Origin of the sequence: Peribacillus sp. NPDC097225, from assembly GCF_044761955.1 — a bacterium.
Lineage (GTDB): Bacteria > Bacillota > Bacilli > Bacillales > DSM-1321 > Peribacillus.
Genome location: NZ_JBIWDJ010000005.1, coordinates 173,015 through 225,924 on the forward strand (window position 1 = coordinate 173,015; position 52,910 = coordinate 225,924).

The window sequence follows — 52,910 nt, forward strand, 5'->3', positions numbered from 1 at the left end:
GTGTTAGCGGGGGCAGTTCCACCATACCTTTACAAGGCTACAGATAACCCCGATGGAGGATTTGATGATGCAGTGATCAAAGGCTTACAAGATGGGGTTAAGGCGGATCGACTTTCGTTCCTCGATACGTTTACAACTAACTTCTTCGCCTCCGGGGACAGAACGGATCTAGTGAGCGAAGAATTCCGGTTATACAATCGTGACATTGCAGCATTCGCGTCTCCAAAGGGCACGCTTGACTGTATCTCAGCGTTTAGTCAAACAGATTTCCGAGGTGATCTAGATAAGTTCGACTTGCCGACACTTATTCTTCATGGGGATGCGGATGCAATCGTTCCGGTCGAAATCAGTGGCCAGAAGGCACATGAGCGCATTCCTAACAGCCAGCTTGTGGTGATTAAAGGTGGTCCGCATGGATTTAATGTGACGCATGCCGAGGAGTTCAACGCGGAACTCATTCAATTCTTGAATACTACTGAATCAGATTCTATATAACTGCTATTCTTAAAGCAAACAAGGAAGGCACCCAATTGTTAAATTAAGATATTAAATCATAGGATAGTTAGTCCATTCTGAGGGCTAATTATCCTTTTTTATTTACATATTGTATTAAGAAAATAAAGGTACTCAACAAATGATTGCTAACGCTGTATATTATGCAATTAAATCAGCAGATTGGTTGTTTCTATGAGCTTTATAGATATTTCTAACATAAATGAAGAGATTCGTAGTGTTATTTACGAAATTCTTGCCACTTATAACCTAATATTACTTGATAGAGGCGTGAGCCCTTACTGGATGTAATAAGAAAAGATTATAGACATATGGAAATTCTGGATTTGAATGATAAAGAATTGTAAAGCAAGTTATCATCTGTATTTAAAATCCAATGGGATGTTTCGTTAGAAGAGGTCATTAAAGAATGTAAGAGGATGACGTATTATCAGAGATTACTAACACTCCAACTTTTCGTCTTATATTTAATCATTAAAATCTTCTTCAACTGACTGTCCTTTAGTAGTTTAAGTACAATCCACCACAATGTTATCTATGCTTTAATATTTGCTTACCTTAAAAAGTTACTCCATTAAATGGCCCGTTTGTGTAATAAAAATATCCTATATATCAACAAAGGATTTTTATCGAATTTTTTTATAAACATCGGAAGTTTATTTCAAATCTACATCTATGGGACATTATCATCTGCCTATCGTTCAGTATTTCGAGAAAAGAGGATATCTGTTAATCATTATGAATCCACTCATTTCTTACAAAGCGAAAAGTTCAAGTTTACGCAAAGTCAAAGCAGACATAACTGATGCCCACCTTCTCTGCGAGCTATATTATAAAGAGGATTTATAACCCTATAAAAAGCGTGGAATCCAGCTTTTGAACTTGCGTAATCTGATGAGACAGCACGATGATATACGGACTCACAAAGGGTTCCAGAGGCAGGTCAGCTTTTCTTCACTGCTACTATAAAAAAAGTAGCACAAACCATGGCCTAGGTTTGTACTACTGATGTTAGTATGTTTTGTATGTATCAGTTAAATAGCTATTCAGGTACTCGTTGGGTTATGAAAATTTTGGCTATTTCTCTTAGCATAAAAAGAAAACGGAAAAACTCATGTTAATCAGTTCTAGCCCCAGCGTGCCGGCTTTGTTCCACTACTTTTCTTAGCAAATACCGTTATCAGGATTTTCTTATTAATTGTTTTAGGAACGATTATTCTTTATCAAATGATCTTCCTTTAGTGCTTTTTGCACCGGTTCCATTACTTATGGCATTGAAGCCACGGCAAAGTAAATATCGTGGCATGCGATACAGATCCGATCAGGCAATCGGCGTTCCATTTTTGACAGTTTCATCCGGTTTTAAAAGCACGACATCGCCTTCTTCCGGCACACCTCCGATTACCAATACTTCTGATTCAAAACCAGCGATTCGCCGAACGGGAAAGTTTATTACTGCAGCAACTTGACGGCCGATAAGCTGCTGAGGTTCATACCTTCTCGTAATTTGAGCGGAAGAGCGTTTGATGCCCATCTCGCCAAAATCAATCTCTAACTTTAATGCAGGTTTTCGAGCTTCCGGAAACGGTTCTGCCGTTATTACAGTACCGACCCGAATGTCCAACTTCAAAAAATCTTCAATTGTTGTCACAGTAATCCCCCGTTTCAATTGTTCATACCAAATTGTTTTAAATAATAAATATTATACCATTTTTCTCCAGATCAATGAGCGATACGTTACATGAAAAAATGGACCCTTATAAGGGAGGACCCTGAAAAATATACGTTTTACTTGAAGCAGCGTCTCCGTTTGCAACTAACCTACTTGCCCACTCACGCTCTTCAAATTGTGCCCGACAACCCGAACGCGCCCGGTATGCGGCGATTTTTTTGCCCCCACTCTATGATTTCGAGCCGCGGATATTCCACGCCCAGCAAGAGAATCGGGTCGAATAAAATTTTAAGAAGAATGCTCCAGACAACGGATTAAAGCCGTCCAATCCATTTCATCATAACCATGGTTCATTCCTTCAGCAATAGTTATGGATCAGTTGGCCCACAGGCAGAGGAGCATAGACGGACTGCGCAACCTTTATAGTCAGTTCAATGTTTTAAAACCGGTCGGTCCAAAACGTGTTCTGTCATTATCGATTCATAGTTCTGATTTACCGGAGATTGAAAAAGAGCATCCACGACACGCTAAGACTTCCCAATCGCAGACTTAGGATAGAAACTCTTTTCCCCATACTCTTATAGAATCGATGATGCTCGACAATTTATTTCCTTGTTCAGTGAGGAAGTATTCTGTTTTGGGTGGCACAGTGTCATCTACCACCCTCTTCACAATTCCATCCGCCTCGAGTTCCCTGAGCTGTAATGTCAGCATTCGTTGTGAAATCCCCGGTATTAAGCGTCTAAATTCATTAAATCTGACCGATTTTTTGGATAGAATGTCGATAATGATTCCCTTCCATTTGCCTCCTATCATATGTAAAACTATTTCAACAGGGCAGGCCCTTATAACCTCTTCACTACAATCGCCATAATTTTTTAATCCATATCCCATATTTCCACTCCATTCTTTAAGTTACAAAAATGTGCCTACTTACAATTATCAATTTTTCCCATTATATTAATTATATCAAAAATGAAAGGAGTTCATATCATGATTACATGTACATATAAAAGGCCGGGACAAAGATAAGAAGTAAATATGTACTCGTAAGTACAGGTTTTAGAAAAATAGACTAGGGAGGCAATTTTATGAATAAATCCAAGATCGTATTAATTACAGGTGGAAACAAAGGTATTGGTTTTGAGACAGCAAGACAATTGGGAAACATGGGGTATGAGATTTTAATAGGAGCAAGAAACGAAAAAAAGGGACATGAGGCCGTAACGTTATTGGAAACGGAGAAAATTAAAGCTAAAACAGTGCTTCTTGATGTCACGAACCCCAGCTCTCTTCTCTCCGCAGCAGATTGGATTGAACAAGAATATGGATTGCTTGATATCTTGATTAATAATGCAGGCGTGTTTTCGGAAGGTAACATACCTCCAAGTGAACTGGAACTGTCCGTTCTAAAGAGCACATATGAAACAAACGTTTTCGGCGTATTTTCTGTTACTAAAGCAATGCTTCCATTGCTCAGAAATTCTTCTTCTGGAAGAATTGTTAATCTTTCCAGCGGATTAGGTTCCTTAACCTTGAATTCAGACCCAGCTTCGGAATTTTATAATGTGAATTCGCTCGCCTACAATAGCTCCAAAACGGCTGTGAATGCTTTAACTGTTTTCTTTGCTAAAGAATTAAACAATTCTCCTATTAAAATCAACTCAGTTTGCCCTGGATTTACAGCTACCGATTTAAATGGTAATAGTGGCTATCGTTCAGTCGAACAAGCAGCTTCCATTGTAGTGAAGCTTGCCACAATAAATAGTGATGGTCCAACTGGTGGCTTTTTTGATGACAATGGAGTTGTGCCTTGGTAAAACTGAAGGAATAAGTTAGCTTTAATGTCCAAAGCATCTGGATAAAAAATATTTCCTCATACATTATCTTATCCATTTTCTGCACGAGTGAAATACTACTATATATTTTAGCAGTTATATCCATTTTCTATGGATATAACTGCTAACTCTGTTACTTCTTACACTTCCCTACACTCTTGTTTTTCAACCTCATAGATGAGTTGATAATCCCCTTTCGTATTCTCTTTAAGATTTATTATACTTTTTTTTTCTTTATAGACCCCAAGATTTACGTTCATTTTAATCAATTGTTACATGTAGATCGCCATAATCCACTTTTCCTGACGACCTACCGTGTGAGGAGTTCTGACCAAAGCTATTCAGCGTTTTGACTATCTATTTAGCAACAACAAGTATCAGATTTTGGTTCGAATACGGAATATGTGAATCAGGAGTAATTGGGCGAATAAACCATATGGTGGAACAGTCCCCAAGTGGTCGGTTTCTTAAAGAAACGGATGGATTTCGGGGAAATACGTCAAAGCGGGTTCGCCCATAGCATAGTATAATTACTTATATGAATAATTGGAAAGGGGCGCTTACAGTGGCAAGAACGAAGGCCTTTGATACGAAAGAGATTCTGCATAAAGCCATGTATATCTTCGGGAATCGTGGCTATGAAGGCACCTCGTTGCCTGATTTAATCAATGGGCTGGGCATTGCCCGCCAAAGTATATATGATACTTATGGAACGAAATGGGATCTGTTTTTTACAGCTGTCCAACATTATATGGAACAGAAAAATCAAGAGTTGAAGAGACTTTGCGATGGGCCGGGAACGGTAGTTGACAAGGTAGAACTAGTATTTACTACAATTGTGAAAGTCCTTATAGACCCTGAGCTGCGTCTAGAGTGCTTCATTATTAGCAGCGCTATTGAGCAGGCGCCTCACAATGAGGAGCTGGCAGCTTATCTGCAGACGAACACCGAACTGTCGGAGCAAATCTTTTACAATATGCTGGAACGCGCGGTGAAAGAAGGGGCAATAGGCCCGGAGGTGAATATCCGAGATCTGGCCCGGTTCCTGGTACATGAGCGAATCGCCCTGATCACGTCAGCCAAGTTGGGAATGGATGAGCCGAGGCTGTTTGCCATCTCAAATATGGTACTAACGGTCTTTCGGACTATACAGGGCAGCCAAGCGAAAGATTTCATATAAATGTGGACATCAAAAGGCTCTCCTATGGTCATCTTAAACGGTGATGACTGGAGAGCCTTTTATCTTAAAGTACCTCTTAGTTAATTAGACGGAAACCATGTTTATGCTGCAAAATGAATTGCTCTAGGTAACGCGGCTCTCGGCCGGCTACTCGAAATACCGTGTCTGTTATCTGATTCTCCATTCCTTCGAGACGAATACGAACATCCATTCCGGCTAGGTGTTCGGCATAGTTATCCGGCAAGCCGGCTGCCTTATGCCTCTCTGTAAGTTGCTCCGGTGTAACACGAATATGCTTGGCTTCCAGGCCGGTAACGCTGCGGATCACTCCGGCCACATCATCATAAGTGAGGGATTCTGGGCCAGTAATGATATGCTCCCGGTTATGGGGCTCCTTGTCGGTCAGGGCATGAAAGCCGACAGCTGCAATATCATCTGCGTCGACGAAGCCTACCTTGCCGTCTCCTGCAGCAGTATAGATGTGCCCGCTGTGGCGTAAGGAGTGCCCGTGACCATGATGGCTGGGCTCCGTGAAGTTCTGCATGAAATAGGAAGGGCGCAGGACGGCCCATTCGGGGGCATGGTCATGCAGGTAACGGTGAACTCCCCCGAAGACGGGGCCATCCTCCGGAATCGAGGCACTGGATAATAGGACGAAGCGCCTAACTGAAGCGTCAAGTGCTCTGCGGATAAAAGGAATCATGGCTTCTTCAGGATGCAGACTTGCAGGTGCAACCAAATATACGGCATGGACGTCCTGCAGGACGTCATCATGGTTAGAGTCATCGAACCAGTCGAATGGTATGTGTTCACCGACTTGTTCATCCCCGGGCTTGGGAAAACTGCGTCCGGCTCTCCGAATCAGATAGCCCTGATCTTGTAGCAACTGTGCAATGCGGGAGGAGGTCTTGCCCTGTCCTCCGGTTAGTAGAATACGAGTAGAGGATTGATTTTGCATACGATTATCTCCTTTAGTTCTTATTTATGTCATGTTTTAAGTTGACTGCTAATGGTTTCCAGTAGTCCTGATAGCGGATAATCCTACCATTTTGAACTTCTGAACTTCGACTACGGATATATAGCTTTGTTCGTAAGATCCGCCTGTGACTAGGATTTTTCCACTTGCTTTGAACTGAGCGAAGAACACGGGGGCATCGGCTGCTATATGAATGACCGGTGTGGTGAATGAAGTGATTTTAAGCACATCCTCTAATTCTTCCAGATATTTCTACAGCACCGCCTTCCCATCCAGTCGTTTTGGATTTGTTTCCTGGGCATAAGGAAATTCGAAGACGATATCGGCAGCAAACAAATCTAGAAATGTAGCATACTCCTTACGAATATAACGGTCTGAGAAAAGTTGAATGAGCTGCTCAACTTGATCATAAGACAAGGTACTCATTTCAGTTGCCTCGCTTTCTTGAGAGAATGGATGGATGGAAAATGGTGGAATTTCTAAGACTACTATATCACTTTTCGGACCGAACAGTCAAATATATTCGGACCGAACAGGGGTCATCTTTTTTAGGTTCCATTGGTGTCTATAGTAATGTAAGCTTCATCCTTAAAGTGGCCAAAGAAGGCCTCCTGAGGGGCATTATCCCAACCGTTTCCTCGTCTAGACATCGATTGATGTAATCCTAATTTCTTCACTAACTTTTGAAAGTCGGGGTGTGTGTAGTGGGTACCTTGATCCGAGTGTAATAAGGCACTTTCTGCTTTTTTATATCACCGATTCTTCTTTAGCTTCAGAAGGGTGTCTATAGCTAAATCCATGGTGATTTGGTCTGATACGTGGTAGGCCAAGATTTCATTGGTCGAGCCATCTTTAATGGTAGACAAATAGGCTTTGTGGCCCGTTCCGTAAAATAAATATGTGATATCGGTTAGGAGTACTTTTCCGGGGATATCTTGCTTAAATTGTCGCTTTAATAGGTTTGGCATGACCCTATGTTCTTGGGTTACTTTCATCATTCTCCGATAGGGATTTGCTTTTCTAATGGGGCAGACAATCCCATACTTCTTCATTATTCTTCGGATCTAATCCCCTTTCGGCTAATCCCCTTAACATAAGGATTCTTTGATAAGGCCTTCATTTCTTATTCTGTAAAAGTCTTGTTACTCATTTTGATGTATCTCCAATCCCATGTATCTTCTTTATACATAAAAGTACCCTACAGAGAGACTTTTTTTAAGTGTCTACTCTATAGGGTACATTCTACCATTATAGGAACCTGGTTTTTTCTTTATCGTTTTAAAGGTACGGGATGTACGAGTGTTCGAGACTTCTTTTGAGGTGTGGTATTTTGACGGTGTAGAATCGCATTGATTTCGCCGCCGAGCATTAAGATCAAACCGGTCAGGTACAGCCATAACATTAAAACGATGACGCCCCCTAAACTGCCGTACGTGGACGAATAATTAGCGAAATTGCTGACATAAAAGGAAAAACCGATGGAGATGACAAACCAGAGTATTGTGGCCGTAATTGCACCCGGAATGACGTGTTTGAACGGGAAGTTCTTATTCGGTGCGTAACGGTATAGAATGGCTAGCACGAAAGAGATAACCGCAACGGCGATCACCCATCGCAATATACTGAATAGACTTTGTGTTTCTTCTGGAAGGGACACGACTTGTTCCATTAAATCGATGAGTACTTTCCCAAAAACGGGAAGAACCAGCATCACGATAAATGCAAAGACCAATCCTAATGTTAACAGGATGGAAATGAGGCGAGCCTTGATGAAGCTGCGCGTTTCTTCCACATCATAGGCAATGTTCATCGAATGAATAAATGCATTCATTCCATTCGAAGCGGACCAGATGGTACCAAGGATACCAAAGGTCAGCAAGCCGCCATTCCGTTCATTCAATATCTTGATGATATTCTCTTCGATGGTTTTCATCGTTTCCGATGGCATGAATGTCTTTAACGTATCCAAAGCTGTTTGCGTATCGATGTTCAAGTATGGCAAAATCGACAGCAATAAAATGAGCAAAGGGAATAGTGCGAGGAGGTAATAGTATGCTTGTTCAGCTGCCAATCCTGTGACACGATCCTCCTTGACTTCCTTGATGAGTTTCTTGCTAAAATCAATCGACTTATTCAATCGGCATCACTCCTGAAAAGTTTCTTCGTTTATCTGCTTCTTTTCCCTCAGATCGGGTACCTTAACCCTCCTGAGAGGAAATATTGTAAAGCAGTTACCCATTTACTATTCGAAAATCTCTTCCAACATGTCGATGGGATGGAAAATAAGAAGGGATGACTGGGTGGAAGGAGACACATATAGCAGGCTATCAATCTAAGTAACTCTGAGAATATCGAAAAAGGTCCAGACGTAGGTGTCTGGACCTTTTTCGATTAGCCTTCTTTTTGTTGTTCTTTTTGGACTTTTGGCGGCGTCCATTTGAAGATTTTATTGAGGATATTATATATATGCTTGGATTCTTTCGTAAGGACTGGTCCAAGAATCGCTAATGTCAGCACATATAATGCCGCAAACGGGGTTAGGATAGGCATCAAACCGCCGGCAATGCCTAGGTTTGCGAGAATGATGGAGAATTCACCGCGTGAAACGATCGTCAAGCCGATATTGGCTGAGGCTTTATGGGACAAACCGGATTTACGTCCAGCAATCATACCAGCAACGAAGTTACCGATAATGGTAATGATGACGGCTCCAAGTACCATCCAGACTGCTCCACCTAGCGTCGTCGGATCGATACTCAATCCAAAGCTGAAGAAGAATATGGCTCCAAAGAAGTCCCTGAAAGGAATGACAAGTTTTTCGATGCGGTCACTATGTTCCGTTTCAGAAAAGACGAGTCCGAGCAGTAATGCGCCGATTGCTTCTGCAACATGAATCGTTTCAGAGAAACCTGCGATAAAGAACAGTAAGGCGAATACGACAATGATGAAAATCTCATCAGAGGTAATATTGAATAATTTGTTGAGGAAACCGGATGCTTTTCGAGCGATGACGAAAAATAATAGCATATATCCGATTGCGATAAACGTAGATAATAATGTTCCCCAGACTGAACCGGATGAGCTTAATACCAATCCTGATACGACGGATAAATAAACGGCAAGGAATATATCTTCAAACATGATGATTCCCAGGATAAGTTCCGTTTCGTTATTACCGGTCCTTCTTAAATCAACAAGTACTTTGGCTACTATGGCACTTGATGAAAAGCTGATGATCCCGGTTAAAATGAGGACTTCTTTCAGTGGAAGACCCATGAGGAAACCATAAGCCATCGCTAAACCAACGTTTATGACAATATAGATGGATCCGCCTGTCACGATGTTTTTTCCGGATTTCATCAATTTTTTTACAGAAAATTCAAGTCCTAAATAGAATAGAAGGAAAAGAATACCGACTCTTCCGAGGAAGGCAATGATCTCTTCACTTTCGATGAAGCGTAAATCGATCATTCCAAAATGCGGGGCATGAGGTCCTACCAACATGCCGACGATAATTAAGATGGGTACATTCGATATTTTGAATTTCCCTGCTATGAGAGCTGCGGCTGCAACCAATAATAGGGCCGTTCCTACTTCGAAGACTAAGTGATCCATATGTACTTAGTCACTCCTTTCGTCGGTCAGTAATTCTCTAATCAGATTTTTGATGTCTTTTCTTTCACCAGAGATGACCAGCGTGTCGCCTGCAGCAATGATTGAATCAGGACCTGGGTTATTCAGTTGTTTTTTCCCTTTTTTCGAATGGGCGATAACCGTCACGTTGTAATTGTTACGAATGTCAATGTCACCAATCGTTTGGTTAATCGCTTTGGAACCTGGTTCCACTTTGAACCATTCGATGACCAAGTCACCTAATGACATTTCGATTGTTTCGAGTGCCTGTGGTTTATAAATCATACCGCCGATGATGGACGCCATTTGACGCGCTTCCTGATCATTGAGTGTGATGCTTGAAATAACATCCTCATGATCGGTATCAAAGTGGTATAACTCCCTACGGCCATCATCGTGAATGACAATCACTAATTTTTCATCATTTCTCGTGATAATCTCGAATTTCTGGCCTATACCAGGAAGTTCGCTTTCTCTAATTTTCACTTGAATTCCTCCTTAAAATGGTGGTTTGAGATTACAAAAGATAGAAATATGCTATAAATTCACGTCGATGATCGTCTTGAATTTACTCTCCTTGGAGATGCCAATGTACTTCAGTGTCTCGGATGGACTAGAATGATGGTAATGCTTTTGGATCAAGGCGAGGGAGACCCCTTGCTTATAGGCGTGATATCCAAATGTCTTACGCATTGAACTGGCCCCATATTTACCAATCAATCCGGCACCTTCCACGGCATCATGGATGATTCGGTGTGCCTGTTGGCGTGTGATCGGTTTTTTTGTCTTAGGTGATAAAAACAAAAATTGGCCTTCCATCACTTTCGAGTCTTTGATGTATTCTTGTAAAGCTGTCCGGACTTTCTGATTCAAATAGATTTGAGTGACCTCGTCATTTTCCAAGCGGTGCTCATAAAACTCTTTAACTTTACCCGTTTCATCGAGAACGCTTGCCACGGTCACTTCCAACATCTCATTGATTTTCATTCCCGTATTGATTCCTAAAACAAATAACAAATAATCGCGGCTGGAGTGAGATCGCAAGTAACTTTTGATCTTGCTGATTTCATTGACATCCTTAAAGGCTTCTACATATTCCATAATTCTTCTCCTCTTACCAATGTAACTTAATTATATTATAACACAAGTTATGTTACATTGCATCCAATGGTGCTTGTTACTAAAACTCTGTTTTTTGGCGTTGCCCTTCATGGTCTTGTAAATACTTCGTGGCAAGTAGTGAAATCAGGAGGATGAGTTCAAATCCGTTCATGTACGCATCGCTTTTGATAGGGAGAGGAACGGCGCTACCGATGGTCATGATGACCGTACCTAGCAAATACCATATCCATTTTTGTTTTCGCCAGATCAAGAACCCCGAAATAATCAGTACGAGGGAGATGATCAATACCATGATGGGCGGTCCGCTCGTCGGCTCTGAACTGGTATAACTTAAAACCCCATACTTCCAATCGGCCTCCAGTTTAAGCCCAAGCGTTTCAGTGAATAATTCTAAGCATATTAGGGCGATCACCAATACGTAACTGATATACTTGGCAAGTTTTCTTTGGGCCCATGCGATGTCGGCCTTTTTCAGGGAATCCCAAGCAAAGAGAACTAATGTGGGCGTGAAGAGGGCATGTCCCCAAAAGCGGGCATAGCTGATTGATTCCAGAAAGTGCCCCGTTCCGATATACCGTCCGAGTGCGAGCAGGGTGTTATCCACGATTAGCCCGAAAATCACGAGTAAGAGAACGTTGGAAGCAGAGAGCCATCCGTATTTATTAGCGAGGGTGATTCCCCAAATGAAAAGGGCCACATATCCGGCAAGATAGAAGAAGTAAAGAAAAGTATCCAAATTCTGGCCTCCTTTTTTTATGTATTCTTTACTGAATGGAAAAGAAATATATCTGGCATGGCTAAATAGCTTTTTAGGCATGAAAAAGAGGGAACCCCCTAATAAGGATTCCCTCTCGCATACTATCAATAAACGGCTTTTTGTAATTTGGTAATGATCTCGAGTGAACGGCCTGTCCCAATGGCAACAGATTCAAGTGGACTATCGGCAAGCTCGACGGGCACGATGAGTTCTTTCATCAACCAATCCTGCATCCCGCTAAGCAAGGCTCCGCCCCCGGAAAGGACCACGCCTTGGTCGACGATGTCCCCACTTAATTCAGGAGGGCATTCTTCCAACGTGGAACGGATGGCTTCTAAAATATGAAGCAAGGATTCTTGAATGGCTTCCTGAACTTCCAAGGACGTAATCGTAATGGGCTTCGGAAGACCCGTCACGAGGTCACGCCCCCTGACTTCCATGGTCAATGGAGAATGGTCGATGAGCGCGTAGCCGATTTCCATTTTTATTTGTTCGGCAGTTCGTTCCCCAATCAATATGTTATGTTTTTTTCTTACATATTGACAGATATCCTCATCCAGTTGATCGCCACCGATACGGACCGAATTACATGAAACGACTCCACCATACGAGATGATCGCTACCTCAGTCGTACCGCCACCAATGTCGACGATGACATTCGCGACCGGTTCTTCTACAGGAAGTCCAGCTCCTATGGCAGCAGCAACGGGCTCTTCGATCAGATGAACCTGTTTGGCTCCGCAATTTTTAACCGCATCCTGAATGGCCCTTCTTTCAACGGATGTGGAACCGGATGGCGTACATACGACCACATTCGGTTTACGGATCGATAAGCCGATCGCCTTGCTAGCTTTTTTCATGATTTCCTTAAGCATTTGTGCGGTCACATCGAAATCCGCAATGACCCCGTCTTTCAATGGGCGGATGGCGACGATATGGCCAGGTGTCTTCCCAATCATATTCTTCGCTTCCAGGCCGACTGCCAATACTTTATTAGTCACTATATCTATGGCCACTACAGATGGCTCATTGAATATGATTCCTTTGTTTTTACTGTAAACGAGTGTATTTGCCGTTCCTAAGTCTATACCAATTTCTGTATTTGATAACATCTAGTCACCCCTCCATAAGAGTTTTGACCCCTATATAATGATTCTACCTCTAATGGTAAGTTTATGGGGGTAGGAAATGGAGTTAGATTATGGAATCTGGACTTTAGTCTTTTCATACAGGGAAAACATGATGAAATATAGAACGGCACTCAAGACGGCCAGGATACTGATCATGAGGAATGTCCCATTATATCCAATCCACCCTGTCATCGGTATGGCTAGTGGGGCAAGCATTCTACCGATGGTGAAACGTAAGCTTGATGCAGCGAAATACTGGCCACGCATATGTGCTGGGGCCAATTTCGACACAAATCCTTGCTGGATGCCGGCCGTTAATAGCTCGGCAATGGAAAATAAGGCGATGGCGATAAATAATCCCCAAACCCATTGGGTCGCACCAAATAAAATCATGGAAAAGCTGTATATCAGAGAAGAGATGATGAATACATTTCTTTCTTTATACATGGATGCCCATTTCGTGACGGTAATGGTTAAGAGGGCCACGAATAATCCATTTTCCGCAAGCAAGAACCCGAAAATCTGCTCTTCCTGTAGTGTGATCGAAAATATGGATTGCGGATCGACCATTTCATTAATATAGACAGGGAACAAAAGGTCGAGCTGCATGAACGTTTGATAGACCAAGACGCCTGCGATGATGAAAAGTAGAAACACCTTATCACGGAAAATGACTTGATAGTCTCGTAGTTGGTTCAGTAAAAAAGAGAATCCGTTAACCCTTTTTCCCAATCCCTTTTCCTGAATGGATAGGAGAGCCGTTTCTTTGACCCATGTTTGCAGAATGAAACCTAACAGGATATTGATGATGGCAGCAAGGGCTAACAGTTCGAAACGGTGGGTCGCATAAAAAATCCCTCCCAAAATCGGACCTATGACCACGGCAATATTGATGGACGTATAAAATACGGCGAAGACGCCACTGCGGTCTTTTTCTGGAATCACATCAGCGACCATTGCCTGGCTGGCAGGGTTATAAAAGGCGCTGAATATGCTGACGGCGGTGAAGCTGATAAACCCGATGCTGGGCGAATCCAGCCAAGGGGAGCTCGCCCATGCAAAGAATATGTAGGCAATGCCTTGGCCGAAGGTGGAAATGACCATCATCCGCTTTCTTCCGAATCGATCAGCACAATATCCCCCGAATAAATTGGCCACAACCGCAAAGAACTGCGAGAAAATCAGCAGTAATCCAGCAGTTGTTTTCCCGAACGATTCGGAGAAGTAAATCGCAAGGAACGGAAAAAACATCCAAAATGATATATTGACGACAGATTCCCCGGCAAGGCGAATCTTTAAGTTCGTATCCCAATCTCGTAAACGCATAGTAGAATTCCCATACTTTCTGTTATTTTCCCCATCATACTCTGAGTTTGAAATGAAGACAAGACAAGGGATAAATTCCGTCAAATAAGTTATGGTACTATGTAAGTGGAATTTTTATAGATAAGAAGGTTATGGAATTGAAGACATTCATATCGGATCATAAGAGTTTAAGAATGACTTTCACAGCTTTACTGGCGTTTCTAGGAGGGTACCTGTTCGACAAACTTGGCATCTATTTACCATGGATGCTCGGACCGTTATTTGTGGTGATGATCGCAAAAATCAAATGGGGACACTCCATGTTGTGGTCGAGAACGCTAAGAAGCACCGGACTGATCATCCTCGGCTTACAACTGGGCAGTTCATTTACGAAACGATCGTTACATGAAATGAGCGAATATTTGCCCGTCATGCTTTTTACCACGGTGGTGCTGATTTTGTTCACCGTAGTAACAGGTTTGTTCGTAGGAAAAAGAATGAACTTATCGATGAGCACCTCGCTTCTTGGAAGCTTCCCGGGAGGCCTGTCTCAGATGGTGATCCTGAGCGAGGAAATGAAAGATAGTGACGAAACGGTTGTCGGCTTCATGCAGACGCTTCGGGTCATTCTCGTCATATCGATCGTACCTTGGCTCGTCACCCATGTCATGTCGATGGATTCCGAAGCAACGACGACGATGGCAAAAGGGCCGCTCTTTATGTTTGATTATGACGGGACCTTGGCACTCCTACTGATTGCAGCTCTGGCGTTATTCATTTTCATAGCCATAAAGGTTCATTTCCCACTTCCTTTCCTTTTAGGCCCACTCATTGCGGCGGCTCTGTTCAATTTGACAGGATCTGAAGCACCACATATTCCAGGCTTCTGTTTGAACTTGTCCCAGCTTCTGATTGGTGCCTATCTGGGATTCACATTGAAAGTCGATAATCCACGGCTTTTCAGGAAGATGTTCGCGGTGGTTTTCGTGAGTAATGTTTTGCTAATCGGTTTTTGTTACTATCTTGCGGTTTACTTTTCACCAGTCCTATCCTTGCCGGCCAATGAATTGTTTTTAAGCATGGCCCCCGGTGGTGTGGCAGAAATGGCGGTCACGGCCATGTCCGTTTCCGTTGATGTATCCGTGGTCACAAGCTTTCACTTATTCAGGATTTTATTCATCTTGTTTTTAGTGTCGCCACTCATCAAAGTGCTGGATCGGAGACAGGGAAGACAGAAAAGGCGGGAGTGAGGGCTCCCGTCTTTTCCGTCTGCCTCAATGAAAAAGTTATCATCCATTGGTTTTAATTTCATAAACGTCATGTGTTCATGATAAGATAAAAAAATTACATACTGGTAAGGTAGGATGTAGTCAGCCAAACCTGCCGCCATCTTTCCTTTTGGCCACCTGATATATGGAGGTTTTTTTTTGAACATTATCGCAAATACAGTTAAAAAAATCGGTTACAAGAAAGTTTGGGTGTACATCATCATTGCCCTTTGTTTTGTCGCTTCCGTTTTCTTTGTGACTCACAATTATTCATTCTATGAAGGCCCTATAGCCAAAGTCATCAAGACAAATCTGGAAAGTACAACGGAAATGGATGATATGTATCTCAATGAAGATCGGCTATTTACACAGAGTATCGTAGCCCAATTGCAAAATGGAGAAGAAAAAGGGCAGCTTATTACGTTAAAGAATGAATATTCCTCATCTGGTGCCTATGATCAAGAATACAAAGTTGGAAATGATTTATTCGTTTCGATCGATGCAAAAGATGGAGAGGGCCCGGAATTAGCCGGAACGATTAAAGATGTCAAACGTGATAAATATGTGGTGATTGTGGCATGGGTGTTTATTTTTACCCTCCTGATCGTTGGTCAAAAGCAGGGGCTGCTTTCCGTTATAAGTTTGGTGGTCAATGCCGTTTTGTTGTCCTATGCCCTGGACTTTTATATGAGTACATCAGGCATCAGCCTGGTCTGGATATGCGGCATAGCGATCATTCTATTTACGGTCCTTTCCCTCTTACTCGTTAACGGTTTTAATGAAAAAACATACGCAGCCATCATTGCGACGCTCCTAGGGACTTTTTCCTCGTTGTTCATTACCTATCTTGCTATGTGGGTAACGGGAGAAAGTGGCCTCCGATATGAAGAAATGCAATTTCTCACCAGGCCTTATAAAATGGTGTTTTATGCAGGCTTGTTTATCGGATCTTTAGGAGCTGTGATGGATATAGGGATTACCATGTCTTCTTCGATCTTTGGGTTGTATGAAAAGAATAATGACATATCCGTAAAAGCCCTGAAAGCCTCTGGATTGGAAATAGGGAAAGATATTATGGGAACCATGACGAATATTTTGTTTTTTGCCTACATAAGCGGTTCCATCCCCGTGATTCTTTTGTATTTGAAGAATGCTTCCACGTTGGGATTCACCCTTTCCATGAACCTATCATTAGAATTGGCCCGTGCCCTTGCCGGGGGGATTGGCATCGTGTTAACGATTCCGATAGGTTTATATATTTCGATCTATTTCGTTAATCGAAGGAAGGGAAGAACATGAATGTATTGGTAGTACTAGCAAGCATATTATTTATCTTGATGATCTCGATCGGTGGTAAAAAAGGAGCACGTTCATTTTTTGCTTTATTCTTGAACTTTGGTGTGTTGCTTTTTGCCATCTTCTTTATGAAAAATCCACATAATGATCCGTATATCGTCACATTGATTGCATGTACGGTGATTAGTTATATCACGTTGTTCTTTATTAATGAAGTAAACAGTACGACCAAGACAGCCTTCGTTTCTACGCTCATCACGATTGTCATCGTCCTCTTTTTTATCGTCGTGGTGACGGAACGTGCGATGATCCAGGGGTTTGGTGAAGAAGAAATTGAAGAGCTTAGCATCTTTTCCCTTTATATAGGTGTGGACTTTTTGAAGGTAGGCGTTTCAGTCATTATCATGAGTACGATTGGCGCCATTATCGACACAGCCATGGCCATTTCGTCTCCCATGCGGGAAATGTTTCTCCACCATCCATCCAGCACCAGGAAAGATTTATTTAAATTTGGAATGAGCATTGGGAGGGACATCCTGGGAACCAGTACGAATACATTGTTCTTTGCTTTCTTTGGTGGCTATCTGGCATTGCTTATCTGGTTTAAGGACTTAGCTTATTCTGTTGGAGAAATCGTCAATTCGAAAATATTCAGTGCTGAAATGATCACGATATTTTGTGCGGGAACGGGTGTAGCCCTTGTGATTCCTATTACAGCATTGATAACGGCTTACTACTTAGTGAAAAAAAGGGGGAAGGTAAAGGTCGTGTAGTTTCCTAGGGTCCTAATGAAAAACGAATAGAGTGGAGAAGGCCGCCAATCTCAACGGGTGGCCTTTTTGCTGTTGTGACGGCTCCAGAAAGGGCATATGACAATCCTTATTCATCATACCTATAGAAAAAAAGATGAAAGTATGTGATTGGTTGACTACAAAAAAACAACATCAAATTGTATTCTATAGCATCAAAGGATCATCCATCAAAAACTTTTTAATCATCGATCTCATAACGGGTACTGGGATTTTTTACGCGGTCAAAATTATTTCTGCCAGCGTAATAATGGGGATGGTAGGAAGTGTCATTGGAACGGAGGGTATCAAATGGGTACCTAAACTTTGGAGAAACAAGTGAACTCATCCAAAGGGAAGGGATAAACACGACTGTTTAAAATAACCGTTTCTTCCCTTTTTGTCATAAATTGTCCCTATATTGCGAAATATGCGATAGAATGGTTGCTGTATAAGGATGAATATAGGGAGACTTTGTGAAAAAAGATAGAATTTTTACATTCAATCTATCGGAATAGTAAAATAATCCTCACTTTTTCCGAACTTTATCCGATATAAGGAGCAGACGAGATTTTATATGAATGGGTGAGTATGATGGATATAACATCGGTTGTAGGTATAGTTCTTGGTATAGTGGCTATTTTAGTGGGAATGGTTCTGAAAGGCGTAAGCGTAACGGCGCTGATTAACCCGGCAGCTATCATGATTATCATTGTGGGAACAGTGGCTGCGGTTGTAACGGCTTTTCCTTTATCTGAATTGAAAAGATTGCCAAAAATATTGAAGATCCTTTTCCTTGAACAAAAGCTGACAAAGCCTGAAGAATTGATTAAAACCTTTTCCGAATGGGCGGTCATCGCCAGGAAAGAAGGGTTATTGGCCTTGGAAACCATATCGGATCAGGTGGATAACACCTTTTTGAAAAATGGGTTGAACCTTGCAGTGGAAGGTCAGAGTGCTGATTATATTCGAGATATATTGGCTGAAGAAATAGAGGCAATGGAAGAACGTCACCACAGTGGAGCGGCCATCTTTAGCCAGGCAGGCACCTATGCCCCGACGCTTGGCGTGTTGGGTGCTGTTATCGGGCTGATTGCGGCATTGGGTAACATGGCTGATAGCGAGGCATTGGGGCATGCGATATCTGCCGCTTTCGTTGCGACCCTTATGGGGATTTACACAGGATATGTGTTATGGCATCCCTTTGCGAATAAGCTGAAACGGAAATCGCAACAGGAAGTCCGCATCAAGGAAATGATGATTGAAGGGATTTTGTCGATCATCGAAGGAGAAGCGCCAAGGACGATTGAACAAAAACTAACATCTTATTTGCCTGCTGGAGATCGTAAAAAGTGGTTAGAAGGCGATGTGAGAGAAGATGGCTAGGCGGAAAAAGAAACAAAAGCATGACGAACATATTGATGAATCTTGGTTGGTCCCCTATGCGGATATATTGACGCTGCTTCTGGCTCTTTTCATCGTTCTATTTGCATCAAGTTCGGTGGATGCAGTCAAATTCCAACAATTGTCCAATGTGTTTAACCAAGTGTTCACGAGCGGAACGGGATTCATGGAATACCCGAGTGACTCCCCCAGTAATAATCCCACGTCCCCTGAACAAATGACAGGGATTAAAGGGACGAAGGGGCAGGGTAAGAGCGAGGAACAACAACTTATGGAAGTACAGAAACGGGTTAATGCCTATATTCAGGAAAATGATTTAGTGGACGAGCTTGATACGAACCTTACGGATGAAGGCATGTTGATTTCCATCAGGGATAATGTGCTGTTCGAATCGGGAGTATCGGAAGTGAGAATTGAAGATCGCAGGATTGCCAAGGAGATTTCGAGTCTGCTTGTTATGGACTTGCCTCGGGGCATTGTCATAAGCGGCCACACCGACAATGTTCCCATCAAGACGTATCGCTATGATTCGAATTGGGATTTAAGCGTCATGCGTGCAGTGAACTTCATGAAGCTGCTTCTTGAGAATACGAACTTGGATCCTGAAATGTTCAGTGCTAAAGGCTACGGGGAATTTAAGCCGGTCGCATCCAATAAGACGGCACAAGGCCGGGCTAAAAATCGACGGGTTGAGATTTTGATCGTTCCACGTACCCCGATAAATGAGTGAGAACCTGTCTGGAATGGACAGGTTTTTCTTTACGAAGGAGTTTTTATGGAAAGAGAATTTACTAATGTGATGGAAGAAATCGTAGTCGCTTGGGTCCAGATACTAATGGCCGGTACGGATTATCAAACATTTTGTCCATGTAATAAATGCAAGAATGATATCATCACCATTTCGTTGAACGCCCTTCCCACTTATTATGTAACGACGGATGAAGGGCGGAGAATCGTATTCGAGAGGTTGAATACGGAAGAAAACCGGAAATGGATCAACAAGAGAATTATCAGTGCGATTCATGTGGTGGGCAAGTACCCGAAGCACCAACTATAGACGACAACATGTGATAAGAGATCAGGACTCTTATCTTTTTTTTTATTTAGGCTGTTTTCTCAAAGGTTGTTGCTATGGAGAAAAGTGGGCCTTCTTCCACAATTGCGCCCTTTAACGGTAGACTTGATTTCAAGATAAATTTCTCTGGACTCATCATTCCGAAATCTTTATACTAAACTACATGAACGGAGGTGTTATAAATTGGGTAGAAATATTAGTTTTAACAAAGAACATGCCTTAGATAAAGCTATGTATTTATTTTGGGAAAAAGGTTATGACGCTACATATATCTCAGATCTTATTGAAACAATGGGAATAAGTCGGTCTACTCTCTATACTAGTTTTGGTGATAAAGATGAACTATTTAAACTCGTTTTAGAGCATTATAAAAACTTTGGCTCTCGAAAGAGAGATTTACTTTTTAATGGAATAAACACTAAAGTATCACTTAAATCTTTTTTTTATCAACATATTGAAAAATGCTATTCAGATGACATTCCTAAAAGTTGTATTATAACTAATTCTTCATTGCTTATTGGACACATTGATCCTTCCATAGAAAAAATACTTATATATGATTTTAATGAACTTGAAAAAGTATTTAAGCAAGTTATTGAAAAAGGAAAAGACAATGGAGAAATTTCACAAGAAGCAAACTCTGAATTAGTGGCATATTCTTTATTAAGTTTAAATCATAGTATTAATTTAATGTCCAAGTATAAAAAAGAAAAAAATCTAGCCTATAATTTAGTGGATAAGACTATTGAAGACCTATAGTCTTTCTTTTTTAAGCTTTTTGGAACGAACGTACCAAAAAATAATAAACAAAAGGAATGATGAAATTGACTAAGAAGATAAATTTTCTAATATTTATTTTGGCAATTAGTTGTGGTTCACTTGCTGCTAATATTTATTATGCACAACCAATTGTACAATTCATTGCAAAAGATCTGAACATCTCTTCTGATTTATCTGGATTGCTCACTACCTTTACACAAATTGGGTATGGATTGGGCTTATTTTTCATCGTACCAATGGCTGACTTATTTAAAAGTAAGAAAATAATAGGAATTCTTATCGGGCTTACTATTATTTCATTAATTGGTATGCTAATTTCGACAAATGGAATTATTTTCACAATATTAACAACCATAATTGGCATTGGAGCATGTGCGGCTCAAATGTTAGTTCCACTAACAATGAGGATTGTACCCATTGAAGAGACAGGTAAATATGTGGGTAAAGTGATGAGTGGTTTATTGATTGGGATTATGATTGCTCGCCCTTTATCTATCGGAATAGCTGACTGGTTCGGATGGAGAATGGTATTTCTTTTTTCATTAATCACGCTAGTTGCCGTATTACTGTTAATTATAAAATTTTTGCCCAACTATGAGGTAGTAACGTCTAGTAACATGTCATATCCATATTTAATCGCTTCTATGGTGAAGTTATTAATAAATACATCTCCTTTACAACAAAGAGCTTTTTATCACGCATGTTTATTTGCAACATTTAGTCTCTATTGGACGATAATGCCAATATTATTAAGGTCTGAGCCACTAAATTTTTCGAATAATGAAATTGCATTAATTGGCTTTGTTGCAATAGCTGGAGCTTTGTTAGCTCCTACTATTGGTAAAATAGCAGATAAAGGTTATATTTTTACAATGACGAATGTATCAATGGCGCTCGTACTATTATCTATCTTACTATTATTTTTTGTTCAAGATCATTCACTATTGAGTATAATTTTAATTCTTATCTCCGGAATTAGCATCGATATTGGGGTATCAGGAAATTTATTATTAGGTCAAAAAGTTATCTTTGGTTTGAATCCCGAAATAAGAAACAGACTTAATGGATTATATATGACTATTTTCTTTTTGGGAGGAGCCTTTGGTTCATGGATTGGAAGTTATACTTACTATAAATTTAATAGTGAAGTAGCTTTACTCATTGGAACAGCCTTGCCTTTATTCGCCTTATTAGTTCATTTAATAAAAAATAATACAATAAACTTATCGAAAACCAAAAGCAAATACATGTCCTAACGCATGTCCTAACTATTAATGTACCCCAAAAGTTAGAGTGAAAATCTAATTTTCAGGGTACATTAGTAGCATTATCTTCTACATCATGAGCAAATTAATCACTATTATTGCTTATCTTTATTCGTTTTGGCCCATGCCAAAAATAAGATTATAACCAAAGCACCTCATAAATTTCTCCACTGCCTTATTGTATAATCCTATTCTTCAATTATTCTATAATTATTCTATAAGGTAGTTTGAGTATTTTTTTAGAATGTCATTTATATTCAGTTTTATTTAAAGTTGTTGCTCCACAATCTGGCCCGATTGTTGAATACCATTCTTTACCCAAAACAATAAAGTTTACGAAAACAGCCTTTATTTAAAAGGATTATAGTAGTACATGCTACTGAAGGGGTGCTTTTGTAAAAACAAGTTTTAAGAAGCAAGCATTCGATAGGGACTACCATGGGAGACTTCTATGAAGAGGGCAATTTATGCGTTTAATCCTGTCTAATCAGGGAATATAAATAAAGTAAGTTCATTCGATCAAAATTGAGGAGATGAATTTTTTTATGAGTAAGAAAATAGCATGTGTAGTAACTGATATGGTTGAGGATTCAGAGTATAGTGAACCGGTCAAAGCTTTTAAAGAAGCGGGTCACACGGTAACGACGATTGAGATGGAAAAAGGCAAAACGGTTAAAGGGAAACAAGGTGACGTTGAAATTACAATCGATGAGAGCATAGATTCTGTGAAAGCGGAAGACTTTGATGCGTTGCTTATCCCAGGTGGCTTTTCACCGGACATTCTACGGGCGGACGAACGCTTTGTAACGTTTACCAAGGCATTCATGGATGCCAAGAAACCCGTGTTTGCCATCTGTCATGGACCACAGCTGTTAATTACGGCTAAAGCCCTTGAAGGACGCCATGCAACAGGGTATACATCCATCAAGGTTGATATGGAATATGCAGGTGCAACATACTTGGACGAAGAAGTCGTCGTATGCGGCGATCAACTTGTTACAAGCAGGACGCCTGATGATCTTCCGGCATTCAATCGGGAATCACTCAAGTTATTAAAATAATAAAAAAATCCTGGCAGCCGTCAGGATTTTTTTATTTATAAGGTTTTTGGATTCATATACTTCTATCTTTGCAGTAAAATAAAAGAAGAATGAAAAAAGGAAGTGTAACGATTGATCGTAATAAAGTCTGAACGTGAAATTCAAGCGATGCATGAATCAGGGAAGATTTTAGCTGCTTGTCATAGGGAAATTGCAAAACTAATCGCACCAGGTGTGACAACATGGGAAATCGAAGAATTCGTGGAAGGATTCTTGAAGAAACATGGCGCCAAACCTGAACAAAAGGGCTACAAGGGATATGAATACGCGACATGTGCAAGCATCAACGAAGAAATCTGTCATGGTTTTCCCCGCAAAAAGCCATTGAAGAATGGGGATATCGTCACGATTGATATGGTCGTGAATTATAATGGGGCACTTTCGGATTCAGCCTGGACGTATACAGTCGGCAAGGTTTCCAAAGAAACGGAACATTTAGTGGAGGTAACGAAGGAATCCCTATATAAGGCCATTGAAGTGTCTGTCGCTGGTAATCGTATTGGGGACATTGGGCATGCCATCCAATCTTATGTGGAGGCGGAAGGTTTCTCTGTCGTCCGTGACTTTATCGGCCACGGAATTGGGAATGTCATACACGAAGAACCGCAAGTCCCTCATTATGGGTTGCCTCATAAAGGTCCGCGCCTTAAGGAAGGCATGGTCTTCACGATTGAACCGATGGTGAACGTAGGTACATATAAGGCTACTCGAGATCCGAATGGATGGACGGCTTCGACTGCCGACGGGAAGTACTCGGCACAATTCGAGCACACGATTGCCATCACAAAGAATGGCCCGCTAATTCTGACGGAACAATAAGCAATAAAAACAAGAGGCACCCTTCATTAAAGGATGCCTCTTGCCTTTATTCGTGTTTTTTTACCTGCTTGATGAACCATTCAGCAAAATGTTCGGAATCCAGTGGGAACACGGGAACCTCTGCCAAGCTTGTTGCTTGTTCAAGGCAGGCGGGCCAAGCCACCACGGCCTGAATATTGGTGAGCTGTTTCAGTAATGAAAAGTCCTCATCCTCCTTAAGGAGGATGACCTTAGGAAAGTCCTCCCGCTTATATCCCTCAATCAAAATCACGTCGGGGTGGAAAATCTCCAATAAGTGAAGCAATTCCGGGAGCGTGGCCCCAGATTTGAAATTCCCCAGCAACTCAATGGAACCGTCTCCTTCCACGAGTGAAGCAGCCGCTCCAGCCTGAAAGTGCTTAGTGGAATCTTTCTCACCTGTATTGTCAGGCTTTCCACCATGGCCATGATGCTTCAAGACGGCCGTCTCCAGATTTTCTATCCGAAGCTCTTGAATCAGTTTGGTAATGAAAGTCGTTTTCCCTCTGTTTTGGTACCCGACTATTTGAAATAGGAACGGTTTCACCAAGGCCAGATTGATCCTTCTTGATCATCAAGAAGCAGGACATCCACGCTATCTCCCGTTTTAAAACCGCGTGTTCCGCCAGGGAGTACGGTAAGTGAATTCGCCCCAGCTAGGCTTGTGGTGATATTCGATTTATCGACGCCGCTAGGGACGACACGAAGCTGTCCGTTTTCATAATACATGCGAGTACGAAGGAGGCGGGAGAATGGGTTGGCCTTCAGGAAATCTTCAGCCAGCACAGCTTGTTCCTTCCGTAAATGCGGTTGTCCGGAAAACAGCATGGTACGGATGATTGGCCGGGCAAACAATTCAAAACCGACATAGCTTGCAGATGGATTACCTGATAAGCCGAATAAAAACTTGTTCTCGTGAACGGCTACCGTCGTCACGCTACCAGGACGCATGGCTACTTTATTGAATAAAACGTCAGCGCCGAGCTTCTTATAGATGTCAGGAAGAAGGTCAAAATCTCCGACAGACACGCCGCCTGTTGTGATGAGGAGGTCGACTTCTTCCAAGGCAGTGGAAATGGCCTCGTAGCTTATGTCAAACTCGTCCTTGAGCTTCCCGTAGAAACGGACTTCCCCACCTGCTCTTTGGATTTGGGCGGAGATGGCATGAGAGTTACTATTCCGGATTTTTCCAGGTTGCAAGGGTTCATTGACATCAAGCAGTTCAGATCCAGTCGCGAATAGGCCGACGACGGGCTTCTTCGCAACAGGAACTTCGGCATACCCGAAAGTAGCAAGCAACCCGATGATGCCAGGATTGATCATTGTGCCTTTTTTGACTAGGATATCGCCTTTCTTCGCGTCTTCCCCTTTAATGGACACGTTTTCGCCATGCTTCAGAGAACGTTTGAAAGAAATATATTTCTTTCCGTCTTTTTCAAATTCTTTCGTTAGCTCGAGCATGATGACGGCGTCACATTCCGTAGGCATCTGGGCGCCGGTCATGATGCGGGCCACTTGGTTTTTCTGTACAGGAATGGTCGAGACCATTCCGGCGGCCAACTCTTCAATGACCTCGAACTCCAGCGGATTATCTAGGGATCCTTCGGCTGTATCCGCGGATCGTAGTGCAAATCCATCATAAGGTGAGCGGTTGAAGTGGGGAACATCATTTGTGGCGACAATATCCTGCGCCAAATAGCGGTAGTGGCATTCCTCAAGAGGGACCATCTCCATTTGTCCTTCCAATGCATGTTTCATGATCTTATCTAGCGCTTCACTCAGCTTGATGGGTGTTCTTCTTTCTACCATACTTATCGCTCCTATCTGAAATCGTTAAACTATGTATTGTTATTCAAGTATAGCAAAAAAATAAAAAAATCCTCACAAGGAAGGGAGGATTTCAAAGATTTATTTATTGCGTAATTTTCCAAGTTCTTCTGCAATGGCTTCCATTTCACGGACACTGAAATTCGTTTTCTTCATGACCAAAGTATAAATATCATGAAGTTCTTCATACATTTCGATATCGAAATGGGTGGATTTTATCGCACCAAAGTTCATTACTCTTAATTTGTCCTTTATTGCTTCAACCATGTACTCGACGCTCTCTGCCGTATTCTGTGATAAATCCAATTCTATCATCCTTCCACACATTTCTAAATTATTTTTATCTTTGCATGATTGCCCTTATAAGTCAATGGGAATTCATGCAGATATATCTTGTGACTTCCTGCTTGGAAACGTTTTAAAGCGCTCTGGTTTGGGAAAAGATAAAAAAACTAGGTAGTAAAATAGTATAATGGAAATATACATTAATTAAAATATGCCAAGGAGGAGAATATATGAGTTCTGTTCGAGAAGAATATAGGAGCGAAAAGAAAAGTAAGTTTATGCAAGCTGTTTTGATTGGGGCTTTGGCCGGTGCCGCGGTAAGTCTTTTTGATAAAAATACAAGAAAAACGGTGATCTCCAATAGTAAAAATGGTTTGACATGCATGAAGGAAATGATTCAGAATCCTTCTAACTTGTTAACGCAAGTACAGGAAACATCTTCGGAATTCCGTTCCACTGTCGAGAAGATTTCCAATGACGTCTCCTTCATTTCGAAAAGGGTCGAGGAGATGAAGAATATTCCCTCACAGGTTGCCAATGTCGTCATGGAAACGAAGGAAGCTTTTACTTCGGAGGATATGCACACGACGGCTGGTAAACAAGATTCAGAAAGACGGAGTCCTTTAAATTAGAAATTGAGGTGAAGGGATGGCCAATAAAAAGGAATGGCTGAAATGGTCTTTCTATAGAAAGTTTATCAAGCAACTTCAGATAGATGAGGTAACGGGGCTTGCTGCCCAGCTATCCTTTTACTTTTTACTTTCCCTGTTTCCCTTACTTATTTTCCTTTTTACTTTATTGGCCTACCTGCCATTTACTCAGGAGGATATTCTGAATCTGGTACGTTCTTACACGCCTGACGATTCCATGACGATCATCGAGGATACTTTGGGTGATGTGATGCAAACAAATGGCACGTTATTGTCGTTTGGTGTCATCGGGACGATTTGGTCGGCTTCTAACGGGATGAATGCCATTATTAAAGCCTTTAACCATGCTTATAGGGTAAAAGAAAACCGCCCCTTTTATATTTCCCGGGGAATGTCGATTCTTCTCACGTTTGCGATGATTTTCGTTTTTATTGTCGCATTATTGCTTCCTGTGTTCGGCAAGCAGATTGGAATCTTCTTATTCGATGGAATGGGCCTTTCTGAGGAATTTTTGTCGATTTGGAATAGCCTCCGTTGGGTGATCAGTACGATCGTATTATTCATTGTGTTCACCATGTTGTATTGGCTGGCGCCAAACAAGCGGTTGAAATGTTTGACGGTCCTTCCAGGTTCCATTTTCACCACGGCTGGCTGGGCACTCGTTTCGTTGCTGTTTTCTTACTATGTAGAGAACTTCGGCAACTATACAGCTACATATGGCAGCCTTGGAGGCATCATCGTCCTGATGATCTGGTTTTACTTATCCGGGCTCATCATCATCGTCGGCGGAGAAATCAATGCTTTCCTCAGTAAAAAGGATCCAGGTTGTGATTGAACGTCCTTGAACCATTTAGGCGGGGAATCCGACGTTCATCTGGATATTTTGACTTTGGACGGGATAATCCGACGGTGAGCATGAATAATTCGACATTCAGAAGAATAATCCGACATTCAACCACATACGGCAATAGTTACCGGACTAGCTCAATGACCTTCGACACACACTAATGATGAACACATCTTGTAAGTGGGGAGGGTTCATTCATGAGTAAGAAAGGGAAGCATAAAGGCAAAAAAGGGAACCACAAAACGTCAGGTTCCGCTAATGGAAAGAATGGCTATCACTAACTAGTTACAGGATACAATACAAAAAAGGAAGCCTTCGTCGGGCTTCCTTTTCTTTAGTTCCTTAGTAACCGTAAGCTGTTTAGGATGACGAGAATCGTACTTCCTTCATGACCGATGACGCCAAATGGTAGGTCAAGGAATTGCAGGAAGTTGGATAAAATCAGAATCATGATGACCGAAATCGAGAAAATCACGTTCTGTTTGATGATTCGATTCATTTTCTTCGATAACTTAACGGCTTCCGCAATACGCGGAAGGTCATTCTTCATTAGTACGACATCTGCCGTTTCCAAGGCAACGTCGGTTCCTTCACCCATGGCGATCCCGACAGAAGCGGTAGCTAGTGCAGGTGCATCATTGATTCCATCTCCGACCATCGCAACTGTGCCGTATTGTTCTTTAAGTTTTTTCACTTCATTTACTTTCGTTTCAGGCAGGCATTCCGCAATATAATCATCGATATGGCTTTCGGAGGCAATCGCTTTTGCCGTATTGTGACTATCGCCAGTCAGCATGATGGTATGGATGCCTTCTTCTTTCAAGGCTTCGATGGCTTTAATCGTTTCTTCACGGACCACGTCTTTCAATGTAAGGATGCCGGCAATCCCTTTATCATCTCTTGCATACACAACGGTCTTTCCTTGTTCAGCCAGTGTCAGTGCAATACCATTCTGGAATCGTTCAGCTTCATTACGGCCGACGAAATCGGCTTTTCCGACTTGCCAAAGGACCCCATTGAAATAGGCTTGCACGCCGTTACCAGAGATATCTTCCATGTCCTCGGGTTTGATGATTTCTCTTTCAATCTTCGTTTTAGCATAGCGGACAATGGAAGTCGCCAATGGATGGTTCGAATAATTTTCAACCGATGCAATATGGAATAGGAATTCTTCTTCGTTCAAATCTTCACGGATGATGACATCCGTCACTTCAGGTTTTCCTTTCGTCAAGGTACCCGTTTTATCCAAGGCGATGGCCTTCAGGTTACCTAAGTTCTCCAGGTGAACGCCACCTTTAAACAAGATGCCATGACGTGCGCCATTCGAAATGGCGGAAAGTGTGGCCGGCATGATGGAGGCGACCAGGGCACAAGGTGATGCGACAACAAGTAAGATCATGGCCCGGTAAAAGGTTTCGGTCCAGCTCCACCCAAGGGCGAAATGAGGAACGAACATCATCAAGGCTACGATGGTTAAGACGATTTTTACATATTTCCCTTCAAATTGTTCGATGAATAGTTGGGAAGGGGACTTTTCACTTTGGGCCGATTGAACAAGCGTAATGATTTTTTGAAAGAGCGTTTCGCTTGTTGGCTTCGTAATCTCCACATTGATCGTTCCACGCAGGTTCACGGTTCCGGCGAATACCTCATCGTCGATGGATTTACTGACGGGGATGGATTCACCTGTGATGGCCGCTTCATCGAGATTCGTACGCCCATCCGTGATTTTTCCGTCTGATGGCACTCTTTCACCCGGTTTTACCAAAATGGTATCGCCGACCGTCAAGTCAGAAATGGCCACGATTTCTTCATACCCATTCGTGATGCGGAGTGCTTCTTCCGGCTGCAGGTCCATGAGGGCCGAGATTTCCTTATGGCTTTTATTCATGGTGTAGGTTTCAAGCGCCCCGCTTAAGGCGAAGATGAAGATGAGAATCGCGCCTTCTGTCCAGTAGCCAATGATGGCGGATCCGATGGCTGCAAAGATCATCAACATTTCCACGTTCAGTTCTTTATCCGCGATGGTATCTTCAATGCCTTCCTTTGCTTTTGCATATCCACCGATCACAAAGGAGGCCAAATAGATGATGATGGATGGTGTTTCCATTCCGCTTTTAGATAGCAGCCAACCTACCAGGATCAATACACCGCTTAGTAGGGCGGCAATCAGTTCAAGATGTGGCTTTGTTTTCTCGAGCCAAGAGGTGTTGCATTCAGTTGGCTGGGTCAATTGTTTAGTGTCTGTTGTCATTATGTTCCTCCTGTAATCTTCTCTCTATTGTTCGTAACTGATATTAATTATCATTTATATGATATCTAATTGAGAAAGATAATCAGCGTCATCTTTCGGGTCGATATTTAGGGTCAATCAATGAATTGGTGATGAAATCAACGTTTTTTAAGCGTTTTTTATCATCTATTTCGTATGGTAGTATTATCTTAACACATATATTAGGAAAAAATAAAGAAGAATGATTCTAATCTAGGAAAAAATATAAATAAACAGTAAAGCTAATTTTAGGATATGTAAAGAGAATGAACCTGAATAATATAAGAGGGAATCAAGATACTACAAAACAATTAGATCCCGGTGGCAGACTGTTTTTCTTTGAAAAACATCAGCGCAAAGAAGATGAGCACTAGCATGATGCTGATTAGATAGAAAAAGCTTCCGCCTGGTAAGTGTTCGATGGCCAATCCACCAAAGTAGGGACCGGCGATGCTGCCCACGCTATAGAAAATGCTGCATAATAAATTTCCGGCCGGCATAAGATGGCGAGGCAGGATATCAGCCATATAGCTGATGCCAAGAGAGAACGTCGATCCTACCATCATTCCTCCCAACAAAAAACAGAAGAAGAGGCCGCTGACCAAAGGAGTAAGAAGCCCAGCCGCAGTAAAGATAAGGGACCCGGAAAAAATAATGACCAGCAAGATGTTCCTCCGACCGAAGCGATCACTCAACATACCCAAGGGAATCTGTGTGAGCAATGTACCGGCCGAGAAAGCAGGAATGATAATCGCTACGGCGGTCAGACTAATGCCGGAACGCAATGCAAAGACTGGAAAGTTGCTATTAAGAGATGCTTCAAGCACGCCAAAGGTGAATGGCAGTAAGAAGGCAACCCAGGCGATCCGGCTCACTTTCCAAAATCGCTTGAGCGTATCGAGGAAAGAGGTACTTTCGGTATCATCGTGTTCGGGAATTTCGTTCTTAATCAGGAAAACGGACATCCACGTAAGCAGGCTAAGAATGGAAGTGATGATGAAGGGCAAGGCTTGATTCACATCAAGCAACTTCGTCATAAGCGGTCCAATCATGAAGCCAAGGCTGAAAAATAAACCGTATATCGCGATATTCCTGCCCCTTTTCGCCAGGGGCGAAATGGCCGTTATCCATGTTTGGGTCGCAAAGTGTAACGTATGATCGCCGATTCCAATGAAAAATCGCAATATAAACCAAAACCAGAACGATTTCCAAAGCGGAAATAAGGCAAGCGAGAGAATGACCGTCAATCCACCAAACAAAATCAATGGTTTATAACCGAATCTACGGAGAGGCGCTTCCATAAAAGGTGAAATTAAAAGGATTCCAATATACAGGGAAGCGGCATGCAGTCCATTTAAAGAGGAGCTGAGTCCATCATGTTCGAAAATGACGGCGATGATTGGAAGAAGCATACCTTGTGAGAAACCGGATATGCCGACCATGAAGATTAATACAGGAATAAGCAATTTTTGATTCATATTTTTCGTCTCCTATTTTATGTATACTAGTTGATGTTACATGGAAAGAAGAGGATTAAGCAATAGAAAATCGGGTAAATATGGACATGAAGAGGATTTAGAAAAAATTTATCTTTTTCATTTAAATAAAGAAATGTATGATTACTTTTGTTACATAATAAAATGGACATGAGAAGTGAGGGGAAGTTTCTTGGATAAAATATTTTTGGGGCTCGTCGTATTAGGGGTGCCTCTATCGTTCATTGGGTCTTTTCTCCATTGGCCTAGCGTCGTGATGTTCATCGTCTATTGCTTAACGATCATCGCGCTTGCAGGATTCATGGGCCGGGCGACAGAAAGTCTGGCGATTGTGATGGGACCGAGGATTGGCGGTTTACTGAACGCAACCTTTGGTAACGCCGTCGAGTTGATCATTTCGATCTTCTCATTAAAGGCTGGGTTGATTGGCGTCGTATTAGCCTCTTTGACAGGATCGGTTTTAGGAAATTTATTGCTGGTCGCTGGACTATCTTTCTTTATCGGTGGGACGAAATACAAGCGTCAGAAATTCAATGTATTTGATGCGAGGCATAACGCAGGATTATTGATTTTTGCCGTCGTTGTCGCTTTTGTTATTCCTGAAGTGTTCTCTCAGAATATGAACGAAACAAGCACGATGTCGTTAAGTGTCGGGATTTCCGTTATTTTAATTTTATTATACTTAGCTGCCCTATTCTTTAAATTGGTGACACACCGCGGTGTATACCAACCAGCGGAAAAAAGAGAAGGGGAAGAACCCCATGAAGAGGAAGTTCCGGAATGGAGCAAGAAAAAGGCAATCATGGTTCTTGCCTTGGCCACCGTTGCAGTTGCTTTCGTATCGGAAAAACTGGTTCATACCTTCAGTGAAGTCGGGGAAACCTTCGGATGGACTGAATTATTCATCGGGGTCATTATCGTGGCCATCGTAGGAAATGCGGCTGAGCATGCATCCGCCGTCATCATGGCCTACAAAAACAAAATGGATGTTGCCGTCGAGATCGCTGTCGGTTCGACCTTGCAGGTAGCGATGTTCGTCGCACCGGTTCTTGTGTTGATCTCGTTAATGTTCTCAACGAATATGCCACTTGTCTTCACCTTGCCAGAGTTGATTTCAATGGTGACCGCTGTTCTCTTGATGATCATGATTTCGAATGATGGAGAGACGAACTGGTTTGAAGGGCTTACCCTATTGGCCGCTTATTTCATAATGGGAATTGGTTTTTATCTATTATAAACGTGGAAGGTCTTCCGTATCGGGAGGCCTTTTATTCATAAAAAGGCATACAAAAATGACTCTGCTGTGATTGAGACGTAGCAGAGTCATTTTTATAAAGGTATAGTACAATCCATAGATTCATCCAAAATCTTTCATCATGCTTCTGTTAAAGTAAAAAGATACTTCTGTTAAAGTTGTGAAATATTCTAGAGTGTTACACCGTCCTTTCGCATAGTGAATTTAAGTAGTGGCGAATACGTTTTCTGTCATCCTTTTAAAGGGCATCGTAGATTGAATCGATAAGCATACCTCCTGAATGGTATTAGGTATGAACGTTTTCGCCTCCTTTTTATAAGGTAGGTTAAGTATACTCCATCTTTAAAGAAAAGTAAATATTCAGAACTTTACAAATATGTTACAAAATAGACTTCCACCCAACATGTATAGAAAGTTGAATAGAAACAAAATCTATAAACAAAAGATGGAACCCTTTAAAGGAGACGACAGCATGAGACGACTTATTCTTATCACATTGATTACAGTAGTGGCTTTCATTCAGACGAATGCAGGTGTGGGAGCGGAAGACAAACAAACTCGGAACAAGGTGAATATCCCGCCTTCCGTTTTAAATGTCGCCAAGGAAAATACGTATCCGAACCCGACTCAAGATCTGCCAATGCTTCAGGCAAGCAAATTTGCCCAACAATTGATTGATTCATCGGATATAAAAATTGAAAATCCAGAACTCATTCATATGCTGAATGAATCAGCGATTGCGAAAGCGCCACTTGCCTTTGGGTATAGAGCGACGATTTACCTTGGCCATTGGGCATTGAATTATGAATCGTTGGAGACATCCCCTAATTGGGAGTATCAAAAGATCAACATGAACTACTATGATAATCGCGGCGGCGAGGTTCCATACCGGATCCGCTATGTCCAAGAAAGTCAAAAGGAAGTGACCGGGGGCTTGACCGCGAAAATTCCAAAGGCTGAAGATGTCCAGAAAATGATGCTGCTAAAAGCAACGGAAAAGACGAATTTGCCACTCGCTTTTAAAACCATCATCGGAGCCGGGACAAAAAAGGATGAAGTATACAATATTGCTTCCAACCGGATTGGTTATTTATCCAGCTATGCATCTGCCGTCAATGAAAAAGGGAAGGTCACCTATGGGGAAGTGTATCTGAACTTGAGGGGGAATAAGCGCTCGATTGTGATTAAAAACATCACCTCCCAAGGCATCGGTGCATGGATACCCGTTCAGGACCACGTATCCTTCAGCTTTACGGTTACACAACAGCCAAGATAAAAAAAACTCGCCGGTTTGGCGAGTTTCTTTTTTATCTTCTAAAATGGGTGTTGATTTGCGTTCCAGGCATTTCGCTTTCCGCGGGCGGGCGGTGAGCCTCCTCGTCGCATACGCTCCTGCGGGGTCTCACCTGTCCCTCAATTCCCGCAGGAGTCTTCACGCCTTTCACTCCAATCAACTCTCTTTCTAAACGTCTGAAAAAGATGGCCAACTGGATTTGGAGACAACCGGAAATGGCCTAGGAAGAGGCCATGTGCAGCCTTTATAAGACAAAAAACCTCCATGAAAAGTGTTCAAATTTAAAAGAGGTCCGTAATGAACCATTCTGGACCTCTTTTGTCGACAAACTAAAACTCGCCGTTTGGCGAGTTTCTTTTATATAAGGGACTTTCTCGTTTTGAAGTCTTCTTTTGGGTAGTAGGCATTTTTGACAAGGACGTTAGGTCCAAGGCATTTGACCGCCGGGCAGTGGCAATTCAATTCATTGGCCAGTTTTGAATTCATCCATGTTTCATACGATTCAGTCAGTGGCTGATCCTGGATGTTCCCCAATGTTGGAGCATCGCCGAAGTCGGTCACGATGACCTCCCCGGTGAAGATGTTGACGTTCAGGCGGGATCGTCCATCCGGGTCATTGCGAACCGTCACTTTTTTTGAGCTATAAAGGCGCTTTAAAAGTTCAAGGTCTTCTGGATGGGCATTACAAGGATAGAATGGTAGCGTTCCGAACAGCATCCAGACATTTTCGTCCCGGATATCAAGCAGATGATGAATGGCTTCGCGCATTTTTTCCAATGATAATGTTTCAAGGGCCGAAGCAAAATCACTAGGGTACATCGGATGGATTTCGTGGCGCTGACAGCCCATTTCCTCGACAATCTGTTTATGGATATGCGCAAGATGGGGCAGTGTGCTTTTATTCAGCATCGTTTCAGCCGAAACCAACACACCGGCCTTTGTAAGGGCACGGGAATTTTCAATCATTTTATCGAATAATTTCTTTCGCTGTTCACGGGTAGGTTTCCGATCCATCATGGCAAAGCCGACATCAATGAATTCATCAATCGTTCCCCAGTTATGTGAAATGTGAAGGACATCCAAGTACGGGATGATTTCTTCATATCTTTCCAAGTCAAGCGTCAAGTTGGAATTCATTTGGGTGCGAACGCCACGGCTACGCGCATATTTCAATAGAGGCAAGACATAATTCTTCACTTGTTTTCTTGACAGCATCGGTTCGCCGCCTGTTATGCTTAGCGAACGGAGCGATGGGATTTCGTCAAGGCGCTGAATCAATAATTCCAAAGGAAGAGCATCGGGATCTTTCGGTTGCAGTGTGTAACCGACTGCGCAATGTTCACAACGCATGTTGCAAAGGGTTGTGGTTGTGAATTCCACATTGGTAAGAGTGAGCTTTCCATATTGATCGACGTCCATATATGCTTCCCAAGGATCATACTTGGGTGTAATTGGTGTTAAGAGATCTTGCTTCAGTATAGACATGTTTAAAACTCCTTACGTAATAATGCACTAACCCATTATGAACAATGGGAACAAAAATTGTCAAATGGAGAACCCCGGACAATAGCTTACCATTGCACTTTGGAGCATTTTTCGTTACGATGGAAGGAAGAACAGAAGGAGAGTGCCTCATGGGAAAATCCATTACAGATAAAAACGACCAATTATCCTATCTTAAGGAACGCCTAACGATGTTCGTGGAGGTTCTGGACCATATCGAACCCGAGAGTACAGACCTGGAAGACATCGACCGTCTAATCGGCATACTAGATGATCTTGAAGATAAAGTGCAACAATTCAAAACTCGTTCAGAAGAATAATACCTGTAGGATACTATGATTTTTTAAATATGAATATGCTCAAAAGGGATGACGGGATAAATCGTCGTCCCTTTTTATATGCCAATTTTTATGAAGGAAAATGAATTACTTGTTTTCGAAAGATTATGGAAGATGTATAATAAAACGGGTGTCAAGTCATGACTACTTTTGTCGTGATATATCTAGGGGATTAAGAGGGGGAAGAGAAATTTGGATATTCAGAAATTCCAAGAAAGCATGTACAGTCTTATCGTTGAAACTTCAACGAATCTTCCAAAGGATGTTCGTCGTGCGGTCAAGAGCGCGAAACAACGTGAAAATGCAGGTACGCGTTCAGCATTGAGCCTAGCGACCATCACGAACAATATTACAATGGCTGACGACAATGTATCTCCGATTTGCCAGGATACAGGTCTACCGACTTTTAAAATAAAAACTCCTGTTGGTGTGAACCAACTTGAAATAAAAGAAGCAATCCGCAATGCCCTTATTTTAGCGACAAAGGCCGGCAAGCTTCGTCCAAATGCTGTCGACTCTTTGACAGGCAAAAACAGCGGGGACAACCTTGGGGAAGGTCTACCTGTCATGAAATTCGATCAATGGGAAGAAGATTACATTGATGTGCGCCTGATTCTGAAAGGTGGCGGCTGCGAAAATAAAAATATTCAATATAGCCTACCAATGGAGCTAGAAGGATTAGGGAAAGCGGGCCGTGATTTGGACGGGATCCGTAAATGCATCCTTCATTCTGTCTACCAAGCACAAGGTCAAGGCTGCAGTGCCGGGTTCATCGGTGTCGGTATCGGGGGAGACCGTTCATCCGGATATGACTTGGCTAAAGCACAACTTTTCCGTAGCAATGAAGATGTGAACCCGAATGAAGATCTTCGCAAGCTAGAAGAGTATATTATGGAAAAAGCGAATGAGCTTGGAATCGGAACAATGGGCTTCGGCGGCGAAACGACATTACTTGGCTGTAAAATCGGCGTCATGCATCGCATTCCTGCAAGCTTCTTCGTATCTGTTGCATACAACTGTTGGGCTTTCCGCCGCTTAGGTGTGAAAGTAAACCCGGAAACAGGTGCAATCAACGAATGGTTGTATCAAGAAGGCGAGAAAATCGACTTTGCTCGTGAAGCTGAAAAAGCAGCACGTGAAGAAGTGGCCGTCTCTATCGAAACAGACGTGGAAGCACCACGTGAAATCACACTTCAAGCACCAATCACGGAAGAGCAGATCCGTGAGCTTCAAGTCGGTGACGTCGTCCACATTAACGGCAGAATGTACACAGGCCGTGACGCCATCCATAAGCACTTGTCTGAAAACCCTTCACCAATCGATCTTGATGGCCAGATCATCTACCATTGCGGACCGGTTATGCTGAAGGATGAAGAAGGCAAATGGCATGTGAAAGCAGCCGGACCGACAACAAGTATCCGTGAAGAACCGTACCAAGGCGATATCATGAAACGTTTCGGTATCCGCGCGGTCATCGGGAAAGGCGGCATGGGACCAAAAACGTTGGAAGCCTTGAGTGAACATGGCGGCGTTTACCTTAACGCAATCGGCGGAGCGGCTCAATACTACGCAGACTGCATTAAATCGGTCGAAGGCGTGAACTTCACTGAATTCGGCATTCCTGAAGCCATGTGGCACCTTAACGTCGAAGGCTTCACTGCCGTCGTGACGATGGATTCACACGGAAACAGCCTACACAAAGATGTTCAACAATCATCATTGGACAAACTGTCTCAATTCAAAGAACCCGTATTCAAGTAATTAAAAAGACGCTCGCCAATTTGGCTGAGCGTCTTTTTAATTACTCTTCCTTTCTGGGATTGGCATCAGACGTTAACTCTGGTTCTAGTTCAGTGGCAGATTCAAGCTCCGGTTCCGTTATGGAAGCAGATTCTTGAAAAGACTCAGATTCCGTTTCAGGTTCTGGAAAGGGATCGATTCGTGAAATGTCACTCGAATCAAACCCGCTTCTCACAAAATAGACGAACACTCCTGCACCAAGCGCGAGACAACCGACAAACCCCATCGTAATCAACCATTCCAGCATGACATACGCCCCCCTTTTCTTATGTATATGAAAAAAAGGGCGATTATTACCTGAAAGGAGTACAAACTAACGGAATTTACGGAACATATATTAGAAGGGAAAGGAGGGGATTTTATGCAGAACAATTACTTCCTATACTTCATCGCCTTGTTGACAGGTTTTGCGTTCATTCTTCTTCCTGTGGCAGGCACGATTTTCTCCGGTCTAGGAACATTCCTAGTCGTTATCGGAATCGTTATCGTCCTTGTTTTTGCCATTGCCATCATTTGGCAGGCTGCACAGGCATTATTTAAAGGATAAACAGACTTCGGGGGGCTGTCCCAATTTGGGACGGGCCCTTTTTTGCGAGGATTTTATACATACGGATCGGGAATTCGACTGTTACGACGACTAATTCGACGGTGGGCGTGCGGAATTCGACTTTCAGGGAGATAATTCGACCGTCAACCGAGATAAATCGACGTTTATCTCATTTGAAGCTGGCCACCGGTGCGGGAATTCGACTGTTAGACGATTAATTCGACGGTGGGCAAGCGGAAATCGACTTTCAGGGAGATAATTCGACCGTCAACCGAGATAAATCGACGCTTACCTCATTTGAAGCTGACCACCGGTGCAGGAATTCGACCACGCGGGTAGATAATTCAACCACGGCGAGCCATAATTCGACCACGAACAAGAATTATTCAACCACAAACGAGAATAATTCAACCACACACAAAATCGTGCATATAAATCCTTCCGTTTCAAACACTAAGAAAAAGGAAAATGGGGGACGATTCAATGAAGAAGATGGCGATGATGTCGGCTATTCTCTGTTTACTCTGGTCTTTGGCGGGCCCGGCTTTTGCAGAGTCCTATAATTGGGGCTTCAATAAAGGGAAAAACGGAACTCCGGCGGATGCGGGTAAAAATTTCAATGAGATGCTGCCTAAATATGAAGCGATTTATAAAGGAGATACCTCGAAAAAGGATATTTACCTGACATTCGATAATGGGTATGAAAATGGCTATACGGCGCAGATCTTAGATGTGCTAAAAAAACATAAGGCACCGGGTGCTTTTTTCGTCACCGGCCATTATTTAAAGACGGCGCCTGAACTTGTCGTCCGGATGGCGAATGAAGGCCATATTGTCGGAAACCATTCATGGAACCACCCAGACATGACGAGCGTGACAGACGGAGTCATCCGTACCGAATTACTACGGGTCAAGGATGAGACGGAAAAATTGACGGGGCAAAAAGGGATGAATTATTTGCGCCCGCCGCGTGGGGTTTTTAACGAACGGACGATGAAAATTGCCCAACAAGAAGGCTACTACCATATTTTTTGGTCGCTTGCTTACAAGGACTGGGTCGTCGATGAACAGCGTGGAGCAGCTTTCGCCCATGATGAAGTCATGAAACAGATCCATCCGGGAGCGATTTTACTGTTGCATACGGTTTCAAAGGATAATGCTGAAGCACTCGATTCGATTCTGACGGATCTTGAGAAACAAGGGTACACATTCAAAAGCCTGGATGATTTAATGATTGAAAAACAGCTGCCGAACAGGATGTTGTATTAATAGGAAAGGCGGAACCTGACTAGGAAAATCAGGTTCCGCTTTTTGCCATTATCCTCAATAACAAGTAATATTTTCGAAAACATGCTATAATACTCGGAAAACTGCTAAAAGGATGGATCGCTTGTGTGGACGGAAAAAGTAGAGGTCCAAGGGCCCTATAATTTTGACCTTGTACTCGAACGATTATCGTTAGACCCACTTCAAGTAGTTGATTTTACGAACAGGACGGTAAAAGTTCCATTATATATAGAAAAAGTACCGAACGTTTTACACGTACAGGCAATCGGTGACACCGAAGACCCGGTCTTCGTCATCAAAGGCCAATCAGAGGAAAACAAGCCAAAGGCGCTGCAACGCTTAAAGAAGGTTTTCCACTGGCATGAGCCATTGGCTGCCGTTTCCGAGCACTTTCAGGAGTCGGATTTACGGGACATTTTCGAAGAGCACCGTGGCACGGCGATTGTCCTTGACTTCGATTACTATAGTTGCCTCGTCAAATGCATCATTCACCAGCAATTGAACCTGGCTTTTGCTCATACATTAACGGAACGGTTCGTTAAAACCTTTGGCTACCAAATCGATGGTGCCTGGTTTTACCCGACACCGGAAACGACTGCGCAGCTTCAGGTCGAACAGCTGAGGGCGATTCAATTCAGCGGCCGAAAAGCGGAGTACGTCATCGGTTTATCTCAGCAAATCGTCCGTGGCCACCTTGATGTGGATCAGCTGGACAAGCTATCCGATCAAGAGATTATGGATACACTTATAAAAATACGCGGAATTGGCAGATGGACGGCGGAAAACTTCCTGCTATTTGGCTTAGGGCGACCGAACCTTTTCCCAAAAGCCGATATTGGCATCCAAAATGCCCTGAAACAATTATATGGCTTACCGCAAAAGCCGACCCAAGAAGAAATGGAAACCTACAGTGTGAAGTGGGCCCCATATCTAAGCTACGCTTCCCTCTACTTGTGGAGAAGCATCGAAAAACGGAGTGAAAAGAAATGACAAACTTTCAAGATACAACCCTAGAAGTAAACCAAACCTTACCCTTAACAATTAAACGCCTTGGCATCAACGGAGAGGGAGTCGGCTATTTCAAGAAGAAAGTCGTCTTCGTCCCAGGTGCCCTTCCTGGTGAAGAAATTGTTGCGATGATCACAAAGGTGCAGCCGAATTTTTCCGAAGCAAAAATCAAAACGATCCGGAAAGAATCACCACACCGCATTGCCGCACCATGTCCGGTCTACGAACAATGTGGTGGTTGCCAGCTGCAACATTTAAGCTATGACCAACAATTGGTTGAAAAACGCGATATGGTCATCCAAGCGATGGAACGCCACACGGATTTCCCGATTGATTCATTGGATATCCAGGAAACGATCGGCATGGAAGACCCTTGGAACTACCGCAACAAAAGCCAATACCAAGTCGGCCAGAAAGATGGCAAGCTGATTGCCGGACTTTATGGCTTGAATTCCCATACATTGATCGATATCCCGAACTGCCTTGTGCAGCATAAGGCGACGAATAAAATCACCCGTACGGTGAAAAAGATCCTGAAGAACCTGAATATCTCGATTTATAATGAGAGAAAAAGAAAAGGTGTCATCCGTACCATCATCACACGTGTTGGATTTGAAACGGGCGAAGTGCAAGTGGTCTTAGTAACGGGAGCGGAAGAGATTCCACAAAAAGATCAATTGCTTAAACAAATCCGTGACCAATTGCCAGAAGTGAAATCGGTCGTTCAAAACGTCAACAACCAAAACACATCGCTGATTTTCGGCGAAAAAACGATTCACCTTGCTGGCGAAAAAGTCATCAACGAAACATTGGGTGACCTTTCGTATGAACTATCGGCGCGTACATTCTTCCAATTGAACCCGGTCCAAACGGTTCGCATGTACGAAGAAGTGAAAAAAGCGGCAGCCCTAACCGGTACGGAAAAAGTCGTCGACGCTTATTGCGGCGTAGGTACGATCGGACTTTGGTTATCGGAAGACGCTAAAGAAGTACGCGGCATGGACGTCATCAAAGAATCGATCGAAGATGCCAAGAAAAACGCAATCAAACATAAACGCACCAACATGCACTACGAAACAGGTAAAGCCGAAAACATCCTGCCACGCTGGATCAGAGAAGGCTGGAAACCAGACGTATTGGTCGTCGATCCGCCAAGAACCGGCTTGGACCAATCCTTATTGCAAACCATCCTGAAGGTCAAACCAAAAACCATTGTGTACGTATCATGTAATCCATCCACATTGGCAAAAGACCTACATGAATTAAGTGCTCTATATAACGTAGAAACCATGCAACCTGTGGATATGTTCCCGCAGACAAGTCATGTTGAAGTTGTGACGAAATTGACGTTGAAAAAGTAATCCAGATAAATAAAGATGTCCCATTCAGTCTCGGTTTTCGGTTCACTAACATGACCGAATTCCGGGCCTTTTTCATGGCGGCCCATGGCTGGACTTTTAGAAGGCAAAGAAGATTTTAAAATAGTGGGAAACTGGTTCACATAGCCTGGTAACCCTTAATGAGAGGACTTGGATCTAAAGATGAAAGATAATTTTTGGCGTGATTTACCACGACCATTTTTTGTACTGGCACCAATGGAAGAAGTGACGGATGTTGTGTTTCGCCATGTAGTGGCTGAAGCAGGCAGACCCGATGTATTTTTTACAGAGTTTACGAACTCGGAAAGTTATTGTCATCCTGAGGGGAGACAAAGTGTACGTGGGCGATTGACCTTTACGGAAGATGAACAACCAATGGTTGCCCATATATGGGGAGATAGGCCTGAAAACTTCAGGGAAATGAGCATTGGTATGGCAGAGCAAGGGTTTAAGGGGATTGATATCAATATGGGCTGTCCTGTTCCTAATGTAGCAGGAAATGGGAAAGGGAGTGGCCTGATCTGTCGTCCCGAAGTCGCAGCAGAATTAATTCAAGCAGCAAAAGCAGGCGGCTTGCCCGTAAGCGTGAAGACTAGACTTGGCTACACGGAAGTCGACGAATGGCGCGACTGGTTAACACACATCTTGCAACAAGACATTGCGAACCTTTCCATCCATCTGCGTACACGGAAAGAAATGAGCAAAGTGGACGCTCATTGGGAACTAATCCCGGAGATCAAGAAACTTCGTGATGAAGTGGCACCCGATACCCTTCTAACGATCAATGGAGATATCCCTGACCGCGAAACTGGCTTGGAACTCGCTCGTAAATACGGCGTGGATGGAATCATGATCGGACGCGGCATTTTCCACAATCCATTTGCCTTTGAAAAAGAACCGAAAGAGCATACTAGTAGGGAATTGCTTGGTCTCTTAAGATTGCATATGGACCTTCATGATAAATATTCAGAAATCGTACCACGTTCGTTCAAGCCCCTACCTCGCTTTTTCAAGATCTATGTCCGTGGATTCAGAGGAGCAAGTGAACTGAGAAATCAATTGATGAACACAAAATCAACTGATGAAGTGCGCGCATTGCTTGATGCTTTTGAACATCCTGAACCTGAAGTGGTGGAGGAACAGTAGGAACTTTCCTATTCGAAGTAGCATAAACTTTTTTGAAGAATTTCAGAGAAGATTATACTAGCTGAGACATGCAAATTAGATAGATAAACAAAGCAGCGATCCGATAAGAATCGCTGCTTTGTTCTATTTCTATCCCTATCCAATATCCGAGATGTTTTTCCTGTTATTTACACTTTTTTTACTTTCATCATCATGATACCTATCTTCGATTAGCTTTAATATTTTCTCAATCTTGCCTTATATAATTAGCGAATTATTATGATAGAATGAGCGTAATCCCTAGTGTATCTCAGTAAATTAAGTGTTTTAGACGGCTACCTATGGATTTTTTTCTTTTAAAAGAAACAGATGGGAGCTTTCATATGATACATATTGTTTTCGGTGCATCGGCTTCAGGGAGCGTAAGGTTCTTTTTAAGGGAAAGGGGTCTTGAAAAAGTGGAGAAGGTTATCTCTTTTTGGGACATGTTTTCAATCGGGCCCGTGTGGCAGCTGCATGAGGAAAAGGGGATCCAAGCTAGATTTGAGTGGATGAAGGCGTACACATATGACGAATTTGGTGAATGTTCCGATTATGAACAGAAGTTTGAAAAGACGGTCAAACAAATACAGTCTATTCCTGAAGGAAGTCATCTAACCATTTGGACTTCATCTAATGCACATGAACAAACAGGATTGACGTTGATTGTTTATCTTTTAAAGGGAAAAAATCTGGATATTCGTCTTATTAACACGACAGAAGAGTATGAAGAACTGTTTCAAGGGAGAAAAGTGAAATATACACCACTTCATACAGGTGAAATTCCCTCTGAAAAGCTTCAATCCATATATGAACAGGGTAAAAGAACGTTATGTACTGACCATGATCGAGAAGATTTAGAAAAAGAGTGGAAATCCCTTTCAGATAACCAAGAAACGTTACGAATATGGAGAAATGGAAGGATTCAGAGCGTTCCTGAAGATTATTATGATGCATTCATTATGAAGAAAGCTTCAAAGCTACATGGACAACAAAAGACTAAGGATTTTATGATATCCGCAAGACTCATTGGCGAGGCGTTGGGGCATTTAAATCAGTATGTAGGGGATGCGTTTCTTGAATCTCGACTTAAAAAGCTGGTTGAACAAGGGTTATTTGAAACGGAAGGTTATCTTGAAGGTATACGATTTTATAAGATTAGATTAAAACAGGATAGCTGAGGAAGAGAATAGGAACGGATCTCTTTTTTATTGAAATCAGGGGGGACAAAAATGAAGCTAATTAAATGGCTCGCGATTCCTATATTGGGATTGATCCTTGCAGGATGTGTGGATTCCACAGCGCGAGTTGAAATAAATAAAGATAAAAGTGCGGATCTCTCGCTTGAAGCAGCCATGGACGGTGATATGTATGCGCTGGCCGGTCCCTATATTGAAAAGGCACTGAAGGGGACGGATTACAAGCTGGAACAAGGCGAGAATGTCATCAAGGTGTTTAAACATTACCCTTCTCTTGAAGCGCTGAGCTCTATCCAGGACGGATCAGGTGAGAGTAAGATTTCCGTGGATGAGAAGGACTCTTTCTTTTATACAGCCTATGATGTGAAGGCATCCGTTGATTTACAAAGCCAGCTTAGCCGGTACATAGGGGAGGTAACCAGCAACACCTTCATACAATCCATCATTCTTCAAAAGTTGGACCAATCGGATCTTAAACTGGAAGTAGCCCTTCCGTATAAGCTCTTTGGCTCAAATAATGCCGATGAGGAGAATGGCAATACCCTATCCTGGGACATCTCGACAGCTACTGAAACGCCTGTCGAGTTTGAAGTGATTGTTCCGAAGGTTAAAACGATCGCCACTACGGCGGGAATTGTGGTTGTCTTCATTATCGGGGCCGTCATCTTGATTGTGAAAGGCAAGAGAAAGAGGAAATAATTGAGTGGAGACTTTCATGTAGCATGTTAATAAATGAGGGGAGTGGAAAGAAATGAAATTTAAAACAAAGTTATATCTAAGTGCAGCAGCTTTAGTTGTTTTGATGAGTATCTTTTTAGTTGCCACTAAGTCTTATTTTAATAATCAAGAAATAAATGAAGCGAGTGATCAGTGTTATGAAAAAGGGGGGCAACCGAATGTTAGTATGACTGCCCTTACTCTTAATTATTCTTTTTCTTGTGAAAGTGAACAATAATTACCTTAATAAAAGGAAACTTATATGACATCTATCAACCTGATAAGTCTTTTTCTTGTCGGGTATTCTTTAGTGTATGGGTCGTCTCTATTTACTGGATAACTCCTTCACCATTAATACATGTGGGATTCCGTCTTCCATAAATAGATCGGATGAAGTCAGATACCCGAGGTTCTCATAAAAGCCTTCTGCCTGTTTTTGTCCATGCAATTTAACTTTGGATCCTTCATTTTTTTCTGCTATTTCTTCTAATGCTTTTATGATTATTTTTCCATAACCCAATTTACGGTAAGGTTTTAGGATGCAAATTCTTTCTAGCTTACCAAATCCATCAACGGTTCTTATTCTGCCTGTACCTACTGGTAGTTCATTATGATAAGCCAAAATGTGTTCGCATTGACTATCAAGTGTATCAAATTCGTCAAATTCATCTTCTAATGGAACGCCCTGTTCTTCAACAAATACCTTGCTTCTGATATGGAATGCCTGTTTTAGGTCATTCTCTTCGATTATCTTTTTTACTTTCACTTATCTTCGTCCCTTTCTCAACTGTTTCAAGTTATATCGTACAATATTTTTTGTTGCAAATGCAACAAAAATCCATTACTATTTGTATTAGCAAATACGAGTGATTGGTGGTGTTGAACATATGAAGGAAGTTCTTCGTGAGATTGGAATGGTAGCAAGGGCCTTGGATTCTATAAGCAATATAGAGTTTAAAGAATATGACCTTACAAAAGGGCAGTATTTGTACCTTGTGCGCATATGTGAAAATCCAGGAATCATTCAAGAACGGCTAGCAGAAATGATAAAAGTAGACCGAACCACGGCAGCTCGTGCAATAAAGAAATTGGAGATACAAGGTTTTATTGAAAAGAGAGAGGATACACATAACCAAAAGATCAAAAAGCTTTTCCCAACTGTAAAAGGCGAAAGTGTTTATCCTTTCATCAGAAGTGAACATGAATATTCCAATAAAGTGGCATTAGCTGGATTATCCGAAGAAGAAGGAGAAACCCTTTTTCGTCTTCTTCAAAAAGTGAGAAAAAATATAGAAATAGACTGGGAATATGTGAAAAAGGGAAACAAGCGAAATTATTGATAAGTAGAGGAGCGGAATAAATGAAGATATATATACGAAAGTGTACCCTTGAAGATTTGCCACTGCTCCAAGAGATTGGCCGCGAAACATTTAATGAGACCTTTAAGGATCTGAATTCCCCCGAAAATATGAAGGTTTATTTGGAAGATGCGTTTAATTTAAAGCAATTAGGAACGGAATTATCCAATCCCTCTTCGGAATTCTTTTTTATCTATGTTCATACAGAAGTCGCCGGGTATTTAAAGGTGAATATCGATGAAGCCCAGACAGAAAAGGAGGGTGATGAGTCACTTGAAATTGAGAGGATTTATATAAGAAAGGAATTTCAAGGGCAGGGACTGGGTCATCATCTTATAAGTAAAGGAATAGAATTGGCGAAAGACCAGAGTAAGAAGAAAATCTGGTTAGGCGTTTGGGAAAAAAATGAGGGGGCCATCAAATTTTATGGAAAAATGGGCTTTACTCAGACTGGAAAGCATTCCTTTCACATGGGAGATGAAAAACAAACCGATCTTGTTATGACTAAAATACTTAGGTGAATTGATGATTTAATATAATTAGTTAAGGAAATCTAAGTAGTCATTTTCACTCAACCTGACAAGTATACTGTCAGGTTTTTTCAGTTAAAATATTTTTTTGACAAGACCTCAGCAGTTTCTACCTCCGAAAATTTACAGTTTTAAACCATACCCACGGGGTAAAGTATAAGAGAGTTAGGGTATTTTATCCTAAGAGGAAATATACGAGAATAGTGCCGGTTGCCCGGTTCTTATTCATTACAACGGAGGTTTTTTCATGACAACTAAGAATAAAGTAGCGATAATCACAGGAGCAGGAAGCGGATTAGGACAAGCTACAGCGGTTCGAATGGCTGAAGAAGGAGTCAATATCGTTGTAGTGGACGTTAATGAAAAGGGTGGGAAGGAAACGGTTGAAATGGTGAAAAAATTAGGAGTCGATTCTTTTTTCATCAAAACGGATGTTTCCAAAGCAGAAGAAGTGAAGAACTATGTGGATCAAACAGTGGAGAAATTCGGGAAGATCGATTATTTCTTTAACAATGCAGGGATCTCTGGTAGCGGTAAGTACTTCTTGGATACGGCGGTAGAAGAAATCGAAAAAATCGTTCAAATCAATTTAATGGGTGCTTTGTACGGCGTTCGTTATGTAGCCGAGGTCATGGTGAAAAATGGCGGTGGATCGATTGTCAATACGGCTTCAAGTGCCGGTGTGATCGGACAAGATTCAGTGGTCACTTATTCCGCTACGAAACACGGGATTGCAGGGTTAACTAAGTCCATGGTGGCTGAATACGCGAAAGAAGGCTTGCGCGTGAATGCGATTGCCCCAGGACCTACTGAGACACCGATGGTCAAGGCTTTCTATGAAGCAAACCCGGCCATGAAAGAGAACGCAACGAGCGGGATTCCTCAAAAACGATTGGGAACTCCGGAAGAGGTTGCGGAACTTGTAACCTTCCTATTAACGTCTAAAGCAGAATATATCAATGGAGAAGTTATTCGCATTGATGGTGGATTTACTAATACCAAATAATCATAGATCAGCAAAAAGCCTGTTTCGATTGGAACAGGCTTTTTGTATGCTCACTTATATGGCATTCACCTCTCAAACTGGAAAACTCAACGGAGCGTTTGTTGCCGGAATGGGTCATACCTCTTATGATGTAATGAGTAGGGGGTGAATCAATGGATACTAGCAAAGTAGGCCATTTGATTTTACGATTGCGGAGGGAAAAAGGGTTCACGCAAAAGGAATTGGCTGACAGGATGAATCTTTCTGATCGGACCATTTCAAAATGGGAGCGTGGCCAAGGGTGTCCGGATATTTCCCTGTTACCGGAATTGTCCTCCCTCCTTGGTGTGAATATTGAACATATTCTGGAGGGCGAACTCGCTTCCAATGATTTTGTAGGAGGAAATATGAAAAGGTCAAACTATTTTGTGTGTCCATCTTGTGGGAATATTACCTTAAGCACCGGTAATGCATCTGTTTCTTGTTGTGGAAGAAAGTTGGAGGCACTTGTACCAAAGAAAGCGACGGACGAGGAAAAGCTGGAAGTTACACAGGTTGAAGAGGATTGGTTCATTTCAAGCAACCATCCTATGACCAAAGAGCATTATATTTCATTTATTGCCTTTGCTACAGGAGACCAGGTCCAACTTATCAAACAATATCCGGAATGGGGGCTGCAAACCCGCATTCCGAAACGGAAACACGGCATGTTGCTTTGGTACTGCACGCAGCATGGGTTGTTTTATCAGTTGATTTAAGGAGAAAAAAAATCAATCTATAAAAAAAGTTCTACCAACAGGCAGTCAGCCCTTTAATAGGGGCGCTGCCTTTTTACTGTGGATAAGTGAATTGGAAATTTGAGAAGTATTCACATGATATTGTATGATGAATGATAGGATCTTTTTTAATGATAGAACGGAAATATGGTATGTAAACCATACATAGAGGGGGAAGGGCAATGGAAATTGGGTTGACTACATTTGTTGAAACGACGCCGGATGTAGAAACGGGTAAGGTACTTAGCCATGCTGAACGTATACGTGAGGTAGTGGAGGAGATTGTATTGGCGGATGAGGTGGGGCTGGATGTCTATGGAGTGGGCGAGCATCATCGGAGGGATTATGCGGCTTCCTCACCAGCCGTCGTATTGGCCGCCGCTGCTTCACGGACAAAACGGATCCGTCTTACCAGTGCTGTGACGGTGCTGTCTTCAGACGATCCCGTACGAGTGTTCCAGCAATTTTCGACACTTGACGCGATTTCGAATGGACGTGCGGAAATCATGGCGGGCCGGGGCTCTTTCATCGAGTCCTTCCCGTTATTCGGGTATGATTTGGACGATTACAATGAATTGTTCGATGAGAAGTTGGATCTGCTGTTGAAAATCCAGCATTCCGAAAAGGTGACGTGGAGCGGTAAACATCGTCCTTCCATCCAAAATCGTGGGATTTACCCGGTTCCTGTTCAAGATCCTTTACCTATTTGGATTGCGAGCGGCGGGACTCCACAATCAGTTGTTCGTGCAGGAATGCTTGGACTGCCCCTCGTTCTCGCGATTATCGGCGGAAGCCCGAGACAGTTTGCAGGGCTCGTCCAACTGTATAAAAGGGCGGCCAAAGAGGCGGGGCATGATGTAAGCAAGTTGCCGGTTGCTTCCCATTCACACGGATTCATTGCCGAGAGTACAGATGTTGCAGCAGAGAAATTTTTCCCGTCCACCCAGCAAGCGATGAACGTGTTAGGAAGAGAACGTGGGTGGGGAGAATACACCCGTGAAACCTTCGATTCGGCCCGTAGTTTAGAAGGTGCCCTATATGTCGGTGATGCGGAGACCGTGGCGAAAAAAATCATTCACCTTCGTAAAACTGTGGGAATCACGCGCTTCATGCTGCATGTTCCCGTCGGATCGATGCCACATGATGATGTGATGAAAGCCATCGAACTATTGGGTAAAGAGGTGGCCCCAATAGTACGGGAGGAAATTGCGAGATGGGAAACAGAGGGCGGCGAGGAATCGTAAGCCTTTGAGTGGATTCGCCCAAACTTAATGTCGAATTCATCTTTTTTAGGTATAATAAAAGTACAGTACACTTACAGCATCCGGGAATCTGTAAACGATTCCCGGATTTTCAGTTGCCTTCGTTTTTAGTATTGGAAGAATTTACTCGGGCAATGATAAAGAGGAAGCTACTGAAAAGGGTGCGAATATAGGAGGTTTATGGATGCATAATCATGATATTTTAATCAGAGTACGATATGCTCTCGATATAAAAAATAAAGATATGGTAGAGATTTTCAAACTTGGCGGCGTGAACGTGACACAAGAAGAAGTGATGGAGATGCTGACCAAGCCAAAAGAAGACGACTATGACGAATACGACGACGATGATGTCGATTTTTACGAATATGAAGACGAAGAAGATACAATCAAATGCAATAACAAGATGATGGAGTCCTTCTTGAATGGTTTGATCATTTTCAAAAGAGGCAAACAAGAGCCAAAACCGGGACAACCAGAGAGCCCGGCACCAACAGGCAAGGAAAGTGTGAACAACGTCCTTCTTAAGAAATTGAAAATCGCGCTCACCCTAACAAGTGAGGATATGATTGAAATCCTGGAAGATGCAGGAGTCAATATCACCAAAGGGGAACTAGGCGCCATTCTACGAAAAGAAGGCCACCGGAATTATAAACAGTGCGGCGACCGCTATGCTCGTAATTTCTTAAAAGGGTTAACGTTGAAATATCGGGGATAAGCAAAACGCGCCCGATCGTTTTAAATTGTGTTTAAGATGTGGATGAAGGCTTGAGTGATGAGGAGAGATTCTTATTGCTTGAGCCTTTTTTGGGTATAACTTTTCTCTATTAAATGTGTTAGGCATAAAATTAAACAACGGATAATGAGGTCAGATTGAAACAAGTAACAAGGTAACCAGCCCTGAAATTAAAGAGCTCTGCCTTTTTTTATTTCCATATAAGTTCTGCATTGGAACCTTAGTGTACAATGATATAAAGTAGAGAAAAGATTGTGGAACTACATGGGAAAAGGTGTGTCAGGGATGATTATATATGAGGCGATTAAAAGTGAATTCCTTCAAGATGTTTTTGAAGATAAATTAATAGATAATATCGTAAATAATTACGCGGAGAAAGTTGGCCGGATTAATAAAAGTGAATTAAGATCTTGGGATAATTCGATGAAATACATGCATCTTGTTCTGTTAGATAAGGAAATACCTGATGACGCTGGTGTCGCTATAGAGTTCAAGATTCCTTATACATCAAAGCGAGTCGACTTCTTGATATCTGGCAGTAATGATACGAATCAATCTATTGTAATTGTTGAGCTTAAGCAATGGCAGGATATTGAGAAAGTGGATGGAAAAGAAGCGATTGTTAAGACATTCCTTGGTGGTGGAGTGAGGGAAACCACTCACCCATCTTATCAGGCATGGTCGTACGCGGCGCTAATTGAGGACTATAATGAAAATGTCCAAGATAATCAGATGGAATTGTATCCATGTGCTTATTTGCATAACTATATCAAAGTGGATGACGATCCTATTATTGATGAAGGCTATCAATATTATGTGGAGAAGGCTCCCGTTTTTCGAAAAGGTGATGCGGCTAAGCTTCGAGAATTCATCAAGACTCATATTAAATTCGGGGATAATAAGGAAAACCTATACAAAATCGAGAATGGCAGGATCCGTCCCTCTAAATCTTTGCAGGATTCCCTCCTTAATATGTTGAAGGGAAATCAAGAATTCGTCATGATTGATGACCAGAAGGTTGTGTACGAAGCAGCAAAGATGCTGGCCAAAGAAGCGCAGAGATCGAATAAAAAGCAAGTGTTGATCGTCAAAGGAGGACCAGGCACCGGAAAATCCGTGTTGGCCATCAACCTGTTAGTGGAGTTGACAGCTCAAAACATGGTTTGCCAGTATGTGACCAAGAATGCCGCACCACGGGCCATCTATGCTAAAAAGTTAAAGAAGGATTTCCGTAAGGGCCATATTGATAACCTCTTTAAAGGGTCTGGGAGTTATATTGATGTTCCGGAAAACACTTTCGATGTCTTGATTGTGGACGAGGCGCATCGTTTAAATGAAAAGTCCGGGATGTTTAATCATCTTGGTGAGAACCAGATGAAGGAAATCATTGCAGCTTCTAATTTCTCCATTTTTTTTATTGACGAGCGGCAGCGTGTGACGTTAAAGGATGCCGGGAGTATTGAGACAATACAACAATTTGCAGACCAATATAATGCCAATGTATCGACTGCCTTATTGGATTCACAGTTCCGGTGCAATGGTTCGGATGGATATCTTGCATGGGTTGATGATGTTCTTCAAATACGGAAAACAGCAAATGAAAGCTATATTGGAAGCAACTATGATTTTCGTGTATATAGTAATCCAGTCGAGATGAGGGATGAAATTTTCAGGTTGAATAAGCTGAATAACAAAGCCCGATTGTTAGCGGGTTATTGCTGGGATTGGAAGAAGGAAGGCAAGAACAACTCACAAATCCATGATATTGAACTGTCGGATCAATTCAGCATGAGCTGGAATCTCGGTAATTCAGACAGCTGGGCAATTGATGAAAACTCGGTTCAAGAAGTGGGCTGTATCCATACATCTCAAGGGCTGGAATTCGATTATGTAGGCGTGATCATTGGAGATGACATGTACTTTAGTGAAGATAGAATTCAAACGGATTTTACAAAAAGGGCCAAAACCGACAGTTCATTAAAAGGCATCAAGAAGCTATCAAAAGAAGAGCCGGAGAAAGCGATGCAGTTAGCTGATGAAATTATCCGGAATACGTATAGGACGCTTTTAACCAGAGGGCAAAAAGGGTGTTTTGTCTACTGTACAGATAAGGATTTGGAAAACTATTTACTGAAGCGCCTTAGGGAAATCCAAGTACAGTACCAACCTAATGAGTTTTTCGAAGGGAAGACGAGTGTGGCTGAAGAACCGGAGTCGTATGAGTGATGGAGGTTTGGTATTAGATAAGGGGAACCGTATCATAAGTAAATGAGGTTATTCTAAAGTAAATATTATAATTTATCATATTTATATGTCTCCTCAAGAATTTAAAAAGAAGCCTCTGACTTATCATCTAAGAGTATAAAGTGTACCCTGTGTAAAGGACATTTTAAAAAAGCCTAAGCAATTTTTAAAAGATGATCTCTGTATTGAACAGGGGTCATCTTTTTTAGGTT

At 42.2% G+C, this 52,910-nt stretch carries 54 protein-coding genes and 2 pseudogenes (1 of these 56 cut by a window edge); 35 read left to right on the forward strand and 21 right to left on the reverse strand.

The window, feature by feature from the left end; all coding sequences use genetic code 11:
• Together ACIQXH_RS15830 and ACIQXH_RS15835 are read left to right on the forward strand one after the other, a co-directional pair.
• A protein-coding gene (locus ACIQXH_RS15830; protein ID WP_403124553.1) for an alpha/beta fold hydrolase crosses the window boundary here: on the forward strand, positions 1-495 show its 3' portion. 360 nt of this gene lie to the left of the window's left edge; 495 of the gene's 855 nt are visible here — the last part of the coding sequence; the start codon falls outside the window, past its left edge; the stop codon is at positions 493-495.
• 696 nt (positions 496-1,191) lie between these two features.
• Positions 1,192-1,476: pseudogene (locus ACIQXH_RS15835) on the forward strand (IS110 family transposase); the annotation flags it as partial.
• A gap of 358 nt (positions 1,477-1,834) precedes the next feature.
• On the opposite strand, the gene csaA reads toward ACIQXH_RS15835, so the two are convergent.
• Positions 1,835-2,164, reverse strand: coding sequence for a chaperone CsaA (gene csaA / locus ACIQXH_RS15840; protein ID WP_402871847.1), 330 nt, complete (start codon positions 2,162-2,164; stop codon positions 1,835-1,837).
• Positions 2,165-2,734: 570 nt separating this feature from the next.
• Positions 2,735-3,079, reverse strand: coding sequence for a winged helix-turn-helix transcriptional regulator (locus tag ACIQXH_RS15845; RefSeq protein WP_402871844.1), 345 nt, complete (start codon positions 3,077-3,079; stop codon positions 2,735-2,737).
• Positions 3,080-3,276: 197 nt separating this feature from the next.
• On the opposite strand from ACIQXH_RS15845, the gene ACIQXH_RS15850 reads away from it, so the two are divergent.
• Positions 3,277-4,005, forward strand: a complete 729-nt coding sequence (locus ACIQXH_RS15850) for an SDR family oxidoreductase (protein WP_402871841.1) — start codon at positions 3,277-3,279, stop codon at positions 4,003-4,005.
• Positions 4,006-4,588: 583 nt separating this feature from the next.
• Positions 4,589-5,203, forward strand: a complete 615-nt coding sequence (locus ACIQXH_RS15855; RefSeq protein WP_402958894.1) for a TetR/AcrR family transcriptional regulator — start codon at positions 4,589-4,591, stop codon at positions 5,201-5,203.
• Positions 5,204-5,279: 76 nt separating this feature from the next.
• Here the strand turns inward: ACIQXH_RS15855 and ACIQXH_RS15860 are convergent, their stop codons facing one another.
• The 11 genes and pseudogenes from ACIQXH_RS15860 to ACIQXH_RS15910 form a co-directional block, all read right to left on the reverse strand.
• Positions 5,280-6,161 (reverse strand): NmrA family NAD(P)-binding protein, encoded by an 882-nt coding sequence (locus ACIQXH_RS15860; RefSeq protein ID WP_403124556.1) that lies wholly within the window; start codon positions 6,159-6,161, stop codon positions 5,280-5,282.
• 48 nt (positions 6,162-6,209) lie between these two features.
• Positions 6,210-6,407 carry a hypothetical protein gene (locus tag ACIQXH_RS15865; RefSeq protein ID WP_403079922.1) on the reverse strand — a complete coding sequence of 66 codons (198 nt, stop codon included), beginning with the start codon at positions 6,405-6,407 and terminating at the stop codon, positions 6,210-6,212.
• A 24-nt stretch (positions 6,408-6,431) separates the two neighbouring features.
• On the reverse strand, positions 6,432-6,605 hold the full coding sequence (locus ACIQXH_RS15870) for a nuclear transport factor 2-like protein (protein WP_403079921.1): 174 nt from the start codon (positions 6,603-6,605) through the stop codon (positions 6,432-6,434).
• Between the two features lie 87 nt (positions 6,606-6,692).
• Positions 6,693-7,243, reverse strand: a pseudogene (locus ACIQXH_RS15875) (IS3 family transposase); the annotation flags it as partial.
• Positions 7,244-7,449: 206 nt separating this feature from the next.
• Positions 7,450-8,316: a YihY/virulence factor BrkB family protein gene (locus ACIQXH_RS15880; protein ID WP_402871831.1), complete on the reverse strand. Its 867-nt coding sequence runs from the start codon at positions 8,314-8,316 to the stop codon at positions 7,450-7,452.
• Between the two features lie 254 nt (positions 8,317-8,570).
• On the reverse strand, positions 8,571-9,794 hold the full coding sequence (locus ACIQXH_RS15885; protein ID WP_402871828.1) for a cation:proton antiporter: 1,224 nt from the start codon (positions 9,792-9,794) through the stop codon (positions 8,571-8,573).
• A gap of 6 nt (positions 9,795-9,800) precedes the next feature.
• Positions 9,801-10,298, reverse strand: a complete 498-nt coding sequence (locus ACIQXH_RS15890; protein WP_402871825.1) for a cation:proton antiporter regulatory subunit — start codon at positions 10,296-10,298, stop codon at positions 9,801-9,803.
• Between the two features lie 51 nt (positions 10,299-10,349).
• Positions 10,350-10,913 (reverse strand): tyrosine-type recombinase/integrase, encoded by a 564-nt coding sequence (locus ACIQXH_RS15895; protein WP_402958900.1) that lies wholly within the window; start codon positions 10,911-10,913, stop codon positions 10,350-10,352.
• A 79-nt stretch (positions 10,914-10,992) separates the two neighbouring features.
• A complete protein-coding gene (locus ACIQXH_RS15900; RefSeq protein ID WP_403124559.1) occupies positions 10,993-11,670 on the reverse strand; it encodes a hypothetical protein in 678 nt (225 codons plus the stop codon).
• 125 nt (positions 11,671-11,795) lie between these two features.
• Positions 11,796-12,803, reverse strand: coding sequence for a rod-share determining protein MreBH (mreBH, locus tag ACIQXH_RS15905; RefSeq protein WP_402871816.1), 1,008 nt, complete (start codon positions 12,801-12,803; stop codon positions 11,796-11,798).
• 87 nt (positions 12,804-12,890) lie between these two features.
• Positions 12,891-14,147, reverse strand: coding sequence for an MDR family MFS transporter (locus ACIQXH_RS15910; protein WP_403124562.1), 1,257 nt, complete (start codon positions 14,145-14,147; stop codon positions 12,891-12,893).
• Positions 14,148-14,284: 137 nt separating this feature from the next.
• Here ACIQXH_RS15910 and ACIQXH_RS15915 point away from each other — a divergent pair, with 137 nt between their 5' ends.
• From ACIQXH_RS15915 to map, 10 genes are all read left to right on the forward strand, one after another.
• Positions 14,285-15,376 (forward strand): AbrB family transcriptional regulator, encoded by a 1,092-nt coding sequence (locus ACIQXH_RS15915; RefSeq protein ID WP_403124565.1) that lies wholly within the window; start codon positions 14,285-14,287, stop codon positions 15,374-15,376.
• Between the two features lie 177 nt (positions 15,377-15,553).
• Positions 15,554-16,693, forward strand: a complete 1,140-nt coding sequence (locus ACIQXH_RS15920) for a YibE/F family protein (RefSeq protein WP_403124567.1) — start codon at positions 15,554-15,556, stop codon at positions 16,691-16,693.
• A complete protein-coding gene (locus tag ACIQXH_RS15925) occupies positions 16,690-17,463 on the forward strand; it encodes a YibE/F family protein (protein WP_403124570.1) in 774 nt (257 codons plus the stop codon). The genes ACIQXH_RS15920 and ACIQXH_RS15925 overlap by 4 nt, the downstream gene beginning before the upstream one ends.
• A 609-nt stretch (positions 17,464-18,072) precedes the next feature.
• Positions 18,073-18,864 carry a flagellar motor stator protein MotA gene (gene motA, locus ACIQXH_RS15930; protein ID WP_402871803.1) on the forward strand — a complete coding sequence of 264 codons (792 nt, stop codon included), beginning with the start codon at positions 18,073-18,075 and terminating at the stop codon, positions 18,862-18,864.
• A complete protein-coding gene (motB, locus tag ACIQXH_RS15935; RefSeq protein ID WP_402958915.1) occupies positions 18,857-19,612 on the forward strand; it encodes a flagellar motor protein MotB in 756 nt (251 codons plus the stop codon). Before motA ends, motB begins: the two co-directional genes overlap by 8 nt.
• 45 nt (positions 19,613-19,657) lie before the next feature.
• Positions 19,658-19,939: a late competence development ComFB family protein gene (locus tag ACIQXH_RS15940; RefSeq protein ID WP_402871797.1), complete on the forward strand. Its 282-nt coding sequence runs from the start codon at positions 19,658-19,660 to the stop codon at positions 19,937-19,939.
• A gap of 201 nt (positions 19,940-20,140) precedes the next feature.
• Complete coding sequence (locus ACIQXH_RS15945; protein ID WP_402958917.1) at positions 20,141-20,716, forward strand: TetR/AcrR family transcriptional regulator; 576 nt, start codon at positions 20,141-20,143, stop codon at positions 20,714-20,716.
• A 56-nt stretch (positions 20,717-20,772) separates the two neighbouring features.
• On the forward strand, positions 20,773-21,993 hold the full coding sequence (locus ACIQXH_RS15950; RefSeq protein ID WP_402989130.1) for an MFS transporter: 1,221 nt from the start codon (positions 20,773-20,775) through the stop codon (positions 21,991-21,993).
• Between the two features lie 554 nt (positions 21,994-22,547).
• Positions 22,548-23,063: a type 1 glutamine amidotransferase domain-containing protein gene (locus ACIQXH_RS15955; protein ID WP_402871794.1), complete on the forward strand. Its 516-nt coding sequence runs from the start codon at positions 22,548-22,550 to the stop codon at positions 23,061-23,063.
• A 111-nt stretch (positions 23,064-23,174) separates the two neighbouring features.
• On the forward strand, positions 23,175-23,921 hold the full coding sequence (map, locus tag ACIQXH_RS15960) for a type I methionyl aminopeptidase (RefSeq protein WP_402871791.1): 747 nt from the start codon (positions 23,175-23,177) through the stop codon (positions 23,919-23,921).
• A 46-nt stretch (positions 23,922-23,967) separates the two neighbouring features.
• Here map and mobB read toward each other — a convergent pair whose 3' ends face one another.
• The 3 genes from mobB to ACIQXH_RS15975 form a co-directional block, all read right to left on the reverse strand.
• On the reverse strand, positions 23,968-24,486 hold the full coding sequence (gene mobB / locus ACIQXH_RS15965; protein WP_402872306.1) for a molybdopterin-guanine dinucleotide biosynthesis protein B: 519 nt from the start codon (positions 24,484-24,486) through the stop codon (positions 23,968-23,970).
• Positions 24,483-25,748, reverse strand: a complete 1,266-nt coding sequence (locus ACIQXH_RS15970) for a molybdopterin molybdotransferase MoeA (RefSeq protein WP_403124573.1) — start codon at positions 25,746-25,748, stop codon at positions 24,483-24,485. The genes mobB and ACIQXH_RS15970 overlap by 4 nt, the downstream gene beginning before the upstream one ends.
• Positions 25,749-25,847: 99 nt before the next feature.
• A complete protein-coding gene (locus ACIQXH_RS15975) occupies positions 25,848-26,072 on the reverse strand; it encodes a DUF1128 domain-containing protein (RefSeq protein ID WP_402871786.1) in 225 nt (74 codons plus the stop codon).
• 209 nt (positions 26,073-26,281) lie between these two features.
• Here ACIQXH_RS15975 and ACIQXH_RS15980 point away from each other — a divergent pair, with 209 nt between their 5' ends.
• On the forward strand, positions 26,282-26,683 hold the full coding sequence (locus ACIQXH_RS15980; RefSeq protein ID WP_402871783.1) for a YtxH domain-containing protein: 402 nt from the start codon (positions 26,282-26,284) through the stop codon (positions 26,681-26,683).
• A gap of 16 nt (positions 26,684-26,699) precedes the next feature.
• Complete coding sequence (locus ACIQXH_RS15985; RefSeq protein ID WP_402871780.1) at positions 26,700-27,536, forward strand: YihY/virulence factor BrkB family protein; 837 nt, start codon at positions 26,700-26,702, stop codon at positions 27,534-27,536.
• Positions 27,537-27,882: 346 nt separating this feature from the next.
• On the opposite strand, the gene ACIQXH_RS15990 is transcribed toward ACIQXH_RS15985, so the two are convergent.
• Positions 27,883-29,802 (reverse strand): heavy metal translocating P-type ATPase, encoded by a 1,920-nt coding sequence (locus tag ACIQXH_RS15990; RefSeq protein WP_403124576.1) that lies wholly within the window; start codon positions 29,800-29,802, stop codon positions 27,883-27,885.
• Positions 29,803-30,131: 329 nt separating this feature from the next.
• A complete protein-coding gene (locus tag ACIQXH_RS15995; protein ID WP_402989121.1) occupies positions 30,132-31,298 on the reverse strand; it encodes an MFS transporter in 1,167 nt (388 codons plus the stop codon).
• A 190-nt stretch (positions 31,299-31,488) separates the two neighbouring features.
• Here ACIQXH_RS15995 and cax point away from each other — a divergent pair, with 190 nt between their 5' ends.
• Both cax and ACIQXH_RS16005 read left to right on the forward strand, forming a co-directional pair.
• Positions 31,489-32,553, forward strand: a complete 1,065-nt coding sequence (gene cax, locus ACIQXH_RS16000) for a calcium/proton exchanger (protein ID WP_402871770.1) — start codon at positions 31,489-31,491, stop codon at positions 32,551-32,553.
• A gap of 490 nt (positions 32,554-33,043) precedes the next feature.
• A complete protein-coding gene (locus ACIQXH_RS16005) occupies positions 33,044-33,847 on the forward strand; it encodes a YfkD famly protein (RefSeq protein WP_403124579.1) in 804 nt (267 codons plus the stop codon).
• Positions 33,848-34,222: 375 nt separating this feature from the next.
• On the opposite strand, the gene yfkAB is transcribed toward ACIQXH_RS16005, so the two are convergent.
• A complete protein-coding gene (gene yfkAB, locus ACIQXH_RS16010; RefSeq protein WP_402872303.1) occupies positions 34,223-35,344 on the reverse strand; it encodes a radical SAM/CxCxxxxC motif protein YfkAB in 1,122 nt (373 codons plus the stop codon).
• 155 nt (positions 35,345-35,499) lie between these two features.
• On the opposite strand from yfkAB, the gene ACIQXH_RS16015 reads away from it, so the two are divergent.
• Positions 35,500-35,688 carry an SE1561 family protein gene (locus tag ACIQXH_RS16015; RefSeq protein ID WP_403124582.1) on the forward strand — a complete coding sequence of 63 codons (189 nt, stop codon included), beginning with the start codon at positions 35,500-35,502 and terminating at the stop codon, positions 35,686-35,688.
• Positions 35,689-35,898: 210 nt separating this feature from the next.
• Complete coding sequence (locus ACIQXH_RS16020) at positions 35,899-37,467, forward strand: fumarate hydratase (RefSeq protein WP_402871761.1); 1,569 nt, start codon at positions 35,899-35,901, stop codon at positions 37,465-37,467.
• 40 nt (positions 37,468-37,507) lie between these two features.
• Here the strand turns inward: ACIQXH_RS16020 and ACIQXH_RS16025 are convergent, their stop codons facing one another.
• Positions 37,508-37,753: a hypothetical protein gene (locus ACIQXH_RS16025; protein WP_403124589.1), complete on the reverse strand. Its 246-nt coding sequence runs from the start codon at positions 37,751-37,753 to the stop codon at positions 37,508-37,510.
• Between the two features lie 114 nt (positions 37,754-37,867).
• Between ACIQXH_RS16025 and ACIQXH_RS16030 the strand changes: the two genes are divergently transcribed.
• From ACIQXH_RS16030 to ACIQXH_RS16065, 8 genes are all read left to right on the forward strand, one after another.
• Positions 37,868-38,053, forward strand: a complete 186-nt coding sequence (locus tag ACIQXH_RS16030) for a hypothetical protein (protein ID WP_402871756.1) — start codon at positions 37,868-37,870, stop codon at positions 38,051-38,053.
• Between the two features lie 492 nt (positions 38,054-38,545).
• Positions 38,546-39,322 carry a delta-lactam-biosynthetic de-N-acetylase gene (gene pdaA, locus ACIQXH_RS16035; protein WP_403124638.1) on the forward strand — a complete coding sequence of 259 codons (777 nt, stop codon included), beginning with the start codon at positions 38,546-38,548 and terminating at the stop codon, positions 39,320-39,322.
• A gap of 123 nt (positions 39,323-39,445) precedes the next feature.
• A complete protein-coding gene (locus ACIQXH_RS16040) occupies positions 39,446-40,330 on the forward strand; it encodes a DNA-3-methyladenine glycosylase family protein (RefSeq protein ID WP_403124592.1) in 885 nt (294 codons plus the stop codon).
• The gene (gene rlmD, locus ACIQXH_RS16045) at positions 40,327-41,709 is read left to right on the forward strand and encodes a 23S rRNA (uracil(1939)-C(5))-methyltransferase RlmD (protein WP_402871745.1); all 1,383 of its coding nucleotides are present in this window, start codon (positions 40,327-40,329) and stop codon (positions 41,707-41,709) included. Before ACIQXH_RS16040 ends, rlmD begins: the two co-directional genes overlap by 4 nt.
• Positions 41,710-41,889: 180 nt before the next feature.
• The gene (locus ACIQXH_RS16050; protein WP_403124595.1) at positions 41,890-42,873 is read left to right on the forward strand and encodes a tRNA dihydrouridine synthase; all 984 of its coding nucleotides are present in this window, start codon (positions 41,890-41,892) and stop codon (positions 42,871-42,873) included.
• Positions 42,874-43,235: 362 nt separating this feature from the next.
• Positions 43,236-44,072 (forward strand): DUF1835 domain-containing protein, encoded by an 837-nt coding sequence (locus tag ACIQXH_RS16055; RefSeq protein WP_403124598.1) that lies wholly within the window; start codon positions 43,236-43,238, stop codon positions 44,070-44,072.
• A gap of 51 nt (positions 44,073-44,123) precedes the next feature.
• On the forward strand, positions 44,124-44,789 hold the full coding sequence (locus tag ACIQXH_RS16060) for a hypothetical protein (protein WP_403124601.1): 666 nt from the start codon (positions 44,124-44,126) through the stop codon (positions 44,787-44,789).
• Positions 44,790-44,841: 52 nt separating this feature from the next.
• Positions 44,842-45,045 (forward strand): hypothetical protein, encoded by a 204-nt coding sequence (locus ACIQXH_RS16065; RefSeq protein WP_403124605.1) that lies wholly within the window; start codon positions 44,842-44,844, stop codon positions 45,043-45,045.
• 87 nt (positions 45,046-45,132) lie between these two features.
• Here ACIQXH_RS16065 and ACIQXH_RS16070 read toward each other — a convergent pair whose 3' ends face one another.
• Positions 45,133-45,573 carry a GNAT family N-acetyltransferase gene (locus ACIQXH_RS16070; RefSeq protein ID WP_403124608.1) on the reverse strand — a complete coding sequence of 147 codons (441 nt, stop codon included), beginning with the start codon at positions 45,571-45,573 and terminating at the stop codon, positions 45,133-45,135.
• 121 nt (positions 45,574-45,694) lie between these two features.
• Here ACIQXH_RS16070 and ACIQXH_RS16075 point away from each other — a divergent pair, with 121 nt between their 5' ends.
• From ACIQXH_RS16075 to ACIQXH_RS16105, 7 genes are all read left to right on the forward strand, one after another.
• Positions 45,695-46,147: a MarR family winged helix-turn-helix transcriptional regulator gene (locus ACIQXH_RS16075; protein ID WP_403124611.1), complete on the forward strand. Its 453-nt coding sequence runs from the start codon at positions 45,695-45,697 to the stop codon at positions 46,145-46,147.
• 20 nt (positions 46,148-46,167) lie between these two features.
• Positions 46,168-46,686, forward strand: a complete 519-nt coding sequence (gene paiA / locus ACIQXH_RS16080; protein ID WP_403124614.1) for a spermidine/spermine N(1)-acetyltransferase — start codon at positions 46,168-46,170, stop codon at positions 46,684-46,686.
• Between the two features lie 256 nt (positions 46,687-46,942).
• Positions 46,943-47,701 carry an SDR family NAD(P)-dependent oxidoreductase gene (locus tag ACIQXH_RS16085; RefSeq protein WP_402871721.1) on the forward strand — a complete coding sequence of 253 codons (759 nt, stop codon included), beginning with the start codon at positions 46,943-46,945 and terminating at the stop codon, positions 47,699-47,701.
• Positions 47,702-47,853: 152 nt separating this feature from the next.
• The gene (locus ACIQXH_RS16090) at positions 47,854-48,438 is read left to right on the forward strand and encodes a helix-turn-helix domain-containing protein (protein WP_402871718.1); all 585 of its coding nucleotides are present in this window, start codon (positions 47,854-47,856) and stop codon (positions 48,436-48,438) included.
• Between the two features lie 200 nt (positions 48,439-48,638).
• The gene (locus ACIQXH_RS16095; RefSeq protein WP_403124617.1) at positions 48,639-49,700 is read left to right on the forward strand and encodes an LLM class flavin-dependent oxidoreductase; all 1,062 of its coding nucleotides are present in this window, start codon (positions 48,639-48,641) and stop codon (positions 49,698-49,700) included.
• Between the two features lie 202 nt (positions 49,701-49,902).
• Positions 49,903-50,436 carry a YehS family protein gene (locus ACIQXH_RS16100; protein WP_403124620.1) on the forward strand — a complete coding sequence of 178 codons (534 nt, stop codon included), beginning with the start codon at positions 49,903-49,905 and terminating at the stop codon, positions 50,434-50,436.
• A 303-nt stretch (positions 50,437-50,739) separates the two neighbouring features.
• A complete protein-coding gene (locus ACIQXH_RS16105) occupies positions 50,740-52,680 on the forward strand; it encodes a DNA/RNA helicase domain-containing protein (protein ID WP_403124623.1) in 1,941 nt (646 codons plus the stop codon).
• Positions 52,681-52,910: the final 230 nt, after the last annotated feature.

Coding starts and splice junctions, on each gene's coding strand:
- ACIQXH_RS16055 (WP_403124598.1), top strand. CDS start 43,236: ATGATACATATTGTTTTCGGTGCATCGGCTTCAGGGAGCGTAAGGTTC.
- ACIQXH_RS16030 (WP_402871756.1), top strand. CDS start 37,868: ATGCAGAACAATTACTTCCTATACTTCATCGCCTTGTTGACAGGTTTT.
- ACIQXH_RS15925 (WP_403124570.1), top strand. CDS start 16,690: ATGAATGTATTGGTAGTACTAGCAAGCATATTATTTATCTTGATGATC.
- ACIQXH_RS15845 (WP_402871844.1), bottom strand. CDS start 3,079: ATGGGATATGGATTAAAAAATTATGGCGATTGTAGTGAAGAGGTTATA.
- ACIQXH_RS16090 (WP_402871718.1), top strand. CDS start 47,854: ATGGATACTAGCAAAGTAGGCCATTTGATTTTACGATTGCGGAGGGAA.
- ACIQXH_RS16105 (WP_403124623.1), top strand. CDS start 50,740: ATGATTATATATGAGGCGATTAAAAGTGAATTCCTTCAAGATGTTTTT.
- ACIQXH_RS15955 (WP_402871794.1), top strand. CDS start 22,548: ATGAGTAAGAAAATAGCATGTGTAGTAACTGATATGGTTGAGGATTCA.
- ACIQXH_RS15850 (WP_402871841.1), top strand. CDS start 3,277: ATGAATAAATCCAAGATCGTATTAATTACAGGTGGAAACAAAGGTATT.
- ACIQXH_RS16005 (WP_403124579.1), top strand. CDS start 33,044: ATGAGACGACTTATTCTTATCACATTGATTACAGTAGTGGCTTTCATT.
- ACIQXH_RS16050 (WP_403124595.1), top strand. CDS start 41,890: ATGAAAGATAATTTTTGGCGTGATTTACCACGACCATTTTTTGTACTG.
- ACIQXH_RS15980 (WP_402871783.1), top strand. CDS start 26,282: ATGAGTTCTGTTCGAGAAGAATATAGGAGCGAAAAGAAAAGTAAGTTT.
- ACIQXH_RS15940 (WP_402871797.1), top strand. CDS start 19,658: ATGGAAAGAGAATTTACTAATGTGATGGAAGAAATCGTAGTCGCTTGG.
- ACIQXH_RS16015 (WP_403124582.1), top strand. CDS start 35,500: ATGGGAAAATCCATTACAGATAAAAACGACCAATTATCCTATCTTAAG.
- ACIQXH_RS15885 (WP_402871828.1), bottom strand. CDS start 9,794: ATGGATCACTTAGTCTTCGAAGTAGGAACGGCCCTATTATTGGTTGCA.
- paiA (WP_403124614.1), top strand. CDS start 46,168: ATGAAGATATATATACGAAAGTGTACCCTTGAAGATTTGCCACTGCTC.
- mreBH (WP_402871816.1), bottom strand. CDS start 12,803: ATGTTATCAAATACAGAAATTGGTATAGACTTAGGAACGGCAAATACA.
- ACIQXH_RS16095 (WP_403124617.1), top strand. CDS start 48,639: ATGGAAATTGGGTTGACTACATTTGTTGAAACGACGCCGGATGTAGAA.
- ACIQXH_RS15860 (WP_403124556.1), bottom strand. CDS start 6,161: ATGCAAAATCAATCCTCTACTCGTATTCTACTAACCGGAGGACAGGGC.
- ACIQXH_RS16065 (WP_403124605.1), top strand. CDS start 44,842: ATGAAATTTAAAACAAAGTTATATCTAAGTGCAGCAGCTTTAGTTGTT.
- ACIQXH_RS15870 (WP_403079921.1), bottom strand. CDS start 6,605: ATGAGTACCTTGTCTTATGATCAAGTTGAGCAGCTCATTCAACTTTTC.
- ACIQXH_RS15950 (WP_402989130.1), top strand. CDS start 20,773: ATGATGAAATTGACTAAGAAGATAAATTTTCTAATATTTATTTTGGCA.
- ACIQXH_RS15910 (WP_403124562.1), bottom strand. CDS start 14,147: ATGCGTTTACGAGATTGGGATACGAACTTAAAGATTCGCCTTGCCGGG.
- motA (WP_402871803.1), top strand. CDS start 18,073: ATGGATATAACATCGGTTGTAGGTATAGTTCTTGGTATAGTGGCTATT.
- ACIQXH_RS16060 (WP_403124601.1), top strand. CDS start 44,124: ATGAAGCTAATTAAATGGCTCGCGATTCCTATATTGGGATTGATCCTT.
- ACIQXH_RS15895 (WP_402958900.1), bottom strand. CDS start 10,913: ATGGAATATGTAGAAGCCTTTAAGGATGTCAATGAAATCAGCAAGATC.
- pdaA (WP_403124638.1), top strand. CDS start 38,546: ATGGCGATGATGTCGGCTATTCTCTGTTTACTCTGGTCTTTGGCGGGC.
- ACIQXH_RS16025 (WP_403124589.1), bottom strand. CDS start 37,753: ATGCTGGAATGGTTGATTACGATGGGGTTTGTCGGTTGTCTCGCGCTT.
- ACIQXH_RS15990 (WP_403124576.1), bottom strand. CDS start 29,802: ATGACAACAGACACTAAACAATTGACCCAGCCAACTGAATGCAACACC.
- ACIQXH_RS16085 (WP_402871721.1), top strand. CDS start 46,943: ATGACAACTAAGAATAAAGTAGCGATAATCACAGGAGCAGGAAGCGGA.
- ACIQXH_RS15985 (WP_402871780.1), top strand. CDS start 26,700: ATGGCCAATAAAAAGGAATGGCTGAAATGGTCTTTCTATAGAAAGTTT.
- ACIQXH_RS15970 (WP_403124573.1), bottom strand. CDS start 25,748: ATGGTAGAAAGAAGAACACCCATCAAGCTGAGTGAAGCGCTAGATAAG.
- ACIQXH_RS16075 (WP_403124611.1), top strand. CDS start 45,695: ATGAAGGAAGTTCTTCGTGAGATTGGAATGGTAGCAAGGGCCTTGGAT.
- motB (WP_402958915.1), top strand. CDS start 18,857: ATGGCTAGGCGGAAAAAGAAACAAAAGCATGACGAACATATTGATGAA.
- ACIQXH_RS15995 (WP_402989121.1), bottom strand. CDS start 31,298: ATGAATCAAAAATTGCTTATTCCTGTATTAATCTTCATGGTCGGCATA.
- rlmD (WP_402871745.1), top strand. CDS start 40,327: ATGACAAACTTTCAAGATACAACCCTAGAAGTAAACCAAACCTTACCC.
- ACIQXH_RS16100 (WP_403124620.1), top strand. CDS start 49,903: ATGCATAATCATGATATTTTAATCAGAGTACGATATGCTCTCGATATA.